The organism is Pseudochelatococcus lubricantis (assembly GCF_011762225.1).
Taxonomy (GTDB): domain Bacteria; phylum Pseudomonadota; class Alphaproteobacteria; order Rhizobiales; family Beijerinckiaceae; genus Pseudochelatococcus; species Pseudochelatococcus lubricantis.
In genome coordinates, this window is the sequence record NZ_JAASQI010000002.1 from 337,254 (window position 1) to 392,435 (window position 55,182).

General features: G+C 67.8%; 57 protein-coding genes (2 of these 57 running past the window's edge). 36 read left to right on the plus strand and 21 right to left on the minus strand.

Features of this window, described 5'->3' with window-relative positions:
- The 5 genes from FHS82_RS05465 to FHS82_RS05485 form a co-directional block, all read left to right on the plus strand.
- Positions 1–484, plus strand: partial view of a F0F1 ATP synthase subunit A gene (locus tag FHS82_RS05465; RefSeq protein WP_166949633.1) — the 3' portion only. The gene continues 266 nt to the left of window position 1, outside the view; only the last 484 of its 750 coding nucleotides appear in the window; its start codon lies off the left edge, out of view; it ends in the stop codon at positions 482–484.
- A gap of 63 nt (positions 485–547) precedes the next feature.
- Positions 548–778 (plus strand): F0F1 ATP synthase subunit C, encoded by a 231-nt coding sequence (locus FHS82_RS05470; RefSeq protein WP_166949635.1) that lies wholly within the window; start codon positions 548–550, stop codon positions 776–778.
- A gap of 204 nt (positions 779–982) precedes the next feature.
- Positions 983–1,519: a F0F1 ATP synthase subunit B family protein gene (locus FHS82_RS05475; RefSeq protein WP_166949637.1), complete on the plus strand. Its 537-nt coding sequence runs from the start codon at positions 983–985 to the stop codon at positions 1,517–1,519.
- Between the two features lie 9 nt (positions 1,520–1,528).
- Entirely contained in the window at positions 1,529–2,014 is a 486-nt protein-coding gene (locus tag FHS82_RS05480) for a F0F1 ATP synthase subunit B family protein (RefSeq protein ID WP_166949639.1), read from the plus strand.
- Between the two features lie 170 nt (positions 2,015–2,184).
- Positions 2,185–3,414, plus strand: a complete 1,230-nt coding sequence (locus FHS82_RS05485; RefSeq protein WP_246225147.1) for an alpha/beta hydrolase — start codon at positions 2,185–2,187, stop codon at positions 3,412–3,414.
- An 81-nt stretch (positions 3,415–3,495) separates the two neighbouring features.
- Here the strand turns inward: FHS82_RS05485 and FHS82_RS05490 are convergent, their stop codons facing one another.
- From FHS82_RS05490 to acnA, 8 genes are all read right to left on the minus strand, one after another.
- Positions 3,496–3,825 carry a hypothetical protein gene (locus tag FHS82_RS05490; RefSeq protein WP_166949644.1) on the minus strand — a complete coding sequence of 110 codons (330 nt, stop codon included), beginning with the start codon at positions 3,823–3,825 and terminating at the stop codon, positions 3,496–3,498.
- Positions 3,826–3,945: 120 nt separating this feature from the next.
- The gene (locus FHS82_RS05495; protein ID WP_166949646.1) at positions 3,946–4,968 is read right to left on the minus strand and encodes a zinc-binding dehydrogenase; all 1,023 of its coding nucleotides are present in this window, start codon (positions 4,966–4,968) and stop codon (positions 3,946–3,948) included.
- A 37-nt stretch (positions 4,969–5,005) separates the two neighbouring features.
- Positions 5,006–5,761, minus strand: coding sequence for an SDR family oxidoreductase (locus tag FHS82_RS05500; RefSeq protein ID WP_166949649.1), 756 nt, complete (start codon positions 5,759–5,761; stop codon positions 5,006–5,008).
- Positions 5,758–7,068, minus strand: coding sequence for a beta-ketoacyl-ACP synthase (locus tag FHS82_RS05505; RefSeq protein WP_166949650.1), 1,311 nt, complete (start codon positions 7,066–7,068; stop codon positions 5,758–5,760). The genes FHS82_RS05500 and FHS82_RS05505 overlap by 4 nt, the downstream gene beginning before the upstream one ends.
- A 2-nt stretch (positions 7,069–7,070) precedes the next feature.
- The gene (locus tag FHS82_RS05510; RefSeq protein ID WP_166949651.1) at positions 7,071–8,246 is read right to left on the minus strand and encodes a beta-ketoacyl-ACP synthase; all 1,176 of its coding nucleotides are present in this window, start codon (positions 8,244–8,246) and stop codon (positions 7,071–7,073) included.
- A gap of 15 nt (positions 8,247–8,261) precedes the next feature.
- Positions 8,262–8,723 carry a 3-hydroxyacyl-ACP dehydratase FabZ family protein gene (locus FHS82_RS05515; protein ID WP_166949652.1) on the minus strand — a complete coding sequence of 154 codons (462 nt, stop codon included), beginning with the start codon at positions 8,721–8,723 and terminating at the stop codon, positions 8,262–8,264.
- A gap of 249 nt (positions 8,724–8,972) precedes the next feature.
- A complete protein-coding gene (locus tag FHS82_RS05520) occupies positions 8,973–9,251 on the minus strand; it encodes an acyl carrier protein (RefSeq protein WP_166949653.1) in 279 nt (92 codons plus the stop codon).
- A gap of 192 nt (positions 9,252–9,443) precedes the next feature.
- Positions 9,444–12,146 (minus strand): aconitate hydratase AcnA, encoded by a 2,703-nt coding sequence (acnA, locus tag FHS82_RS05525; RefSeq protein ID WP_166949654.1) that lies wholly within the window; start codon positions 12,144–12,146, stop codon positions 9,444–9,446.
- A 216-nt stretch (positions 12,147–12,362) separates the two neighbouring features.
- On the opposite strand from acnA, the gene ccmA reads away from it, so the two are divergent.
- The 5 genes from ccmA to FHS82_RS05550 all read left to right on the plus strand — a co-directional run bounded on the left by ccmA (position 12,363) and on the right by FHS82_RS05550 (position 15,475).
- Entirely contained in the window at positions 12,363–12,992 is a 630-nt protein-coding gene (gene ccmA / locus FHS82_RS05530; RefSeq protein ID WP_166949655.1) for a heme ABC exporter ATP-binding protein CcmA, read from the plus strand.
- Positions 12,989–13,657, plus strand: a complete 669-nt coding sequence (gene ccmB / locus FHS82_RS05535; RefSeq protein WP_166950232.1) for a heme exporter protein CcmB — start codon at positions 12,989–12,991, stop codon at positions 13,655–13,657. Before ccmA ends, ccmB begins: the two co-directional genes overlap by 4 nt.
- A 227-nt stretch (positions 13,658–13,884) precedes the next feature.
- Positions 13,885–14,673 carry a heme ABC transporter permease gene (locus FHS82_RS05540; RefSeq protein ID WP_166949656.1) on the plus strand — a complete coding sequence of 263 codons (789 nt, stop codon included), beginning with the start codon at positions 13,885–13,887 and terminating at the stop codon, positions 14,671–14,673.
- 11 nt (positions 14,674–14,684) lie between these two features.
- Positions 14,685–14,843, plus strand: coding sequence for a heme exporter protein CcmD (gene ccmD / locus FHS82_RS05545; RefSeq protein WP_246225096.1), 159 nt, complete (start codon positions 14,685–14,687; stop codon positions 14,841–14,843).
- Positions 14,840–15,475, plus strand: coding sequence for a DsbE family thiol:disulfide interchange protein (locus FHS82_RS05550; RefSeq protein WP_166949660.1), 636 nt, complete (start codon positions 14,840–14,842; stop codon positions 15,473–15,475). The genes ccmD and FHS82_RS05550 overlap by 4 nt, the downstream gene beginning before the upstream one ends.
- 9 nt (positions 15,476–15,484) lie before the next feature.
- On the opposite strand, the gene FHS82_RS05555 is transcribed toward FHS82_RS05550, so the two are convergent.
- On the minus strand, positions 15,485–16,135 hold the full coding sequence (locus FHS82_RS05555) for a septation protein A (protein ID WP_166949662.1): 651 nt from the start codon (positions 16,133–16,135) through the stop codon (positions 15,485–15,487).
- A complete protein-coding gene (gene ftsY / locus FHS82_RS05560) occupies positions 16,132–17,412 on the minus strand; it encodes a signal recognition particle-docking protein FtsY (protein ID WP_166949664.1) in 1,281 nt (426 codons plus the stop codon). Before ftsY ends, FHS82_RS05555 begins: the two co-directional genes overlap by 4 nt.
- Before the next feature lie 80 nt (positions 17,413–17,492).
- Here ftsY and FHS82_RS05565 point away from each other — a divergent pair, with 80 nt between their 5' ends.
- A complete protein-coding gene (locus FHS82_RS05565) occupies positions 17,493–18,290 on the plus strand; it encodes an RluA family pseudouridine synthase (RefSeq protein WP_166949666.1) in 798 nt (265 codons plus the stop codon).
- Here FHS82_RS05565 and mtaB read toward each other — a convergent pair.
- Both mtaB and dapF read right to left on the minus strand, forming a co-directional pair.
- The gene (gene mtaB, locus FHS82_RS05570; protein ID WP_166949668.1) at positions 18,219–19,451 is read right to left on the minus strand and encodes a tRNA (N(6)-L-threonylcarbamoyladenosine(37)-C(2))-methylthiotransferase MtaB; all 1,233 of its coding nucleotides are present in this window, start codon (positions 19,449–19,451) and stop codon (positions 18,219–18,221) included. The two genes, FHS82_RS05565 and mtaB, sit on opposite strands and share 72 nt — an antisense overlap.
- On the minus strand, positions 19,451–20,320 hold the full coding sequence (gene dapF, locus FHS82_RS05575) for a diaminopimelate epimerase (protein WP_166949670.1): 870 nt from the start codon (positions 20,318–20,320) through the stop codon (positions 19,451–19,453). Before dapF ends, mtaB begins: the two co-directional genes overlap by 1 nt.
- Before the next feature lie 309 nt (positions 20,321–20,629).
- Here dapF and FHS82_RS20905 point away from each other — a divergent pair, with 309 nt between their 5' ends.
- From FHS82_RS20905 to leuB, 12 genes are all read left to right on the plus strand, one after another.
- Positions 20,630–21,712 carry a GyrI-like domain-containing protein gene (locus tag FHS82_RS20905; protein WP_208394103.1) on the plus strand — a complete coding sequence of 361 codons (1,083 nt, stop codon included), beginning with the start codon at positions 20,630–20,632 and terminating at the stop codon, positions 21,710–21,712.
- 233 nt (positions 21,713–21,945) lie between these two features.
- Positions 21,946–22,071 (plus strand): hypothetical protein, encoded by a 126-nt coding sequence (locus tag FHS82_RS21320; protein ID WP_281351076.1) that lies wholly within the window; start codon positions 21,946–21,948, stop codon positions 22,069–22,071.
- A 12-nt stretch (positions 22,072–22,083) separates the two neighbouring features.
- Positions 22,084–23,703 (plus strand): signal recognition particle protein, encoded by a 1,620-nt coding sequence (ffh, locus tag FHS82_RS05585; protein ID WP_166949672.1) that lies wholly within the window; start codon positions 22,084–22,086, stop codon positions 23,701–23,703.
- A 43-nt stretch (positions 23,704–23,746) separates the two neighbouring features.
- Positions 23,747–24,127: a 30S ribosomal protein S16 gene (rpsP, locus tag FHS82_RS05590; RefSeq protein ID WP_166949674.1), complete on the plus strand. Its 381-nt coding sequence runs from the start codon at positions 23,747–23,749 to the stop codon at positions 24,125–24,127.
- A 36-nt stretch (positions 24,128–24,163) separates the two neighbouring features.
- On the plus strand, positions 24,164–24,724 hold the full coding sequence (rimM, locus tag FHS82_RS05595) for a ribosome maturation factor RimM (RefSeq protein ID WP_166949676.1): 561 nt from the start codon (positions 24,164–24,166) through the stop codon (positions 24,722–24,724).
- Positions 24,705–25,433: a tRNA (guanosine(37)-N1)-methyltransferase TrmD gene (trmD, locus tag FHS82_RS05600; protein ID WP_166949678.1), complete on the plus strand. Its 729-nt coding sequence runs from the start codon at positions 24,705–24,707 to the stop codon at positions 25,431–25,433. Before rimM ends, trmD begins: the two co-directional genes overlap by 20 nt.
- 256 nt (positions 25,434–25,689) lie before the next feature.
- Positions 25,690–26,103: a 50S ribosomal protein L19 gene (gene rplS, locus FHS82_RS05605; protein WP_166949680.1), complete on the plus strand. Its 414-nt coding sequence runs from the start codon at positions 25,690–25,692 to the stop codon at positions 26,101–26,103.
- Between the two features lie 450 nt (positions 26,104–26,553).
- Positions 26,554–27,993, plus strand: coding sequence for a 3-isopropylmalate dehydratase large subunit (gene leuC, locus FHS82_RS05610; protein ID WP_166949682.1), 1,440 nt, complete (start codon positions 26,554–26,556; stop codon positions 27,991–27,993).
- A gap of 3 nt (positions 27,994–27,996) precedes the next feature.
- Positions 27,997–28,119: a hypothetical protein gene (locus FHS82_RS21325; protein ID WP_281351077.1), complete on the plus strand. Its 123-nt coding sequence runs from the start codon at positions 27,997–27,999 to the stop codon at positions 28,117–28,119.
- A 29-nt stretch (positions 28,120–28,148) separates the two neighbouring features.
- The gene (locus FHS82_RS05615; RefSeq protein ID WP_208394127.1) at positions 28,149–28,553 is read left to right on the plus strand and encodes a metallopeptidase family protein; all 405 of its coding nucleotides are present in this window, start codon (positions 28,149–28,151) and stop codon (positions 28,551–28,553) included.
- Between the two features lie 32 nt (positions 28,554–28,585).
- Entirely contained in the window at positions 28,586–29,191 is a 606-nt protein-coding gene (gene leuD / locus FHS82_RS05620; RefSeq protein ID WP_166949685.1) for a 3-isopropylmalate dehydratase small subunit, read from the plus strand.
- Positions 29,192–29,304: 113 nt separating this feature from the next.
- On the plus strand, positions 29,305–30,414 hold the full coding sequence (gene leuB, locus FHS82_RS05625; RefSeq protein WP_166949687.1) for a 3-isopropylmalate dehydrogenase: 1,110 nt from the start codon (positions 29,305–29,307) through the stop codon (positions 30,412–30,414).
- A gap of 19 nt (positions 30,415–30,433) precedes the next feature.
- Here leuB and FHS82_RS05630 read toward each other — a convergent pair whose 3' ends face one another.
- Together FHS82_RS05630 and FHS82_RS05635 are read right to left on the minus strand one after the other, a co-directional pair.
- Entirely contained in the window at positions 30,434–31,285 is an 852-nt protein-coding gene (locus FHS82_RS05630) for a hypothetical protein (protein WP_166949691.1), read from the minus strand.
- A gap of 240 nt (positions 31,286–31,525) precedes the next feature.
- The gene (locus FHS82_RS05635; protein WP_343042512.1) at positions 31,526–32,917 is read right to left on the minus strand and encodes an RsmB/NOP family class I SAM-dependent RNA methyltransferase; all 1,392 of its coding nucleotides are present in this window, start codon (positions 32,915–32,917) and stop codon (positions 31,526–31,528) included.
- Between the two features lie 73 nt (positions 32,918–32,990).
- On the opposite strand from FHS82_RS05635, the gene FHS82_RS05640 reads away from it, so the two are divergent.
- Positions 32,991–33,227, plus strand: coding sequence for a DUF1674 domain-containing protein (locus FHS82_RS05640; protein ID WP_166949695.1), 237 nt, complete (start codon positions 32,991–32,993; stop codon positions 33,225–33,227).
- 99 nt (positions 33,228–33,326) lie between these two features.
- On the plus strand, positions 33,327–34,631 hold the full coding sequence (locus FHS82_RS05645; RefSeq protein ID WP_166949697.1) for an SAM-dependent methyltransferase: 1,305 nt from the start codon (positions 33,327–33,329) through the stop codon (positions 34,629–34,631).
- 69 nt (positions 34,632–34,700) lie between these two features.
- Here FHS82_RS05645 and acs read toward each other — a convergent pair whose 3' ends face one another.
- The 4 genes from acs to tsaD form a co-directional block, all read right to left on the minus strand.
- Positions 34,701–36,644, minus strand: coding sequence for an acetate--CoA ligase (gene acs, locus FHS82_RS05650; protein ID WP_166949701.1), 1,944 nt, complete (start codon positions 36,642–36,644; stop codon positions 34,701–34,703).
- Between the two features lie 213 nt (positions 36,645–36,857).
- Positions 36,858–37,283, minus strand: a complete 426-nt coding sequence (locus FHS82_RS05655; protein WP_166949703.1) for an EVE domain-containing protein — start codon at positions 37,281–37,283, stop codon at positions 36,858–36,860.
- Between the two features lie 5 nt (positions 37,284–37,288).
- Entirely contained in the window at positions 37,289–38,284 is a 996-nt protein-coding gene (locus FHS82_RS05660) for an NAD(P)H-dependent glycerol-3-phosphate dehydrogenase (protein WP_166949706.1), read from the minus strand.
- On the minus strand, positions 38,281–39,414 hold the full coding sequence (gene tsaD, locus FHS82_RS05665) for a tRNA (adenosine(37)-N6)-threonylcarbamoyltransferase complex transferase subunit TsaD (protein ID WP_166949717.1): 1,134 nt from the start codon (positions 39,412–39,414) through the stop codon (positions 38,281–38,283). The genes FHS82_RS05660 and tsaD overlap by 4 nt, the downstream gene beginning before the upstream one ends.
- Before the next feature lie 251 nt (positions 39,415–39,665).
- On the opposite strand from tsaD, the gene hemC reads away from it, so the two are divergent.
- From hemC to FHS82_RS05705, 8 genes are all read left to right on the plus strand, one after another.
- Positions 39,666–40,643, plus strand: a complete 978-nt coding sequence (gene hemC / locus FHS82_RS05670; protein ID WP_343042513.1) for a hydroxymethylbilane synthase — start codon at positions 39,666–39,668, stop codon at positions 40,641–40,643.
- On the plus strand, positions 40,637–41,401 hold the full coding sequence (locus tag FHS82_RS05675) for a uroporphyrinogen-III synthase (protein ID WP_166949719.1): 765 nt from the start codon (positions 40,637–40,639) through the stop codon (positions 41,399–41,401). Before hemC ends, FHS82_RS05675 begins: the two co-directional genes overlap by 7 nt.
- Before the next feature lie 145 nt (positions 41,402–41,546).
- Complete coding sequence (locus FHS82_RS05680) at positions 41,547–43,217, plus strand: COG4223 family protein (protein ID WP_166949721.1); 1,671 nt, start codon at positions 41,547–41,549, stop codon at positions 43,215–43,217.
- 4 nt (positions 43,218–43,221) lie between these two features.
- The gene (locus tag FHS82_RS05685) at positions 43,222–44,970 is read left to right on the plus strand and encodes a heme biosynthesis protein HemY (protein WP_166949723.1); all 1,749 of its coding nucleotides are present in this window, start codon (positions 43,222–43,224) and stop codon (positions 44,968–44,970) included.
- A 127-nt stretch (positions 44,971–45,097) separates the two neighbouring features.
- Complete coding sequence (gene thrC / locus FHS82_RS05690; RefSeq protein ID WP_166949725.1) at positions 45,098–46,501, plus strand: threonine synthase; 1,404 nt, start codon at positions 45,098–45,100, stop codon at positions 46,499–46,501.
- Between the two features lie 6 nt (positions 46,502–46,507).
- Complete coding sequence (locus tag FHS82_RS05695; protein WP_166949727.1) at positions 46,508–47,788, plus strand: M16 family metallopeptidase; 1,281 nt, start codon at positions 46,508–46,510, stop codon at positions 47,786–47,788.
- Between the two features lie 71 nt (positions 47,789–47,859).
- The gene (locus tag FHS82_RS05700) at positions 47,860–48,480 is read left to right on the plus strand and encodes a GNAT family N-acetyltransferase (RefSeq protein ID WP_246225097.1); all 621 of its coding nucleotides are present in this window, start codon (positions 47,860–47,862) and stop codon (positions 48,478–48,480) included.
- Positions 48,481–48,681: 201 nt separating this feature from the next.
- Positions 48,682–51,516, plus strand: coding sequence for an EAL domain-containing protein (locus tag FHS82_RS05705; protein WP_246225098.1), 2,835 nt, complete (start codon positions 48,682–48,684; stop codon positions 51,514–51,516).
- 123 nt (positions 51,517–51,639) lie between these two features.
- On the opposite strand, the gene FHS82_RS05710 is transcribed toward FHS82_RS05705, so the two are convergent.
- Entirely contained in the window at positions 51,640–52,248 is a 609-nt protein-coding gene (locus FHS82_RS05710) for a YqgE/AlgH family protein (RefSeq protein WP_166949731.1), read from the minus strand.
- A gap of 131 nt (positions 52,249–52,379) precedes the next feature.
- On the opposite strand from FHS82_RS05710, the gene FHS82_RS05715 reads away from it, so the two are divergent.
- From FHS82_RS05715 to FHS82_RS05725, 3 genes are all read left to right on the plus strand, one after another.
- Positions 52,380–53,249 (plus strand): protein-disulfide reductase DsbD domain-containing protein, encoded by an 870-nt coding sequence (locus FHS82_RS05715; RefSeq protein WP_166949733.1) that lies wholly within the window; start codon positions 52,380–52,382, stop codon positions 53,247–53,249.
- On the plus strand, positions 53,249–53,833 hold the full coding sequence (locus FHS82_RS05720) for an IMPACT family protein (RefSeq protein WP_166949735.1): 585 nt from the start codon (positions 53,249–53,251) through the stop codon (positions 53,831–53,833). The genes FHS82_RS05715 and FHS82_RS05720 overlap by 1 nt, the downstream gene beginning before the upstream one ends.
- A gap of 65 nt (positions 53,834–53,898) precedes the next feature.
- Positions 53,899–54,201 (plus strand): hypothetical protein, encoded by a 303-nt coding sequence (locus FHS82_RS05725; RefSeq protein WP_166949737.1) that lies wholly within the window; start codon positions 53,899–53,901, stop codon positions 54,199–54,201.
- Here FHS82_RS05725 and FHS82_RS05730 read toward each other — a convergent pair.
- Both FHS82_RS05730 and grxC read right to left on the minus strand, forming a co-directional pair.
- Positions 54,198–55,097, minus strand: a complete 900-nt coding sequence (locus FHS82_RS05730; protein WP_246225100.1) for a carbon-nitrogen hydrolase family protein — start codon at positions 55,095–55,097, stop codon at positions 54,198–54,200. The genes FHS82_RS05725 and FHS82_RS05730 overlap by 4 nt on opposite strands.
- 38 nt (positions 55,098–55,135) lie before the next feature.
- Positions 55,136–55,182 carry the end of a glutaredoxin 3 gene (gene grxC, locus FHS82_RS05735; RefSeq protein ID WP_166949739.1) on the minus strand. The gene runs 235 nt beyond the window's last position, so the window shows 47 of its 282 coding nt (coding positions 236–282); its start codon lies off the right edge, out of view; the stop codon is at positions 55,136–55,138.

Consider the following 55,182-nt stretch of genomic DNA (forward strand, 5'->3'; position numbering starts at 1 on the left):
GTTCTCGCTCTTCACCTTCGTGCTCATCGCCAATCTGCTCGGCCTGCTGCCCTATGCATTCACGGTCACGAGCCACATCATCGTGACGGCGGCGCTGGCGCTGCTGGTGATCTTCACAGTGATCGGCTACGGCGTTGCCAAGCACGGCGCGAAGTTCCTCAACATCTTCGTGCCGTCGGGTGTGCCGGGCTGGCTCCTGCCGCTGATCGTGGCGATCGAGGTGGTGTCGTTCATCTCTCGTCCGGTCAGCCTCTCTGTCCGTCTTTTCGCCAACATGCTTGCCGGCCACATCGCCCTCAAGATTTTCGCGGGCTTCGTCGCCGCGCTGCTGGCAGGGGGCTTCGCCGCCTTCCTGTCGCCGCTGCCGCTGGCCTTCACTGTCGCGCTGACCGCCCTCGAAGTTCTGGTGGCGGTGCTTCAGGCCTACGTTTTCGCCGTGCTGACCAGTCTTTATCTGCACGACGCCCTGCATCCCGGCCACTGATCGAAGCTATAACCCGGCCGGTTGTTCCGCCATCACGTCAAGAGTTACTCGAAGGAGCTTTCCATGGAACTCGCTGCTGCTGCTAAGTACATTGGTGCTGGTCTCGCCTGCTTCGGTCTGGCTGGCGCTGCTCTCGCGCTGGGCAACCTGTTCGGCCAGTTTTTCGCCGGCGCCTTCCGCAACCCGAGCGCGGCTGACGCGCAGCGCGGCACGCTGGTTCTGGGCTTCGCCCTCACGGAAGCTCTCGGCATCTTCTCGCTGCTGATCGCGCTCCTGCTTCTCTTCGCCGTCTGATTGATTGATACGGTGACGGCGGCATTTGTCTTCGGGGGCTTCTCCCGAAGACGAGCGCCGCGATAGGCCGCTGTCTGCAAAATAGCAGGCTTGCGGACCTGTCTGTCTGTTTTGGCACCAGTTTCGCCGGGCCGGATTTGCCTCTCCGGAGCAGACGTGTGTCGGGCGTGGTGCATGAGCCTCGTTGTGAGGGGGAGTTGACAGATGGCTGAAGCGATCAAAACCGGGGCTGAAGTCGCGCACGAGGTCGGCTTTCCTCCGTTTAACGCCGAAACCTTTGCGTCGCAGCTGTTCTGGCTCGCGGTGACGTTCGCATTCCTGTACTGGTTCGTGTCGAAGATTGCCTTGCCGCGCATCGCGGCGGTGATCGCGGATCGCAAGCAGCGAATAGATACGGATCTCGATGATGCCGCCCGGCTCAAGGCGCAGGCGGATGAGGCTTTCAAGGCCTACGAGGCGGAACTCGCCACGGCCAAGGCCAACGCCCGGTCCATAGCCGAGGATACCCGCGCGCGCCTTAGTGCTGAAAGCGATGCCCGGCGCAAGTCGCTGGAGCAGGATCTTTCGGCCCGGATCGCAGCCGCGGAAAAGACCATCGCCGATACCAAGACGCAGGCGCTGACGCATGTCGGTGAGATCGCGGGTGATGCGGCCTCCGCTATCGTGGAGCGCATCCTGGGCAGCGCGCCCACGGCGATCGCCGTGGATGCCGCGGTCAAGTCCGCCCTCGATGGCCGATAGGAGGCAACCATGTTCTGGGAAGCTGAATTCTGGGTTGCCGTTTCGTTTTTCTGCTTTGTCGGCATCGCTCTGAAGATGGGGGCGGGCAAGATGCTCGTCGGCCCGCTCGACGACCGCACGAAGCAGATCGCTAGCGATCTGGCCGAGGCTCGCCGGCTGCGCGACGAGGCTGAAGCGCTGCTGAAGGCCTATGAGGCGAAGCGTGTCGCCGCCGAGGCCGAAGCCCAGGCGATCGTCGACAACGCGCGCACCGAAGCGGAACGCGCTGCCGAGGAAGCCCATGCCCGCCTGACGGATTTCATCGCGCGGCGGACCAAGGCGGCGGAGGCCAAGATCGCGCAGGCGGAGACGCAAGCCACGGCCGACGTCAAGACCGCTGCGGCTGAAGCGGCCGTGCGTGCGGCGGAGGAAATCCTGCGCGGCAGCCTGAAGGGCAAGACCGCAGAGCGGCTGTTCGAGGAAAGCCTCAACGAGGTCCGCACGCAGATCCACTGACGCAGTGCTGTCAGGCGTATCGGGAAAGAATATGTGATCCTGGGGGGCTCATGCCCTTCAGGATCGTCTTGTAAGAATCTGGTCGTCAACTCGTTGATCCGACAAGGGCGGGGCCCATGAAACCGGTCGAACGTTTCCGCAAGGTATCGCTCCGTGGCTCCCGTTTCCTGATGGTGGGCACAGTCGGTATCGTGCTTGCATCCTGTGCCGGCAATCCGCGCGGCGTCCTGGGGCCGGTGGCGGAAACGTCTCCCGGCGCGACCCAGGTGGATATGCTCGTGGCGACCACTCGCGGCAAGTCCGCGAACCGGGGCGAGCTTTTCTCCGGCGAGCGCAGCCCCACCCCTGCTTTTGCGGACATCACGGTATCCATTCCGCCGAAGGAGGCGCGCACCATCGGCGAGGTGCAGTGGCCGCGGCGTTTGCCGGGCAACCCGGCCACCGATTTCGTGACACTGCGTGCCGATATCGTCAATCAGGACGAGGCGTTGCGCCGGTTCCGCCGCACTGTGGCGAAGGTGCCGCACGGCAACGTGCTGGTGTTCGTGCACGGCTATAATAATCGTTTTGAAGACGCTGTTTTCCGTTTCGCGCAGATCGTGAACGATTCGGACGCGAAGGTCGCGCCGGTCCTGTTTACGTGGCCGTCTCGCGGCAGCCTGCTTGCGTACGGCTATGACCGTGAGAGCGCCAATTTCTCGCGCGACAATCTGGAAAATCTGCTCGCCGAGTTGTCCCGCGATAAGCGGGTGGGTGAAATATCAATCCTCGCCCACTCCATGGGCAACTGGGTGACGCTGGAAGCCTTGCGGCAGATGGCGATTCGCAACAACGGTCGACTTGCGCCCAAGATCGCCAACGTCATGCTGGCGGCGCCCGACGTCGATATCGACGTCTTCCGCACGCAGGTCGCCCAGATCAAGGGAAGCGGTGTCAAAGGCAAGCGCAGCGCGAATTTCGTGCTGTTTACCTCGCGGGATGACCGCGCACTCGCGCTTTCACGCCGCGTCTGGGGCAGCACGGCACGGCTTGGCGCCATCGATCCCGCGGTCGAGCCGTTCAAAACCGAACTCCGGCGCGATAACGTGACCGTGGTCGACCTCACCGGCGTGCGCACAGCCGATCGTCTGAATCACGGCACTTTCGCGGAAAGCCCGGAGGTGGTGCAGTTGATCGGCGGCCGTCTGGCCGGTGGGCAGACCATGACCGACTCGCGCGTCGGCCTCGGCGACCACATCATCCAGATCACGGCTGGCGCGGCCTCTTCGGTGGGAACGGCGGCGGGCCTCGTGCTCGCTGCGCCTGTTGCGGTTATCGATCCCAATACGCGCAACAATCTTGGCAGCCAGTTCGAAGGCTTTGGCGATGAGCTGGCCAAAACGACAGGTTCCGTGCGCTGAAAGGCGATGCGCCGTCCGTTTGTCTATGCAACACCTTTCCCCGGAAGTGGCATCCGCTTCCGGGAGGCAGTGTAAAAAGCTTCACCGCCGCCGGGCATCGACCGTGACACGCACGGGAACCGGTGCTCCGAGGCCGCCGCGAGGCGGAACAGGCGCGAGGCGCAGGCGGCGCCCGCGCGGAGGCGTATCTCGCTCTTCAAGCTGCATCACCGCGATGCCCATCTGGATGCTGCCGAACGTAAGGCAGAGCAAGAAAGTCAGCGCCCCTGCGGCAACCATCCCGACCGGAGACGCCGCGACGAGGGTATGCAGGCCGGCGACGTCGAGCCCGAACAACATTCCGGCAAACAGCGCGGCAATGCTGAAACCGATGAGGGCGTGGCGGGCTAGAAACCAGGTGAGCCGCGTCATGAACATCTCCCGAGACAATAATCAACATCCTATGTTGGCACGGGTTCATCAAAACGACAATTACTGAATCGGGAGTGCGGCGCCTGAGCGAAGCCCGCTCGAATACCGTGGCTGAGGATATCAGACGGTGACGATGAGCTTGCCGAACACCTTGCGGCTTTCCAGCCGGTCGAGGCCGTCCTGGAAATGATCGAGACTGTAGACCGTATCGATGACCGGGCGGATGCCCGCAGCCATCTTGTCGAGTGCCTCACCGATATTGCGGATGGTGCAGCCGAAGGAACCAAAGATACGGTACTGTTGCTGAAAAAGCTGCATCAGGTTCATGGTGGTGGAGACGCCCGACGTCGATCCGCACGTCACCAGCCGGCCGCCGCGCTTGAGGCTGAGCAGCGAGCCGTTCCACGTATCGGCGCCGACATGCTCGAAGACGACATCGACACCCTTGCGTCCCGTGAGCTTGCGCACCACACCCTCGAACCTGTCCGTGCGGTAGTTGATAACGTGGTCCGCGCCGAGGGCTTTCACCTTGGCGCCCTTTTCGTCGTCGCCCACGGTGGTGATCACGGTGCAGCCGATCGCCTTGGCCATCAGGACCGCAGCCGTGCCGATGCCGGAGCCGCCGGCGTGCACCAGCACTGTCTCGCCCGCTTCCAGCTTCGCGTTGTCGAACAACATGTGCTGAACCGTGCCGAAAGCGATCGGCGCGCAGGCGGCTTCCTCGAAGGAGACGCCATCCGGAACCTTGACCAGCAGCCGCTCCGGCATGTTGACCAGTTCGCAGGTGAAGCCATCGACATGGAAACCCATGATGCCGGCGACATTCTCGCACAGGTTGTCGTGTCCCTCGCGGCAGGCCCGGCACTCGCCGCAGGTTTTCGCGCCATAGAGCGCCACGCGGTCACCCGCCGCGACCCGGCTCACACCCTCGCCGACAGCGACGATTTCACCGGACGCCTCCGCGCCGACGGTCAGCGGCAGTTTGCGCTTCGCGAAGGCCATCCCGCGAAAGCCCCATACGTCGATATGGTTGAGGCCAACGGCGCGAATGCGCACCTGCACCTCACCGGGACCGGGCGCGGGCGGCGCATCGACATCCACGAGGCGCAGGTCACGGTCACCGAAGAGTTGCAGGGCGCGCATGGCGATATTCCTTGTTGTAAAGCGGTGAGGACGGCGATCAGCGGTGGATGCCGATCTGGGCCGTCAGTCCGCCATCGATTGGCAGCACCGCACCCGTCATATAGGCGGCGGGTGGCGAAAGCAAAAAGGCGGCGAGCCCCGCGACTTCGTCGACACGCGCGAACCGGCCGGCGGGAATCTGCCTTTCCATGTTGGCGCGATGGGCGGCGTAGGGGGCCAGCATGTCGGTGTCGATAAAGCCCGGCGCGATGTAGTTGACGGTGACGCCGCGCCGCGCGGTTTCCACGGTGAGTGTGCGCAGATAGCTCAGCAGCGCGCCCTTCGAGGCCGCATAGGCGGCGTTGCCGGGGTTGCCATGCAGCGCCGCGACCGAGCCGATGGCGACAATGCGCCCCTCGCGGGCGCGGATCATCGGGCGCACGAGCGCCTTGGCCAGCCGGGCGAACGACCAGAAGTTCACCTGCATCACGGCTTCGGCATTGTCCTGGGCCATGACGGCCGCAAGCGCGTCGTAGGACTGGCCGGCGTTATGGACGAAACCGTAGTAGGTGTCGTCCTCGATACCCGCGCAGAAGGCATCGAGCGCTGCACCGTCGGCGAGGTCGAGCGCGAAGGCGCGTACAGCCCGCCCTTCCGCCTTCAGGCGTGCGGCCAGCGCCACGCCGGCGTCGCCGGAGGAGCGATAAGTGAAGTCCACGTCATAGCCGGCACTTGCGAGGGCGGCGACGATGGCCGCGCCGAGCCCCTTCGCGCCGCCAGTGACGAGAACGCGCTTGTTGGCGGTCGTGCTCACGCGCCCGGCTCCGCTGTGATCACCAGACAGGTGTTCTGGCCGCCGAAGCCGAAGGAGTTGGACAACACTCTCGAAACCGTGGCGTCGCGCGCCGTGTTGGGCACGACGTCGAGCCCGATGGCGGGATCCGGCAACTCGTAGTTGATGGTGGGCGGCAGCCGCCCGTTGAGGATCGTGAGCAGCGAGAACACCGCTTCGACCGCGCCGGCGGCAGTCAGCGTATGCCCGATCATGGATTTGTTGGACGAAATGGGCAGGGAGCCGGAAGCTGCGTTCATGCGCTCGCCGAAAACCGCGAGGCAGGCGAGCGACTCCATCTTGTCGTTCTCCGGCGTGCTGGTGCCATGGGCGTTGATATAGTCGATGTCGTCGGGCGTGAGGCCCGCATCCGAGACGGCTTCGCGGATCGCGGCGATGGCAGGGCCGCCGTCAGGGCTGGTGCGCGTGCGGTGGAAGCCGTCTCCGCGTTCACCGCAGCCGGCGACAATGCCGAGAATGGTCGCGCCGCGCGCCCGCGCGGCGTCGTAATCCTCCAGCACGAAGGCGCCCGCACCCTCACCCATGACGAAACCGTCGCGGTTCTTCGAGAAGGGGCGGGACGCGCCGGCCGGATCGTCGTTGTGAGTGGACAGCGCCGAGAGAAGCGAGAAGCGGATCAGCGCTTCCGCATGCACCGAGCCGTCGGTGCCGATGGCGAGCGCCGCCTGCGTCTCGCCCCGGCGAATGGCCTCGACGCCGAGCTGGATCGCCGTCGCGCCGGACGAGCACGCGGTCGAGAGCGAGATGGGCGAGCCGCGCGTGCCGAAACGCTCCGCGATGTGCTCGGCGACCGTGCCGAACAGGAACAGGTCGTGCCAGGCGGAAAACGCGCCGCTGCCGGCAGCGCGCAGCAGATCGGCATAGGTGATGTCGTCCGTCCTGCCGCTGGCGCGCGCGAGCGCGATACGCTGCGGCCATTCCATCTCGACCGGCGGCACGGCGATGAACAGCGCGCCGGGAAAGTCGCCGGGCGTGCCGATGCCGGACTGCGCAATGGCTTCGCCGGCCGCGAGCACCGCGAGCTTCTCCGACAGGAAGGGGGCGCTCGACACCGCGCCCTCCACGTAGTCGACCGTGGCCGCGATCGTGGTGCGCAGGTTGTCGGTGCTGAAGCGGGTGATGCGATGCACGCCCGAGCGCCCTTGCGTCAAGGCCGACCAGTTGTCGGCCTTGCCCTGGCCGAGGGATGTGACCACGCCCGCGCCGGTGACGGCGACGAGCGGGCGGCCGAGTGCATCGCGCGTGGAAGAGGAGGGGACGGATGTCATGATCAGCCTCCGTTCGGGGCGGCTTCGACGAGGGCGAGGCCCTCGCCGCGCTTGTGGCCGACGCTGGTGACGACGGCCTGATGCAGCCGCCCGGCCTCGACGGCCGCAGTGGCGAGCGCCAGCCCGAGCGGGAACTGCGCCTCAAGCGTATGCCCGAACATGTCGCCGGTGGCGTGGACGGGAATGCCTGGCACCAGCTTCGTCAGCGAGCCGCGCTCTTCCTCGGTGACGCCGGCGACGCCGGTCGCGCCCGAGAGTACGGCGCCGCCGATGCCGCGAAATGCTTTTCCACTCTGTTCCCACAGCTTTTCCACGGAGACGCCCACGGAGCCGGGATGGCGGCGGGTATGGTCCGAGGAGACGCCGCGCAGCACGGCGAGCGCCTTCGCGCCGCGCGCCTCCGCATGGGCGCGTGCCTCGAACACGAGGAAGGCCGCGCCGCTGCCGAGAATGAAGCCGCCGCCTTCGCCGGGGCGGTCCCAGACGGAGGCGAAATGCTCTTTCCACAGATAGCCGCCGAGTTCGTATATCAGCAGCGCGTCGGGCCGCTCGGCGTTGTAGGAGCCGCCGACGAGAAAGATATCGCCCTGGCCGGCGGCGATGCGCGCATGGGCGATCCGCACCGCGTCCACGCCGGCCTGCTCCTCGCCCATGAAGGTGCGCGACGCGCCCGTGACGCCCTGCACGATGGCAATGTTGCCGGCGAGCAGGTTCGACAGTTGCGCGAGAAACAACGTTGGCCGCAGATCGCTCATGAGGCGTTCGTTGAGAAAGGCCTCGGCATTTTCCGCCTTGCCGATGCCGGACAGGATCTGCCCGTCCACCGCGTAATCGCGCTCGCCGCCGCCCGCGGCGACAATCATCTGCACCGTGCGCCGCAGTTCGGAATCGCGCGCGAGGCCCGCGTCCTCCAGTGCGAGGCCGGCTGCGTAGACGCCGAGCTTTTGCCAGTTCTCCATCTGCCGCTGGTCGGCCTTCTTGGGGATCTGTTTGCTCCAGTCCAGCGGCACGGCGGGGTGAACGGGGTAAGGCGCGAAAGTATCGGTGTCGACCTGCGCGGTGCTGTCGCCGTCGAGTGCAGCGAGGTGCGCGGAGCGCCCCTCACCGAGGCTCGACACGAGGCCGATCCCGGTGATCCAGACGTCGCGGTCGTTCCCGCTGGCAGGGCCATTGGCCATTCGGGCATTCTCCAATCAGGCAATTTCCTGGACGAGCCCGATTTCCGCCGCCTGCGCCCGCATCTGGGCGGAGAGGCCGTCGGGAAAGGGCATCAGCTTGAACATCAGCTCCGCGTTGCAGATAGCCTTGCCGTCGCTCGCGATCGTGGCGCGCGTCACCGCATAGCCGGAGCCCTGATGCGCGCGCGTGGCGACGATCTCCAGCGGCGCGCCGGGGCCGACGAACGACCGGAACTTCGCCTTCTCGACCCCCGCCAGAAATGGCATGTGCGTGAAGCGGATCAGGCCGAGAATGAGATAGCCGGAGGCCTGCGCCATCGTTTCCGTCAGCAGCACGCCGGGCATCAGCGGATGGCCGGGGAAATGCCCCTCGAAAACGGGACTGGCATCAGGCACCGTCGACCGCGCTTCGATGCGCTCCTCCGCGTCGCTGAAGGAGGCGATGCGATCGATCATCTGAAAATATTCGAGGCGCATTTATGAGTATTTACCGTACGGCCTGTCACGGGATGAACCGGAATTCCGGTTGCCGGTCGCTGCCAGAGGTCGGATTTCAAGCGGAAGCAACTTCACCGTGTCGGAAATTGCTTCCGATTGCGTTAATGACAAGTGTCGGAGAGCACATCGTGCGGGTGCATTGCGGAAACGACGACCGGACTGTCCCCGCCGATATCGTTGCGCGCGGGGAACCTGTCGTGCTGCACCGGTCGGTATTTCCGTTCACGCTCACCCCTTTGCGGCGACGAGTTCGTCGATGCGCGCGGCAAGGTTCTTCAGCACGAAATACTGCTCCGCCGGCACCTTGCCCTCGTTGACTTCCTGGGTCCACGTCTCAAGCGGCAGCTTGATGCCGAATGCCTTGTCGATGGCAAAGGCGATATCGAGGAACGCCAGGGAATCGACGCCGAGGTCATCGATCGCATGGCTGTCGGGCGTGATCTGCTCACGCGGAATGTCCGACGTTTCGGCGATGATGTCGGCGACGGTCTCGAAGGTGGATGCCATCGCGATACTCCTGATTCTGTTGCCTGCGCTGCAGCGTCACGGCAAATCAAAGGCTTGCGCGGAAAAGCTCCACGCAGAGCCGATATTGGATGATTCCATATACATGAGCACCGGCGCTTATCCAAGCGCCGGTGCCGGTGGTTGTTGCAATTGCGTGACATGTTCTGCCCCGTGGGCACAAACACGTCCGGCTCAGGCGGCGAGCTGGCGCAACACGTAGTGCAGGATGCCGCCGTTGCGGAAGTACTCCAGCTCGTCGAGCGTGTCGATGCGCGCGATAAGCGGGACGTTCTTCACCGTGCCGTCCGCGAAGGTGATCTCCACAGTGAGCTTCTGGCGCGGCTGGAGCGTGTCGCCGAGGCCGTGGATCGTCACCTTCTCGTCACCCTTGAGGCCAAGCGTCTCCCACGAGGTGCCTTCCTCGAACACGAGCGGGATGATGCCCATGCCGACGAGGTTGGAGCGGTGGATGCGCTCGAAGCTCTGCGCGATGACGGCGCGGATGCCGAGGAGCTTACTGCCCTTCGCCGCCCAGTCGCGCGACGAACCCGTGCCGTACTCGCGGCCCGCGAAGACGACGACCGGCACGCCCTCGGCCTTGTAGCGCTCGGCCGCGTCGTAAATCGCCAGCCGGTCGCCGGACGGGAAGTGGACGGTGTAGCCGCCTTCGACGACGTTGCCGCTCTCATCCCGGACCATCTGGTTCTTCAGGCGGATGTTGGCGAAGGTACCGCGCATCATGACTTCATGGTTGCCGCGGCGCGTGCCGTACTGGTTGAAGTCCTGCGGGCGCACCTGATGGTCGCGCAGGTAGCGGCCGGCAGGGCTCGCCTCTTTGATCGAACCGGCGGGCGAGATGTGGTCCGTCGTGATCGAATCGAGGAACAGGCCGAGAATGCGGGCGCCGACGATATCCTCGACCGGCTCCGGCGTCTTGGTGATGCCTTCGAAGTAGGGCGGGTTCTGCACGTAGGTGGACGACGAATCCCAGTGGTAGGTGAGACCGCCGGACACCGTGATGCCCTTCCAGTTCGCGTCGCCCGTGAACACGTCCGCGTAACGGCGGCGGAACAGTTCCTGCGTGATGTTCCTGTCGATGAACTCCTGGATCTCCTGCGAGGAGGGCCAGATGTCCTTCAGGTACACCGGCTGGCCGTCCGCCCCCGTGCCCAGCGGTTCGGTCGTCAGGTCGATCTGCAGCGAGCCCGCGAGCGCATAGGCCACGACGAGCGGCGGGGAAGCGAGGTAGTTGGCGCGCACGTCCGGGCTTATACGGCCCTCGAAGTTGCGGTTGCCCGACAGCACGGCGGTCGCGATGATGCCGTTGTCGTTGATCGTCTTCGAGATTTCCTCGGCCAGCGGGCCGGAGTTGCCGATGCAGGTCGTGCAGCCGTAGCCGACGATGTTGAAGCCGAGCGCGTCGAGGTCCTTCTGCAGGCCGGACTTCTCCAGATACTCGCCCGCGACCTGCGAGCCGGGCGCGACGGAGGTCTTCACCCACGGCTTCGACTTCAGGCCCTTCGCCACCGCGTTGCGGGCGAGCAGGCCGGCGCCGATCATCACGCTGGGGTTCGACGTGTTGGTGCAGGAGGTGATGGCAGCGATCACCACGTCGCCGTGGCCGAGGTCGAAGTTCTTGCCCTCCACCTTGTAGCGGCTGGCGATATCGGCGGCCTTCTTGAACTCCGTGTCCATCGCGTCGATGAAGCCCTGCCGGGTGCCGGAGAGCAGGATCCGGTCCTGCGGGCGCTTGGGGCCGGCCATCGAGGGAACGACGTCGCCGAGGTCGAGGAAGAGCGTGTCGGTGAACTCGGGATCGGGCGTGTCGGCCGTGCGGAAGGTGCCTTGCGCCTTCGCGTAGGCCTCGACCAGCGCCACGCGGTCGTCGGCGCGGCCGGTCTTGTGCAGGTAGCGGATGGTCGCGTCGTCGATGGGGAAGAAGCCGCAGGTCGCGCCGTACTCCGGCGCCATGTTGCCGATGGTGGCGCGGTCCTCGATGGTCATGGCGTCGAGGCCCGGACCGTAGAATTCCACGAACTTGCCGACCACGCCCTTCTTGCGCAGCATCTGCGTCACGGTCAGCACGAGGTCGGTGGCGGTCACGCCTTCCTTCAGCCGGCCGGTGAGCTTGAAGCCGATCACTTCCGGAATGAGCATGGAGAGCGGCTGGCCGAGCATGGCCGCCTCGGCCTCGATGCCGCCGACGCCCCAGCCGAGCACGGAGAGGCCGTTGACCATGGTGGTGTGCGAGTCGGTGCCGACGAGCGAATCGGGATAGGCGACGGTCTCGCCGTTTTCGGTGCGCGTCCACACGGTCTGCGACAGGTATTCGAGGTTCACCTGGTGGCAGATGCCGGTGCCCGGCGGCACCACGCGGAAGTTGTCGAACGCATCCTGGCCCCAGCGCAGGAAGCGGTAACGTTCGCCGTTGCGCTCGTATTCCTTTTCCACGTTGTCGTGGTAGGCGCGCGGCGTGCCGAACTCGTCGACGATCACCGAGTGGTCGATGACAAGGTCGACGGGCACCAGCGGGTTGATCTTCTTCGGGTCGCCGCCGAGCTTGTTCATCGCATCGCGCATGGCGGCGAGGTCGACGACGCCGGGCACGCCCGTGAAGTCCTGCATCAGCACACGGGCGGGACGGAAGGCGATTTCCTTCTCCACCTTGCCCTTGTTGTTGAGCCAGTCGGCGATGGCGAGGATGTCGTCGCGCTTCACCGTGCGCTCGTCCTCGAAGCGCAGCAGGTTTTCGAGCAGGACGCGCGTCGAGAACGGCAGGCGGGACGCGCCCTCCAGGCCATTCTTTTCCGCTTCCGGAATCGAGAAGTATGTGTAGGACTTGTCGCCGACCTGAAGGGTGCGGCGGGAATTGAAAGTATCGTTGGAGGTCGTCATTGCGTGATCCTTGCGGGGACGTGAGACACGAATGCCAAGCCTGGAAGCGCCGAACGCGCGCGCCGCCCCGGGAGTGCCCAGGTCCCCGCGCGTCACGCGCGCGGCGCAGCCTGCGAGTTATATAGTCACTTTCGCGTCGGTGCGCTAGACCGTTGATAGTTGTTCTAAAGAGCTAGTCGCCTGAAAGCAATTGTTTAGAGAGGATTTAAACCGGCCTTGCGAATCGTCGTCGACAATCTCGCCTGCCGCCGCTCCGGGCGGCTGCTGTTTTCCGGTCTCTGCTTCACGCTCGCCGCGGGGCAGGCGCTCGTCATCACCGGCCGCAACGGTGCCGGCAAGTCGAGTCTGCTCGCCCTGCTGGGCGGCGCGCTCAAGCCCGCGGGGGGGACTTTGCAACTGATGGAAGCGGGCGAACGCACCCTGCCGGAAGTCATCAACGCGGTCGGCCACCGCGAGGGGCTCAAGGCGATGTTGACCGCCGAGGAAAATCTCGCCTTCGCCCGAGACGTGCTCGGCCATCCGGCGCTCACGCCCGTCGAGGCGCTGGAGAAGCTCGATGTCGCCCATCTGGCGCGGCTGCCGGTCGCCTACCTGTCCGCCGGCCAGCGGCGGCGGGTGGCGCTGGCGCGACTTTTTGTCACATCCCGTCCCGTCTGGCTGCTCGATGAGCCGACCTCGGCGCTCGACACGCCGTCGCAGGCGCTGGTCAATGGACTGATGCGCGAGCATCTGGCGAACGGGGGCCTGATCGTCGCCGCGACGCACCTGCCGCTGGCGCTCGACGGCGCGCTGACGCTACGCATCGAGCCGCCGCAGGAGGCCGAGGACGCCGAGGTGATGTGGTGATTCGCACGCTCGTCGCCATTGTCGGGCGCGACCTGCACATCGCCGCGCGTATCGGCGGGGCGGGCGGGCTGTCGCTGGTGTTCTTCCTGATGCTGGTGACGCTCATTCCCTTCGCCATCGGTCCTGATCTCAACCTGCTGTCGCGCATCGGCCCGGCCATCCTGTGGCTTGCTGCGGTGCTTTCCACGCTGATCGGCCTCGACCGGCTGTTCCAGGCCGATGAGGAGGACGGGTCGCTCGCCATCATGCTGGCGAGCGAGACGCCGCTCGAGCTCGTGGTGATCGCCAAGGGCGCCGCGCACTGGCTCACGACGGGGTTGCCGCTGGCGCTCTGCGCGCCGCTGTTCGGGCTGCTGCTGGCGCTGACGCCGCAGGCCATGCTGGCGGTTTCCGCCACCCTGCTCGTCGGGACGCCGGCACTCACCTTCATTGGCATGGTCGGCGCGGCGCTGACCGCGCGCTTGCGGCGTGGCGGACTGATTCTCTCCATCCTCGTGATGCCGTTGATGGTGCCCACCCTCATCTTCGGCGTCTCCGCGGCGGGCGCCGCCACCGGCGGCACGGTGCCGTTCCTGACGCCCTTCCTCATCCTGTGCGCGATCAGCCTCGCGGCGCTCGTCGTCGGTGCCGTGGCGGCGGCGATGGCGCTGCGGGCGGAGGGGTAGACGCCGGCCGTGCCCCTGTTCACGGCCACGAACGGCTTCCGGGCGGCCACGTTGCGGCGCGTCATGCCTTCCTTGGGAAACCCGCGTATGATCATCGGGCAAATTATCGCATTGCCGGGCGCTTCGGCTGTCTTTACATGGGCTGTAAACTGGGGCCTCCTCCAGAAACGCCGTGCCGCACAGCGTTGGGGAGGGCGATCGTCGAACCCTGATATCCGGAACCGGGGATGGCTGAAAACAACTCGATATTGACGGCGCTCGCCAATCCGACCCGCTTTTTGGCGCTCTCCGCGCGCGTGCTGCCGTGGATGGCCGGCCTGTCGGCGGTGCTCCTGGCGGTCGGGCTCTGGCTCGTGTTCTTTCAGGTGCCGGACGACTACCAGCAGGGCGCCACGGTGCGCATCATGTATATCCACGTTCCCGCCGCCTGGCTGTCGCTGTTTCTCTACGCCATGATGACGGGCTCGGCCATCGGCACGCTGGTATGGCGCCACCCGCTGGCGGACGTGGCGCAGAAGGCGGCCGCTCCCATCGGCGCGGCCTTCACGCTGCTGTGCCTCGTCACCGGCTCCATCTGGGGCAAGCCGATGTGGGGCACGTGGTGGGTGTGGGATGCGCGGCTGACGTCGGAACTCGTGCTGCTGCTGATCTATCTCGGCATCATCGGCCTGTGGCGGGCGATCGAGGAGCCGTCGGCGGCCGCGCGCGCCGTCGCCATCATGACGCTGGTCGGCTTCGTCAACATCCCGATCGTGAAGTTCTCCGTGGACTGGTGGAACACCCTGCACCAGCCTGCCTCCGTGTTCCGGCTGGGCGGGTCGACCATCGACGCCTCCATGCTGTGGCCGCTGCTGGTGATGGCGGCCGGCTTCACCCTGCTCGCGGTCTCGCTGCACCTGTCGGGCATGCGCACGGAGATCCTGCGCCGGCGCGTGCGCGCGCTGAGCCTGCTGGAGGCCCAGCAGCGGGAGCGCGCGCCCGTCGCGGCGGTCGTTGCGCCGGGGGTGGCCCGATGAGCGGCGGGCATATGGGTTATATCGTCGCGGCTTATGCGTTCGCTGCGATCACCGTGGGCGGGCTGATCCTGCGCGCGGTTCTCGATCACCGGGCGCAACAGCGCGCCCTTGCGGATTTCGAGGCGCGCGGTGTGCAGCGCCGGTCGCGGCGGAAGGCGGCGCAACCATGACCACGACGGCCGAACCGGACCCGCGGAAAGAACCTGCTTCGCCGACTGAACAGGAGGCGCCGGAGAAGCCGCGCCGGCGCCTTCTCGTGCTGCTGCCGCTCGTCGTTTTCGGCGCGCTCGCGGCGCTGTTCCTGTCGCGGCTCATCGAAGGTGATCCGTCGCGTGTGCCGTCCGCCCTCATCGGGCGCACGGTGCCGGCGTTCGCGCTGCCGCCGCTGCCGGGACTCGTACGCGACGGCGCGCCGGTGCCGGGGCTCGCGACGGCCGATCTGAAGGCCGGCAAGGTCACGCTCGTCAATGTCTGGGCGTCGTGGTGCGTGCCCTGCCGGCAGGAGCATCCGCTGCTCGTGCGGCTCGCGGCCGATCCGCGCGTGACCGTCGTCGGCATCAACTACAAGGACGCGCCGGAGAACGCGCGCCGCTTCCTCGGGGCGCTGGGCAACCCCTTCGCGGCCGTGGGCGCGGACGAGAACGGCCGCGTCGGCATCGACTGGGGCGTCTACGGCGTTCCTGAGACCTTCGTGGTGGCGGGCGACGGCACCATCCGCCACAAGCACATCGGCCCGCTGACGCCGGAAGCCCTCGCGACGACGCTGGAAAAGGCCATCGCCGAGGCGGCTTCCGCCCGGTAGCAGGACCGTTCAGCCCTCCTTCGGCTCCTCCTGCGGCGAGTGCTGCAGGATAAGCCGCGTCTGGGCGATCGCGAAGGCGAGCGTGATCGGCGTCATGCCGAACACCTTGAAACTCACCCAGAAATCCGTGCTTTGCGTGCGCCAGACGATCTCGTTGATCGCGGCGAGCACGAAGAAGAACGCGCCCCAGCGGAAGGTGAGCTTGCGCCAGCCCTCGTCGTCAAGCTGGAATACGCCGCCGAAGATGACGGGCAGCAGGGGCTTGTCGAACAGGAACAGGCCGCCGAGCAGGATGGAGCCGAACAGGCAGTTGACGATGGTGGGCTTGAGCTTGATGAACAGGTCGTCGTTGAGCCACAGCGTCATGGCGCCGAAACTCACCACCACGATGCCCGACACAAGCGGCATGATCGGCACGCGCCGTTCCAGCACGTAGTTGACGACGAGCGCAGCGACCGTCGCCAGCATGAAAACCGCCGTGGCAGCGAAGATGCCCGCGTGCTCGGCGCCCATGCCGGCGGGCAGCAGGGGGCCGACGAAGGGCGTGAAATAGCCGGGGCGCGCGTTCGCGGCGAAGAACAGCAGCAGCGGCCCCATCTCCAGCAGCAGCTTGGTGAGGGGCGGCAGGCCCTCTTTTCCGGTTTCGGCAGGTTGCGTCATGGTCTTTCGTGCTCGTCGAGCCCGGCGACGGCGCGGGCGAAATCCGTTGCGGCGAAGGGTTCGAGGTCGTCGACGCCTTCGCCCACGCCGATGAAGTGCACCGGCAACCCGAACTTGTCGGCGATGGCGACGAGGATGCCGCCGCGCGCCGTGCCGTCGAGCTTGGTCATGACGAGGCCGGTGACGCCCGCCATCTGGCCAAAGATATCTACCTGGCTGATGGCATTCTGCCCCGTCGTGGCGTCGAGCACCAGCAGAACCGCGTGGGGGGCGCTCTCGTCGCGCTTCCTGACGACGCGGATGATCTTTTCGAGTTCCGCCATCAGCCCCGCCTTGTTCTGCAGGCGGCCGGCGGTATCGATGAGCAGCACGTCGGTGGCGCTCTCCTGCGCTTCCTTCAGCGCGTCGAAGGCGAGGCCCGCCGCGTCGGCGCCCTGCTCGCGGCGGATAACGCGCGCGCCCGTGCGCTCGCCCCACACCGAGAGCTGTTCGATGGCGGCGGCGCGGAACGTGTCGCCGGCGGCGAGCATCACGGAGCGCCCCTCCGCCCGGAATTTTTGCGCGAGCTTGCCGATGGTGGTCGTCTTGCCCGACCCGTTGACGCCGACCATCAGGATCACGAACGGCTTTTTCGCGGTGTCGATCGCGAGGGGCCGGGCGACGGATTCGAGCACGGCCGCGATCTCGCGCGCGAGGATCGCCTTCACTTCCTCGGGCTCGATGGATTTGTCGTAGCGCCCCTTGCCCACCGCCTCGGTGACGCGCGTCGCCATGGCGACGCCGAGATCCGCCTGGATGAGGATGTCCTCCAGCTCCTCCAGCGTCGTGTCGTCGAGCTTGCGGCGCGTGAAGATGCCGGCGATGCCCGAGCCGATGGACGAGGACGTGCGCGACAGGCCGGCCTTGAGGCGCTGCCACCAGCCGCCTTTCGCCGGCGGCTCTTCCACCTCCGGCTCTTCCACCCCGGGCTCCGGCTCTTCCACCCCGGGCTCTGGCTCTTCCACTTCGGGCTCTGGCTCCTCCGGCTCCACCTCGGGTTCGGGCGCGCTGACGGGCGTGGGCTGCGGTGCGGCGGGCTCCGTCGCGACAATCTCGGTCACGGTTGATTCGGGCAGCGGCGCTTCCTCCGCTGCCTGCGGTTCCGGGGCCTCCTGCGGCGGGACGGGGGCTTGCTCGTTCTCCGCGGGCTGCGGCGCGGGCGCGGCTTCCGGCTTCCTGCCGAAGAGGCGGGAGAACAGGCCGCGTTTCTTGCCGTCCTGCCTGTCGTCGTCGGTCATGTGCTTTTCCGTCGTTGCAGGTTCCAGATTGTTTGCGCACAGGCTTGCCATCGCGCGACATCCTCGATAGCCCGAACGGCATGAACGGGGAAGTCACAGAAGCCGAGATAATGCGCCGCGTGCTGTATCGCGATGCGCTCATGCTCGTCATCGACAAGCCGGCGGGCCTGCCGGTGCATCCGGGGCCGCGCAACAGCCTGTCGCGCAGCGGGCGCGCAGGCACGCAGACGCTGACGCAGTTTCTGCCCGCGTTGCGCTTCGGCCTGCCCCGCGTGCCGGAACTTGCCCACAGGCTCGATCGCGACACCTCCGGCTGCCTCGTCCTCGGCCGCCATCGCAAGGCGCTGGAGCGGCTGGGAAAATTGTTCAAGGGCAACCAGGCGCACAAGACCTACTGGGCCATCGTGGAAGGCGGGCCGGAGGCGGAGACGGGCGAGATCGAACTGCCGCTCGCCCCGCGCGATCCGGACAGGGGCTGGTGGATGAAGGTCGATCCGGCCGGCCAGCCGGCACTCACACGCTGGCGGGTGCTGGGGCGGGCCGATGGCCGGACGTGGCTGGCGCTGGAGCCGGTGACGGGTCGCACGCACCAGCTGCGCGTGCACTGCTCCGCGAGCGGTTTTCCCATCCTCGGCGACGCCGTCTACGGCCACGCGCCGCGCTTCGGCGGTCCGGGCCTGCATCTGCATGCGCGCGCCATCACGCTGCCGCTCTATCCCAGGCGGGAGCCCGTTCATGTGGAGGCGCCCCTGCCGGCCCATATGGCGGAAACCTTCGCCGCTCTCGGCTTCGACGCGCCCGCGCCGTCAGGCAGCGACAAGCTGCCGCCCGTCGTGGGCACCGATGATGACGGGCAGGAGCTGGCCGGGAACCGTTGAGCCGGGCAGCTTCACCGGCGTGAACGCTTCCGTGCGGCCGACGCCGCCGCGCTCCGTCAGCACGATGCGCTGCTGTCCGACCTCGCCGGCGAGGTGCATTTCCAGCAGGCGCGCGCCGAGCCCGCGCAGCCGCGCCGCGCGCTCCTTCACGATTTCGCGCGCCACCTGCGGCATGCGCGCCGCCGGCGTGCCGGGTCGGGGCGAGAACGGGAAGACGTGCAGGTGCGTCAGCCCGTAGGCGACGACGGCCTCGTATGAACGGGCGAACATCTCTTCCGTCTCGGTCGGGAAGCCGGCGATGATATCCGCGCCGAACACCATATCGGGGCGCAGGCGGCGCAACGTTTCCACGAATTTCAGCATGTCCGCGTGCGCGTGGCGGCGCTTCATGCGCTTGAGGACGAGATCGTCGCCCGACTGCAGGGAAAGATGCAGGTGCGGCATCATGCGCGCGTCGGTGGCGATCGCCTCCAGGAGATGGTCGTCCGCCTCAACCGAGTCGATGGAGGACAGTCGCAGCCGCGCGAGCCCGGGCACATGGCGCAGGATGTTCTTCACCAGCAGGCCGAGGGTCGGCTTGCCGGGCAGGTCCGCGCCATAGCTCGTGATGTCGACGCCGGTGATGACGGCCTCGCGGTAGCCGTTGTCCACCAGCCGCTTGAGGCTGTCGACGACTTCGCCCATCGGCACCGAGCGCGACGGCCCGCGCCCGTAGGGAATGACACAGAACGTGCAGCGGTGGTCGCAGCCGTTCTGCACCTGCACGAAGGCGCGCGTGTGGCCCTCGAAGGCGTCCGCCATCTGTGGCGCGGTCTCGCGCACGGCCATGATGTCGCTGACGGAAACACGTTCGGTCGCAGGCGTCGTCCATGTCTCGGGGCGCATCTTCTCCGCGTTGCCGACGACGCGCGCCACCTCCGGCATCGCGGCGAAGCGGCCGGGCTCGATCTGCGCCGCGCAGCCGGTGACGACGATCTCGGCGCCGGGGCGCTCGCGCTTCAGGCGGCGGATGCTCTGGCGGGCGTGGCGAGTCGCTTCCGCCGTCACGGCGCAGGTGTTGACGATAACGATATCGCCGCCGGCGGCCTCCGCGTGGCGCCGCAACGCCTCGGATTCGGCGATGTTCAGCCGGCAGCCGAAAGTGACGATCTCGACGGCCATCAGGCGGCGGCGTCCTGGAACAGGGCCGGGGGCAGGCTATCCGCCCATTCGAGTTCGGTGGGGCCGGTCATCAGCACGTGGCCATCGTCCCGCCATTCGATGGTCAGGGCGCCACCGGGAAGCTGCACTTCCAGCCGCCGCCCGGCCAGCCCGCGCGCCATGGCGGCCACCGCCGCCGCGCAGGCGCCCGAACCGCAGGCGCGGGTCTCGCCCGCGCCCCGCTCCCACACGCGCAGCAGCAGATGCCCGCTGTCGAGCACCTGCGCCAGCGAGATGTTGGCGCGTTCGGGAAACAGCGGATCGTGCTCCAGCGACGGGCCGATCGCGGTCAGGTCGTAGGCTGCGGCGTCGCTGACGAAGAAGATGGCATGCGGATTGCCCATGCTCACGCCGAAGGGCTTCTCCAGCGCCGGCAGCCCCTCCGCCTCGCGGTGCAGGGGCAGCGCCGCCGTTTCCGTGACCGGATGGGCGAGGGGAATATCCTCCCAGGCGAAGCGCGGCGCGCCCATGTCGACGGTGAAGACGGTGTCGTCCTGCCGTGTGCAGGCGAGGACGCCGGCGGCGGTTTCGACGACAGCCTGCCTGCGATCGGTGCCGCGCAGGATGGCCCACGCCACGCAGCGCGTGCCGTTGCCGCAGGCGCCGGCTTCCGAGCCGTCCGCATTGTAGATGCGCACGAAGGCGTCCGTGCCTTCGGAAACGGGATCGTGCAGCACCATGAGCTGCTCGAAGCGCGCCCGTTCAAACCGTCCGATGGCGCGCGCCTCCCGTTCCGTGACGATGTGCGAGCGGCCGCGCAGGTCCAGCACGATGATCTCGTTGCCGAGACCGTTCATCTTGAGAAAAGGCAGATTGGCGAGCGTATTCAAGTTTTGTGTCCGTCATGAATGGTAGCGCGGCAAGGCCACGACAGGCAGATATGGTGCAGGGGGCGCAAAATAGCCACTCCCGGCAGGTTCCACACTTGCCGGACGCTTCCGGGCCGATGGCCGCGCCGGCAGTATAGGGCCGAAGGGCGTCAGAAAGAAAACGCAATCGAACGGCCTGCCCTTTACCCGTAACATTCATATGATAAGCGAAGACTGCTAAGCGAAAGTTCATGGCGCGGCCCGGACAGCGGCCCGGCCGTCTTGGCGCGGTCCGGTCCTTGCGGCGCTGATCTCTGGAGCGATGTGATGATGGCGCGTGAGCGATTCGCGTTTCTGGCTTCCCTCGTGGTGGTGGCGGGCGGCGTGGCGGTGGCGCATGCGACGCCCGCCGAAACCGTCGAAACCGCCGGGCCGCCCCCGGCCGCCGTGGTTCGCGATACGCCTGCAGCACCGCCCATTCCCTATCCCGGCATGCCGGGCAGCATCCCCGGCAGCCTGGCGCCTTCGCCATACCATGCGGGCGATACGCCGCGGGCGCCCGACGCCTCCCAGTCGACGCTCGCGCCCGCGCCTGCCGACGCCGGCGGCGTGGACGAGGTCGACATCGCACCCCGCAAGACGCTGGTGCTGTCGTCGCAGGCTGAATGGGCGAAGGGATTCGAGAGCCTTTCGGCCGCCTTCAGGCTGCTCGACGAAATCGCCATCGCTGCCGGCTTCGACGTGAAGGGCAGACCGTTCGCCATCTTCACGCGGACGGACGACAACGGCTTCAGCTTCGATGCCATGCTGCCCGTGGAGCCCGACGGCGGCGATGCCGCGGCGCAGGAGGCGCTGCGGCAGGCGGCGGCGGAGCATGTCGACGGCAAGGGCGCGAAGGATGCCACCGCCGATGCGGTCAGGCTCGGCCTCAGTCCGTCCGGCAAGGCCTACCGGTTCGTGCACGCCTCGCCCTACGACGATATCGAGACCACCTACGAGGCTGTTACTGCCTGGCTCGACAGCCGCAACATCGTGGTGCGCGACGCCTTCATCGAGGAATACGTCACCGATCTGACGGACCCAACCGACGAGGCGCTGGAAGTCTATATATACGTGCAGCCTGTTGACGCGCCAGGCGGGAAAGCCCCCGCGCCGCAGCCCCAGGAAGGGGCGGGGACGCCGAAGGAACCCGAAACGCCGGCGACGCCCGCGCAGGAGCCGCCGCCGGCGCAAGAACCTGTACAAAAACCTGCGCAAGAGCCCGCGCAAGAGCCCGTGCAAGAACCTGCTCGGCAAGAACCTGCTCGGCAAGAACCTGCTCGGCAAGAACCTGCTCGGCAAGAACCTGCTCGGGATGAGCCGCCGGCTGTCGTACCCGCGCCTGCTGCGCCCGTGCCGGGAAGTGGGGGCTGACGCTTCCGCTGCGTCCGCGTGCGTGTTGCTGTGCGAGAGGGCTTGACTCGTTCGTGTTTCCGATTGCATAAGGTCCGGATATATCCGCCCGAACCATTGTTCGTGAGCCGCCGACCGTGTCCGGCATGTCATGCCCGGCCGGAGGTCAACGTCCGACAGCGCGTTGCGCCCTCGGGCGCGTTCGGCTTTGCGCCCATGGGATTTTCCGGCGGATCGTTGACGGAGAGAGTGGCATGGTTGGCGAAGCGGCCCGCACGGCGGGCGTTCTGCCGGGTCTGGACATTGCGCATGCGCGCCCGCACATCCCCCTGCGGGGACGGATGGCGCGCGCCCGCGTGACGGCGGCCGCCAACGGATAACCGGAGACAGCCATGTTCGAGAGCCTTTCCGAGAAACTTTCCGGCATTTTCGATACGCTGACGCGCCGTGGCGCGCTGACCGAGGCGGACGTCAACGTGGCGCTGCGCGAGGTCCGCCGTGCGCTGCTGGAGGCCGACGTGGCGCTGGAGGTGGTGCGCAGCTTCACGGACAAGGTGAAGGCAGCCGCCGTCGGTGCCAACGTCGTCAAGTCCGTGACGCCGGGTCAGATGGTCGTCAAGATCGTGCACGACCAGCTCGTCGAGATGCTCGGCACGGAAGCGGTCCCGATCAGCCTCGACTCGCTGCCGCCCGTCGCCATCCTCATGGTCGGCCTGCAGGGCTCGGGCAAGACCACGACGACGGCCAAGATCGCACGCCGCCTCACCGACAAGGAAAAGCGCAAGGTCCTGCTGGCGTCGCTCGACACGCGCCGGCCGGCGGCCATGGAGCAGCTTGCGGTGCTGGCGAAGCAGGTCGGTGTCGATGCGCTGCCGATCGTCGCCGGCCAGTCGGCCGTGCAGATCGCGCGCCGGGCCATGGAGGCCGCGCGCCTCGGCGGCTACGACGTCGTCATGCTCGATACCGCCGGCCGGGTCACCATCGACGAGGCGCTGATGGCGGAGGTGGCGCAGGTAAAGGCCGCGACCGACCCGCACGAGGTGCTGCTCGTCGCCGACAGCCTCACCGGCCAGGACGCGGTCAACACCGCCCGCGCCTTCGATTCGCGCCTCGGCGTCACCGGCATCGTGCTCACCCGCATGGACGGTGACGGGCGCGGCGGCGCGGCGCTCTCCATGCGCGCCGTCACCGGCAAGCCGATCAAGCTCGTCGGCACCGGCGAGAAGATCGATGCGCTGGAGGATTTTCACCCCAGGCGTGTCGCGAACCGTATCCTGGGCATGGGCGACATCGTATCGCTCGTCGAGAAGGCGTCGGAAACTCTCGACGCCGAAAAGGCCCTGCGCATGGCCGAGAAGATGCGCAAGGGCTCCTTCGATCTCAACGACCTGCGCGACCAGATCAGCCAGATGGAGCGCATCGGCGGCATGAAGGGTGTGCTCGGCATGATGCCGGGCGTCGCCAAGATGAAGAACCAGCTCGATAACGCGAACCTCGACGACCGCGTGCTGAAGCGCCAGAAGGCCATCATCGATTCGATGACGCCGCAGGAACGGCGCGCGCCGGATGTCCTGAAGGCGAGCCGCAAGAAGCGCATCGCGGCCGGTTCCGGCACCCGGGTCGAGGACGTCAACAGGCTGCTCAAGATGCATCGCCAGATGGCCGATGTGATGAAGGCCATGGGCAAGGGCGGGCGCGGCGGCATCGCCGGGGCGCTCGGCAACCTCTTCGGCGTCGGTGGCGGCATGCCGAATATCGATCCCTCGAAGCTGACGCCGGAGGCGATCGAGGAAATGAAGAAGCAATTGCCGGCGGGGCTCGCTCCCGGCGGCTTGCCGGGCGGCGGCCTTCCTCCGGGCCTGCCCAATCCTGGTTTGCCGAAGTTGCCGTCCGGCGGCGGCGTTCCGAAACTTCCCGGCCTGGGCGGCGGCTCCGGCGGAGGGCTTGGCGGCGGCCTGCCGGGGCTCGGCAAACCCGGCGGATCGTTCAATCCGTTCGGCAGGAAAAAGTAAGTAAACCGGTACATTCTGATTTGTTGAAAAGGAAAGTGAAAAAATGGCTCTGAAGATTCGTCTCGCCCGCGGCGGCGCCAAGAAGCGCCCCTATTACCGTATCGTTGTCGCCGATGCGCGCTCGCCGCGCGATGGTCGCTTCATCGACCGCATCGGCTCTTACGATCCGCTGAAGGCGAAGGACGATCCGGCGCGCATCACGCTCGACGCCGAGAAGGCGAAGGAATGGATCGCCAAGGGTGCGCAGCCGACCGACCGCGTGCTGCGCTTCCTTGACGCCGCCGGCGTCGCCCCGCGCGCTGCCCGCAACAACCCCGCCAAGGGCCAGCCGGGCAAGAAGGCGCAGGAGCGCGCGGCCGAACGCGCTGCAGCCGCCGCCGCTGCTGCGGCCGCCGCTGCCGAAGCCGCCCCCGCCGAGGCGTGATCCGGGCGGACGCGGACATGAGCGCGGATTGCGGACATGGCTGAGGCGAAACGCGAGCGCGTCCTCGTCGGCGAATTCGGCCGCGCCCACGGCGTTCGCGGCGAGGTGCGGCTGAAGTCCTTCACCGGCGATCCCGCGGCCATCGCGTCCTACAATCCGCTGCAGCGCGAGGATGGCAGCGCCGTCGTCCTCGCCGGGCTGCGCGCGGTGGCCGGGACGGCGGACATGTTCGTCACCCGCGTCGAGGGCGTCGCCACCCGCGAGGCGGCCGAGGCACTGACGCGCGAGCGCCTTTATGTGCCGCGCGAGCGGCTGCAGGCGGAGCTTGAGGACGACGAGTTCCTGCAGGTCGACATTATCGGCGCGCGGGTCGAGGATGCCTCGGGCACGGTCATCGGCCGGCTGATGGCGTTTCACGATTTCGGCGGCGGCGATGTCATCGAGATCGCGCCCCATTCTTCGCTCGGCCGCCGCGCGCCGGCGCTGCTGCCGTTCACGAAGGCCTTCGTGCCAGTGGTGGACGTCGCTGCCAAGCGGATCGTGGTGGCGGCAGAAGGCCTGTTCAGCGACGACGACGATGACGCACCTCGCGGATGAGGAACATGGCGGGCATGCCCAGGGTTGGCATGCGTCCGTGCTGACGCTGTTTCCGGAGATGTTTCCGGGGCCGCTTGGCTTCAGCCTGGCCGGCGAGGCGCTCAAGCGCGGCGACTGGTCGCTCGACGCCCACGACATCCGCGACCACGGCCTCGGCCGTCACCGCAGCGTCGACGACACGCCGGCGGGCGGCGGGCCGGGCATGGTGCTGCGCGCCGACGTGCTGGCGTCGGCGATCGATGCCGTTTGCGCGGCCGACGCGCGGCCGCGCTTCCTGATGAGCCCGCGCGGGCGCCCGCTCGAACAGGCGCGTGTGCGCGCGCTTGCCGAAGGGCCGGGGGCGGTGATCGTCTGCGGGCGCTTCGAAGGGGTGGACGAGCGGGTGATCGCCGGGCGCGGCCTTGAGGAAGTGTCGATCGGCGATTACGTGCTCTCCGGCGGGGAACTCGCCGCCATGGTGATGATCGACGCCTGCGTGCGCCTGCTGCCGGGCGTCATGGGCCACGATTCCTCCGGCGCCGAGGAAAGCTTCGAGGCGGGGCTGCTCGAATACCCGCACTACACGCGCCCGCGCGCGTGGGAGGGGCGGGAAATTCCCGAGATCCTGCTGTCCGGCAACCACGGCGCCGTCGCCCGCTGGCGGCGCGAGGAGGCGGAACGGCTGACGCGCGCGCGACGGCCGGATCTGTGGGAGAAGAAATCCACCTAAAGCGTTTTCAAGCAAAGTGGATACCGGTTTGCGTGAAGAAAGCGCGTAATATCAAAAACTTATAGCATTTCTGCGTTTCAATGAAATGTCGAAATGCTATAGAGGCACGTGGACGCGCCGCGACGGCTCGACATCCGGGTGCGGCTCGTGTATACGCCACCATCCCCCGCGCCAGTTTGGCTGCAGGCGGGAATCAACTGAAAACAGCGCGCCGAAACGCTGGCACCGTATTGGTGCTTCGGCAGGAGTATTTGATATGAGCAACATCATCGAGCAGCTCGAAAAAGAGCAGATCGCGAAGCTTTCCGCCGTTCGCGAGACCCCCGCGTTTCAGCCCGGCGACACGGTCATCGTGAACGTCCGCGTCAAGGAAGGCGACCGCACCCGCGTTCAGGCCTACGAGGGCGTCGTGATTGCCCGCGGCGGTTCCGGCCTGCACGAGAGCTTCACCGTCCGCAAGATTTCCTATGGCGAAGGCGTGGAGCGCGTGTTCCCGCTGTTCTCGCCGATCATCGATTCCATCAAGGTCGTGCGCCGGGGCAAGGTGCGCCGCGCCAAGCTGTATTACCTGCGCGACCGTCGCGGCAAGTCCGCCCGCATCGCCGAGCGCGTGGATCGTAACCGCACCTCCGGCAAGCAGGCCGCCGCGGCCGCGCCTGCGGCGAAGTAAGGGCACCGGGCCGTTTCCGGCCCTGCCGATATCTGAGGGAAGGCGATCCGTGGCTCATGCCGGATCGCCTTTTTTATTATTTTGTGTCGTCCGGGCGCCCGCTGCAAAAAGAATTGTTCGCTACAGCCCGTTGTGTTAAGAACTATTCTTATGACGATGACGCCCGTGCCTTTGTCCGTGACGGCGCGCAGTTTTGCGCGAGGGGTCGCACGGCCCAAGTGGCCGACGACGCAGGAATTTGCGGCGTTGCACGATCATGCGCGTCTGCCGTGGCGTTTTTTCGGGCGCTTTTCCGCCTCCCTTGCCGCCGGCCTTGGCCGCTGACGCCGGAAGGACCGGCGTCAGTATCGTCCGCGTAGAACCGATGCGCGGATTTTCCATTTCTTCCGTTCGTTTCTGAGGCAATGTGCAAGCTGCACGTTGCCCCGCCGATATTGAAGGTTCGGCATCATGAGTGGTATTCCGGCCGCTGGCCAGCGTGACAACGCAAAACCGCGTACCCTGTATGACAAGATCTGGGACGACCATGTCGTCTCCCGGCAGGAGGACGGCACCTGCCTGCTTTACATCGACCGCCACCTCGTGCACGAGGTGACGAGCCCGCAGGCGTTCGAGGGCCTGCGGCTCGCCGGGCGCAAGGTGCGCGCCCCCGCGCGCACGCTCGCCGTCGTCGATCACAACGTGCCGACGACCGACCGCTCGAAGGGCATCGACGACCCGGAAAGCGCCCAGCAGGTCGAGACGCTGGCGGGAAACGCGCGTGACTTCGGGGTCGAGTATTTCAACGAACTGGACAAGCGCCAGGGCATCGTCCACGTCGTGGGGCCGGAGCAGGGTTTTACCTTGCCGGGCACGACCATCGTCTGTGGCGACAGCCACACCTCGACCCACGGCGCCTTTGGCGCGCTTGCGCACGGCATCGGCACCTCGGAGGTGGAGCACGTGCTCGCCACCCAGACGCTGATCCAGAAAAAGGCGCGCAACATGCGCATCACCGTCGACGGGCAGCTGCCGGAGGGGGTGAGCGCCAAGGACGTGGTGCTGGCGATCATCGGCGAGATCGGCACGGCGGGCGGCACCGGCCACGTGGTGGAGTTCGCGGGCGAGGCGATCCGTTCGCTCTCGGTCGAGGGCCGCATGACGGTCTGCAACATGACCATCGAGGGCGGCGCGCGCGCCGGCATGGTGGCGCCTGACGAGAAAATCTACGAGTACCTGAAGGACCGCCCCAAGGCGCCACGCGGCGCGGCGTGGGATGCCGCCGTGCGCTACTGGGAGAGCCTGCGCACGGACGAGGGCGCCATATTCGACCGCGAGGTGGTGCTGGACGGCGCCAACCTGCCGCCGATCGTGACCTGGGGCACGAGCCCGGAGGACGTCGTCTCGATTGCCGGCGTGGTGCCGAATCCGGATGACATTGCCGACGAAATGAAACGGCAGGCCAAGTGGCGGGCGCTCGACTACATCGGCCTGAGGCCCGGCACGAAAATCACGGATATCCCGGTCGACCGCGTGTTCATCGGCTCGTGCACGAACGGCCGCATCGAGGACATGCGGGCGGCGGCGCGCGTCGTCGCGGGCCACCGGGTGCGCGAAGGCGTCAAGGCCATGGTGGTGCCGGGCTCTGGCCTCGTGAAGCTTCAGGCGGAGGCGGAGGGCCTCGACCGCATCTTCATCGACGCCGGCATCGAATGGCGCGAGCCGGGCTGCTCGATGTGCCTTGCCATGAACGCCGACAAGCTGGAGCCTGGCGAGCGCTGCGCGTCCACCTCGAACCGCAATTTCGAGGGCCGGCAGGGTTTCAAGGGCCGCACGCATCTTGTCTCCCCGGCCATGGCGGCGGCGGCGGCGATCGCGGGACGCTTCGTCGACGTCCGCGAGTGGCGCTGAACCATGACGGACGAGACGCCGGACCGCATTGAAATCTGGGGCCGGCGTCTCGGTCGCGGCCTTGCGTATGTCGCCTTGGGCGTGCTGTTTCTGCTGTTCATTCTGAGTTTCGGAGGTGAACCGTGAGCAGACAGCCCGCTGAATGGCGCGACGCGATGGCGCCCGGCCTCGACGTCTTCGAGGAACTGGCGGAGGCGGCGTTCGCCGCGCTGCCGGAAGCGTTCCGCGAACTCGCGCGCGACGTCGTCATCCGCATCGAGGATTTTCCCGACGACGACACGCTCGATGCGATGGAATGCGAGACGCCGTTCGATCTGCTCGGGCTGTTTCACGGCAACGGGCTGGCGCAGGGCGGCGGCATCCGCTGGACCGGGCAGATGCCCAACCTGGTGTTTCTGTATCGCCGGCCCATCCTCGACTACTGGGCCGACCACGAAGAAACGCTCGGCAGCCTGATAACCCATGTGCTGGTGCACGAGATCGGCCACCATTTCGGCCTTTCCGACGCGGACATGGAGGAAATCGAACGGCAGGCCGGGCAGGACGATGCAACGGGCTGAAACGTAACGTTATCGGCCGAGGGGTTTTCGCAATGGACAAGTTCACCCAGTTGACCAGCGTCGCGGCGCCGATGGAAATCGTCAACGTCGACACGGACATGATCATTCCCAAGCAGTACTTGAAGACCATCAAGCGCACCGGCCTCGCGCGCGGCCTGTTCGCGGAGATGCGGCTCAACGAGGACGGGACGGAGAATCCGGACTTCGTGCTCAACAAGCCCGCCTATCGCCAGGCGCAGATTCTGGTGGCGGGCGACAACTTCGGCTGCGGCTCCTCCCGCGAGCATGCGCCGTGGGCCCTGCTCGATTTCGGCATCCGCTGCGTCATCTCGACGTCGTTCGCGGACATTTTCTACAACAACTGCTTCAAGAACGGCATCCTGCCCATCCGTGTGACGCCGGAAGAACTCGAACTGCTGATGGACAACGCGCGGCGTGGCGGGAACGCGCGCCTCGCCGTCGACCTGGAGGCGCAGACCATCACCGCGTCCGACGGCGAGGTGGTGTCCTTCGACATCGATCCGTTCAGGAAGCATTGCCTGCTGAATGGCCTCGACGACATCGGCCTGACGATGGAGAAGGCCGTCGAGATCGAGCACTACGAGACGCAGAACGTCGATACCCGGCCGTGGGTGTAACTGCTTGCGGATAGAAAAATCCGCCAGAGATAGTATTCAGGGAGAGCGTGATTCGGCGCTCGCGCCGCTTCATGCTTCTCCCGATAACGAAACGCGCGAAGAGGCGTCCGCCAATGACATCCCATCATCTGCTGCTCCTGCCGGGCGACGGCATCGGTCCCGAGGTCGCGGGCGAGGTCGAGAAGCTCGTGCAATGGTTCTCGAACAGGGGGCTTGCCCGGTTCGAGATCGAGAAGGATCTCGTCGGCGGCGCGGCCTATGACGAGCACGGCGTGGCGCTGGCGGACGACGCCCTGAACCGGGCGCTCGCTGCGGACGCCGTTCTCTTCGGCGCGGTCGGCGGGCCGAAGTGGAACGACGTGCCCTACAACCAGCGGCCGGAGGCCGGCCTGCTGCGGCTGCGCAAGGACCTCGGCCTCTTCGCCAACCTGCGCCCGGCAATCTGCTATCCGGCGCTGGCGGAGGCCTCCGCCCTGAAGCGCGAATATGTCGACGGCCTGAACCTCGTCATCGTGCGCGAGCTGACGGGCGGTGTCTATTTCGGCGAGCCGAAGGAGATCGTGACGCTGGAGAACGGCGAGAAACGCGCCGTCGATACGCAGATCTACACCACGCACGAAATCGAGCGCATCGCGCGCGTGGCCTTCGAGCTGGCGCGCCAGCGCCGGGGCAAGGTCGCGTCGTCCGAGAAGCGCAACGTCATGAAGACAGGCGTGCTGTGGCACCAGGTCGTCAACGAGGTGCACAAGGATTATCAGGATGTGGCGCTGGAGCACATCCTGGCGGACAACTGCGGCATGCAGCTCGTGCGCAACCCCAAGCAGTTCGATGTGATCGTGACCGACAACCTCTTCGGCGACCTGCTGTCGGACGTTGCGGCCATGCTGACCGGTTCGCTCGGCATGCTGCCGTCCGCGTCCCTGGGCGCGGAAGATCCGGCGACCGGCAAGCGGCGTGCGCTGTATGAGCCGGTGCATGGCTCGGCGCCGGACATCGCGGGGCAGGGGCTGGCGAACCCGCTCGCGATGATCGGCTCCTTCGCGATGGCGCTGCGTTATTCGTTCGATCTCGGGCAGGAAGCGGATCTGGTGGAAAAGGCCGTGGCCAACGTGCTGGCGGCGGGCATCCGCACCAAGGACATCGCCGCGCCGGGCGCCAACACGGTTTCCACGAGCGACATGGGCGACGCCGTGATTCGCGAGCTGGAGACGCTGATCCAGTAGTGCCGGCCCGCCGGAAGGCTCATGCGCCTTTCGGCGGGATAGGCTGCGGCACGCCGCCGCATTCGGGCCGCCGACGTTCGTTCGCCCGCGCGAAGAGGCGGGAGAGCGAGATGTCGTGCGCCGCCTCCGTCACCGAGAGATGATCGAGGAAGCAGGCGATCTCCAGCGGCGCGACGGGCGTCGCATCGCATACCCAGCCGGATATCTGCCAGGATGTCTGCTCGCCCTCGGCTGTCGTCATGAGCCTGAAGGCCTGGCAGGCGCGCTCGTCGCCGTCGAGGTTCAGGCGTGCGTCGGCGATTTCCGTGGGGCCGAATTTCGTGTCCTCGGCAACGGGCGGCCCCATGCCGGTGACGCCGACGCCGGCCTCCGCAGAGCGGCGGGCCAGATCGACGAAGAAGGTCGACGGGCGGGGCGCCTCCTTGCCCATGCGGTAGACGGACAGGCGCAGATGCAGTCCCTCGCCATGATAGTCGCCGAAGGCGAGCACGTCCTCGCGCCCGCCAAGACCGTGCTCGCGGGCGGCGTAGCGCGCGGGAAGGTCGAGAAGTTCCTGCGTGCGCAACTGATAGAGCGGCTCGGGTGTCTCGGCATTTGTCCAGAGCGCGGGCTTGTCGTCCAGCGCATCGATGGCCGGCGTCGGGCGGGCCACATAGGCTTCGAGCGGGGCGGATGAGCCGCTGCCGGAAGTGTCGCCGGTCGGCACGACGCCGGGTATCGCCAACGCCACGATGCCGGCGAGCAGAAGCGCGCTGAGCGCGACCGATACCGGCGGCACGCGCCGGCGCCGCCGTCCGCGAGCCCGCGCGCGGGAGGCGGCCTCGCCGGGATGGCCGTCGTCGTGTCCTTCGCCTGATGCCGTAAACGTCATCGCGCTTTCCGTCTGTGATCCGCCGCGGCCCACGCAGGGGTGCCGCCGGGCCTGCCGAACCGGTCGCATCCTACACGCGGTCGGCGCGCGTGGGCGGACGGCGGCACGGATTCTTGCCCGCAGCGTAAATGGAAAGTTACCGGCAGAGCGTTATCCACAGGCTTTGAACAGGCGTGATTTAAAGCGCTTACCGATTAAATGGAATATCTGATCGGTAAGAAATCACTCAAAATCAATGCTCTAAGCCTTCCGGCGCACGAGACGGGCGGCGAAGAAGCCGTCGAGACCGGCGAGCCGGGGTGTCTCGTCGGGGAGGTGATGGGGCAGGGTGCGCAGTTGCCCGTCCGCGTCGATAACATCCGCGATGCCGCCGATCTCCTCGGGCGAAACGGGCGAGCGGGCGAAATCGGCGTGGCGGGCGAGGAAGGCGGCGATCTGCGCCTCGCCCTCCTCGGGCTCCAGCGAGCATGTGCTGTAGACGAGCCGTCCGCCCGGACGCACGAGCGCGGCCGCCCGGTCGAGCAACGCCGACTGGAGCGCGGCGAGGCTCGCGATCTCTTCCGGCTGTTTCGTCCAGGCGACATCGGGATGACGGCGGATGGTGCCGGTGGCCGAGCAGGGCGCGTCGAGCAGCACGGCGTCGTAGGGCTCGCCGCCGGTCAGGGTGCGGGCGTCTGCCGCTACCGTCCGCACGTCCAGCTTCAGGCGCGTCATGTTCTCTGCGAGACGCGCGAGGCGCTCGGGCGAACGATCGACGGCGGTGACGACGGCGCCCGCCGCGGCAAGCTGCGCTGTCTTGCCCCCGGGCGCGGCGCAAAGGTCGAGGACGCGCTCGCCCGGGGTTGCGGCGATGAGCCGCGCCGGCAGGCTTGCGGCGGCGTCCTGCACCCACCATTCGCCGTCCGCATAGCCGGGGAGGGCGGCGACATGCGCGCGCGCGTTGAGGCGGACGGAGCCGTTGGGCAGCAGCCGGCCGTCGAGCCGCTGCGCCCAGCCTGCCGCGTCGGCCTTCACCGTGATATCGATACCGGGCTCGTGGCGCAAGGCGCCGGCTATGGCGCGCGCCGTTGCCGCGCCATAGGTTCCGCGCCAGCGCTCCGTCAGCCAGTGCGGCACGTCGTCGCCGCCGGTTTCGGCCAGAATGGCCTCGCGCGATTCCGCCACGCGCCGCAGCACGGCATTGACGAGCTTCGCATAGGGAAAGGCGCGCCTGTCTGCCCGCGCGTGGTGGACGGCGAGGTCCACCGCCGCACGGTCGGGAATGTCGAGCAGCAGGATCTGCGCCGCGCCGACGATCAGGATTTCCGGCAGCAGGCCGGACTTGGCCGGAATGCCCTTCGGCATGCGCGCGTCGAGCGCGGCGTGGATGGTGCCGAGCCGCCGCAGCGCCGCCGTGACGATGGCGCGCACCAGCGCCCGGTCACGCTCGTCGAGCGCGATGCCGTCGCCGATTCCGAACTGCCGCTCCAGCGCCTCATCGAGCGGCAGGTGCTCCTGCGTGACGTCGGCGAGAGCATAGGCGGCTACGCGCCGCGCCGCGAGGCCGCGCGGCACGGACGGGCCGGCTGAACGGCGGGGCTGTCCGGGGGAGGCGTTGCGGGGAGCGTCGTCTCCCGGCCTGTTGCGCTGCACGCTGCTGTTTCCCTAGTATATGGCGGGGCCGACCGGCGTCGCCCGTCCGTGAACGTTATGCCGAGGAGACGTGATGTCATCGCCACCCGAAAAGAACCTTGCCGACCGGCAACTCCCGCCCGTGCCGGTGACGCGCAAGACGCTGACGCCCGCCGCCGAGCGGGCGCTGGCTGAAGCCGCCGCCCGCCGCGCCGTCATCGACGGCAAGGCGAACACGCTTGCCGAACGGCGCGAGGTCAACGGCCGGGGCGGACTGGAACCGGTGCGCTATGACGATTGGGAAGTCAAGGGCATCGCCAGCGATTTCTGACACGCCGCACGGGAACGCCGCGCGGACGTGACAAACGCGCGCGCCGCGCCTATGAACCGGAACCGAGGCTATCGCAGAAGCTCGATCCGGGAGGCGCTGATGGGCGAGGCAGACAAACGGCTGACAGCAATCCGGCGCTTGCTCGCCCACGTGGCGGAAAAGGCGCCGGTCGACCTCGCCGTGCGGCTGTGGAACGGCGAGATCGTGCCGCTCGGCGCTGGCGCGGCGGGTGACGTTGCCGTGGTCATCCGCTCGCCGGAGGCGATCAGCCGGCTGGTGCGCTCGCCCCGCCTGCCGACGCTTGTGGAACTGCTGGGCGCGGGCGACATCGACATCGAGGGCGGCACGCTGTTCGACCTCGCGGCGCGGCGCGGGACGGCGGGCAAGCGGCTGTGGAAACAGCTCGACAAGGGGCTCCTCGTGCGCTCCCTGCTGCCGTTCGTCTTCGGCGGCGGCAAGGCGGAAGGCGCCGGCAGCTTCGCCTATTCCGGCGAGCAGACGGCGAAGGACGCGCAGGGGCGCGACAACAAGGCACTGGTGCAGTTTCACTATGACGTGTCGAACGCCTTCTACCAGCTCTTCCTCGATGCCGAGATGCAATATTCCTGCGCCTATTTCCCCACCTGGGAAACGGGAATCGAGGAGGCGCAGCAGGCCAAGCTGCACATGATCTGCCGCAAGCTGCGGCTGCAGCCCGGTGAGCGGTTCCTGGACATCGGCTGCGGCTGGGGCGGGCTCATCTGCCATGCCGCGCGGCACTATGGCGTGAAGGCCCACGGCGTCACTTTGTCGCAGGCGCAATTCGACCACGTGCGCGGGAAGATCGCGGATCTCGGCCTTCAGGACCGGGTGACGGTGGAGCTGAAGGACTATCGCGAACTCGACGGCGAATTCGACAAGATCGCCTCCATCGGCATGTTCGAGCATGTCGGGCTGGACAATCACGCGGCCTATTTCGGCAAGCTGCACAGCCTGCTGCGCCCGCGTGGCCTGCTGCTCAACCACGCCATCACCCGCCCGGCCAAGAAATCGCAGCGCGCCTTCCGGCGCAAGCGGCCGGAATATGCGGCGATCATCGACTACATCTTTCCCGGGGCGGAACTCGATCACATCGGCGGCACCGTGAGCAGCATCGAGCGTCACGGCTTCGAGGTGCACGATGTCGAGGCATGGCGCGAGCACTATGCGCGCACCACGCGGCTGTGGTGTGAGCGGCTCGTGGCCAACCGCGACAAGGCCATCGCGGAGGTCGGCGAGGCGAAGACGCGGCTGTGGCTGCTCTATCTCGCCGGCGTCTCGCTCGGCTTCGAGCGCGGCACCATCGGCATCTTCCAGACGCTCGCCTCGAAGCGCGCCCGCGGCCTTTCCGGCCTGCCGCCGACGCGGGCCGATCTCTACGCATGAAAAAGCCCCGGCGTTACGCCGGGGCCAAGTTGAGTCGTCAGGCTCTCTGGATGTCAATCATGCTGAACGTCAATCATGGCGATTCTGGCGATTGTTGACCAGATCGTCGACCACGGTCGGATCCGCCAGCGTCGAGGTGTCGCCGAGGTTGCCGAACTCGTCCTCCGCGATCTTGCGCAGGATGCGGCGCATGATCTTGCCGGAGCGGGTCTTCGGCAGGCCGGGTGCGAACTGGATGAGGTCCGGCGAGGCGATGGGACCGATCTCGCGACGCACCCAGGCGACGAGTTCCTTGCGCAGCTCGTCGGACGGCTCCTCGCCTTCCATCAGCGTGACATAGGCGTAGATGCCCTGCCCCTTGATGTCGTGCGGATAGCCCACCACGGCCGCTTCCGACACCTTGGCATGGGCGACGAGGGCGGACTCGACTTCCGCCGTGCCCATGCGGTGGCCGGAGACGTTGATCACGTCGTCGACGCGGCCGGTGATCCAGTAATAGCCGTCGGCATCGCGCCGCGCGCCGTCGCCGGTGAAGTAACAGCCGGGATAGGTCGCGAAATAGGTTTCCTCGAAGCGCTTGTGATCGCCGTAGACGCTGCGCATCTGGCCCGGCCAGCTATCGGTGATGACGAGGTTGCCTTCCGCCGCGCCCTCCTGCGGCCTGCCCTCGTTGTCGACGATGCCAGGCTTGACGCCGAAGAAGGGCAGCGTCGCCGAGCCGGGCTTGAGGGCGGTGGCGCCGGGCAGCGGGGCGATCAGGATGCCGCCGGTCTCCGTCTGCCACCACGTATCGACCACCGGGCAGCGGCTGTCGCCGACGACGCGGTAATACCACTCCCACGCCTCCGGATTGATCGGCTCGCCCACGGAGCCGAGCAGCCGCAGCGAGGCACGCGACGTCTTCTTCACCGGCTCGTCACCCGCCTGCATCAGCGAGCGGATGGCCGTCGGCGCGGTGTAGAAGATGTTGACGTTGTGCTTGTCCACGACCTGCCAGAAACGGGAGATGTCGGGATATGTCGGCACGCCCTCGAAGATCAGCGTCGTCGCGCCGTTGGCGAGCGGGCCGTAGACGATGTAGCTGTGGCCCGTCACCCAGCCCACGTCCGCCGTGCACCAGTAGACGTCGCCCTCGTGATAGTCGAAGACGTACTGATGCGTGATCGCGGCATACACGAGATAGCCGCCCGTCGTGTGCAGCACGCCCTTCGGCTTGCCGGTGGAGCCGGACGTATACAGAATGAACAGCGGATCCTCCGCGTTCACCTCGACCGGCGGGCATTCGGACGTAACCTGCTCGATGGCCTCGTGATACCAGACGTCGCGGCCGGGCTCCATGGGAACGTCCGTATCCGTGCGGCGCACGACGACCACGTGCTCGACGCCGGAAACGCGCTTGAGGGCCGCATCGACATTCGCCTTGAGCGGCACCTTGCGGCCGCCGCGCAGGCCCTCGTTCGCGGTGATGACGAACTTCGAACCGCAGTCCTCGATACGGCTCGCGAGCGAATCGGGGGAAAAGCCGGCGAAGACGAGCGAGTGCACCGCGCCCAGCCGCGCGCAGGCCAGCATGGCGAAGGCGGCCTCGGGGATCATCGGCAGGTAGATGGTGACGCGGTCGCCCTTCTCGACGCCGCGGTTGCGCAGCACGTTGGCGAGTTCCGCCACGCGGTCGTGCAGTTCCTGATAGGTGATGTGGCGGGATTCGGACGGGTCGTCGCCTTCCCAGATGATCGCCGTCTGGTTGGCGCGGTGCGGCAGATGCCGGTCGATGCAGTTGTGGGCGACGTTCAGCGTGCCGTCCTCGAACCAGCGGATCGACACGTTGCCCGGCTCGAACGAGGTGTTCTTCACCTTGGTGTAGGGCGTGAACCAGTCGAGCCGCTTGCCGTGCTCGCCCCAGAAGGCATCCGGATCGTTGACTGACTGTGCGTACCATTCCTGGTACGTCTTCTGGTCGATGAAGGCCCGCTTCGCCCACTCGTCCGTGACGTTATGGATAATCTCTGTCATCGCTTCTCTCCCGCCTGTCCGCGTTCGGGGGCGATTCCATACCGCCCGCGCAGGTTATTCATCACGATCCTTTGTGGATCTGTGACACGAATTTAGGCGCAGGGACGGGGGGCCTGCAAGCCTTGGATCCATTCCACTTTCTGCTAATGCAGAATGCGACAGGCGTGTCATAAAAGGCAGATGATCGCGCGAAAGCTCACACGCCGCTAGACCTTATCCCTGGTCACTAACAGCCCCCAGTTCCAGCAGCACTGCCCACTCGGCATCCGTGACGGGCTGGACGGAGAGGCGCGAATTGTTGACCAGCACCATGTCCTTCAGGCGGGGCTCCTGCTTGATTTCCTGCAGCGTGACGGGGCGCTTGAGGGGCTTCACCGCCTTCAGGTCCACCATGCCGAAGCGTCCCGTCCCGTCGGTCGGGTCGGGGTAGTATTCGCGGCTGACCTCGACGATGCCAACGATCTCCTTGCCCTCGTTGGAATGATAGAAGAAGCCCAGCTCGCCTTTCTTCATCGCCTGCAGGTGCTTGCGGGCCAGGAAATTTCGCACGCCGTTCCACGGTTCGCCGGCATCGGCTTTCGCCACCTGGTCGTCCCAGGACCAGACATTCGGTTCGGACTTGTAGAGCCAGTGCGCCATCGGATTCAGGTCTCCGGTTTGATGGGGCGGTTCATCAGCGCCTCGATGGCCTGATCGATGGTGAGGTCACCGGCGATCACGGCCTCCACGGCTTCGCACACCGGCATCTCGACGCCCACGCCGTGCGCCTTGGCGATGAGGGCGGAGGCGGTGAAAGCACCTTCCACCAGCTTGCCGCCGGCGGCCCCCGCGGGCGGCACGCCCTGGCCGAGCGCCTCGCCGAACGCGAAGTTGCGGGACTGGTTCGAGCCGCAGGTGAGCACGGTGTCGCCGAGCCCTGACAGGCCCATCAGCGTCTCGGGGCGGGCGCCGAAGGCACGGGCAAAACGCATGATTTCTGCGAAGCCGCGCGCGATCAGCGCCGCCCGTGCGCTTTCGCCGAGCCGCCGGCCGTGGACGATGCCGCAGGCGATGGCGAGCACGTTCTTCGCCGCGCCGCCGATCTCGACGCCGCGCACGTCCGATCCGTGGTAGATGCGCAGCGTCGCGCTCGACAGTTCCCCGGCCAGCTTGGCGGCGAGCCGCTGGTCGCCGCTCGCGAGGATGACGGCGGTCGGCAGCCCCCGCGCCACATCCGCCGCGAAGCTGGGGCCGGAGAGGATGGCGGGAACGGCGGCCGGCGCCTCCTCGGCCACGATCTCGCTCATGAAGCAGCCCGTGCCGTGCTCGATGCCCTTGGCGCAGACCAGCGCCGGCGTGCCGGGGCGGAACAGGCCCGCGACCGCCCGCAGCGCCTGCCGCAACTGCTGCGCGGGAACCGCCAGCAGCGCCGCGCCGGCGCCGGCGAGCGCGGAAACATCGGCGGTGATATCGACATGCGGCGACAGCGCGACGCCGGGCAGGAAGCGCTTGTTCTCCCGCGCCGCCACCATTTCGCGGGCACGGTCGGCGTCCCGGTCGATCAGGACGACGGAAAGGCCCTTGTAGCCGAAGGAATTGGCCAGTGCCGTGCCCCATGCGCCGGCTCCCAGAATAACGATGGGGCGTCCGGGAGCGCTCATGCGCCCGGTCCCGCTGCCGCGGCGTGGGGCTTTTCCGGGAGAGGCTTGTCGGCGGGCAGCGGTGTTTCGGCCTCGGCAGCCTCTGCCGGTACTTCTGCCTTGACGCTGTCGAGCGGCCAGCGGGCGCGGGCGGGGGCGGAAAGGTCGTCGGTGACGCCGAGCCGCAGGCGCTCCAGCCCGGCCCATGCGATCATGGCGCCGTTGTCCGTGCATAGCGCGGGCGGGGGCGTCACCAGCTTGAGGCCGCTCTCGGTGGCAAGCTGGTGCAACGCGGCGCGGATCGCGCCGTTGGCGGCCACGCCGCCGGCCACGACGAGCGCGTTGGGCCGCGCCGCGACCTCGCGGAAGGCGCGCAGGCCGGCGCGCGTGCGGTCGACGATGACGTCCACAACCGCGGCCTGGAACGAGGCACACAGGTCGGCGATGTCCGTGGCGCTGAGCGGCGACACGCGCTCCCCCTCCACCCGCACGGCGGTCTTGAGGCCGGAGAGGGAGAAGTCCGGCGCCGCCCGTCCGTTCAGCGGGCGCGGCAGGGCGAAACGCTCCGGGTTGCCGCGCAGCGCCTGCTTTTCGACCTCCGGCCCGCCGGGGTAGGGCAGGCCGAGCATCTTGGCCGTCTTGTCGAAGGCTTCGCCGATGGCGTCGTCGATGGTGGTGCCGAGCCGCACGTAGTCGCCCACGCCGCGCACCGCGACGAGCTGCGTATGGCCGCCGGACACCAGCAGCAGCAGGTAGGGGAAGTTGACGCTGTCCGTGAGGCGCGGCGTCAGCGCGTGCGCCTCCAGATGGTTGATGGCGATGAAGGGCTTGCCGGTGACGAGCGCCAGCGCCTTGGCCGTGGTGAGCCCGACGATCACGCCGCCGATGAGGCCGGGGCCGGCAGCGGCGGCGACGGCATCGAGTTCGTCGAAGGTGACGCCGGCCTCGTCGAGCGCGCGGGCGACCAGATGGTCGATGACCTCGACATGGGCGCGCGCCGCGATCTCCGGCACCACGCCGCCGTAAGCCGCGTGCTGGGCGATCTGGCTGAGCACCGCATTCGACAGGATGTGGGGGCGGCCGTTTTCATCCGTTTCCACCACGGCGGCGGCGGTCTCGTCGCAGGTGGATTCGATTCCCAGAACACGCATCGTCTTTGTCTTCACTCACCACGGTTTGCCATGCAGTCTGCCATGCCGCGCGATGAACTTTCCACGCGGATTTCGCTTTTGGTTTATCTCACCCTATAGTCGCCGGCAAACGGCGGCGGGGGCAGGGCAGCCATTCCAATGGGATCACACCGTTTTCCGCCGCGCGACACAACGCCGCCGCCGCTGGCGTTCCCGCTCCGGGGGGCGTAGACAGCAGCGTGGGCCCATTGCTGAACCGGGATCGATTCGCCGTGACACCGCACAATCTGCCTTCCCCGCTCGTGATCGGAACGCGCGGCAGCCCGCTGGCGCTGGCGCAGGCGCGCGAAGTGGCGCGCGCGCTGGGCAACGTGCTGGGCATCGGCGACCCGCTGGGAGAGAACGGGCCGGACGGCATCGTCATCGACGCGATCAGGACGACGGGCGACATCATCCAGGACCGCGCCCTGTCGGAAGCGGGCGGCAAGGGCCTGTTCACGAAAGAACTCGACGCGGCGCTGTTCGAGGGGCGCGCGCACGTCACGGTGCATTCCGCCAAGGATCTGCCGACCGATCTGCCCGACGGCCTCGTCATCGCCGGATGCCTGCCGCGCGAGGATGTGCGCGACGCCTTCATCAGCGTGAAGGCGGCTTCCCTCACCGCCTTGCCGCCGGGCGCGGTGGTCGGCACGGCCTCTCTGCGGCGGCAGGCCCAGGTGTTGCGGCTGCGGCCGGATGTGCGCGTGACCCTGCTGCGCGGCAATGTCGGCACGCGCCTGCAGCGCATCCACGAAGGCGCGGTCGACGCGACGCTTCTCGCCGTCGCCGGGCTCAACCGGCTCGGCCTCGCCGACAGGGCGACGGCGGTCATTCCTGTGGAAACCATGCTGCCCGCCATCGGGCAGGGCGCCATCGCCATAGTCGTGCGCGAGCAGGACATCGCCATCCGCGAGGCCGTCACCCGCCTTGCCGACGCGCCGACGGGAATCGCGCTGGAAGCGGAGCGGGCCTTCCTGCGCGTGCTCGACGGCTCCTGCCGCACGCCCATCGCCGGCTACGCGCGCATCGTCGGCGGAGGCATTCATTTCAACGGGCTGCTGCTCTCGGAGGACGGGCGCGAGGTCGTGGCGGCGGAGCGCTCCGGCGCCGTGGCCGACGCCCGCGCGCTCGGAGAGGACGCGGGGCGGGAAGTGCTGGCGCACGCCAGCCCGGCGCTGCTGCCGCATCGCAAGGGCGGGGGTACATGGTGACGGCGGAGGCGGCGGGCGCCTCCGGGCTTCGCGTGCTCGTCCTGCGTCCCAAGGCGGCCGGGTTGCGCACGGCGGCGCGGCTTGCGACACTCGGCCACGCGGCCGTGGCGGCGCCGGTGATGGCCATCGCGCGCACCCACGCGCCGCCGCCCGAGGGGCCGTTCGACGCGCTCGCCGTCACCAGCGCGGCGTCGCTGCCCGCCATGTCGGAGTTGCCGGAGGCCATGAAGGCACTGCCCGTGCTCGCGGTGGGCGAGCAGACTGCCCTGCTGGCGCGCGCCGGCGGTTTCGGCAGGGTTCACGCGGCCGACGGCGAGCGCCATTCGCTGGCGCGGCTGGCGGGCCGGTTGTTCGCGACCGGGAGCGGAACGCGCGTGCTGCTGGCGCTGGGGCGCGATCACAAGGCGGATACGGAGGCTCTGCTGCGCGCGGCGGGCGTCGATCCGGTGGCGTGGATCGTCTATGCCGCGCAGGCGAAGGCGGAGCTGCCGGAAGCCGCGCGCGGCGCGCTCGCCGGCGGGCAGATTGACGCGGTTCTGCACTACTCGCGGCGCAGCGCCGCCATCGCCATCGATCTCGTCGACCGGGCCGGTCTCTGGCCGGCGTTCGCGCCGCTGCCCCATCTGGCGCTGTCGGAAGACGTGGCCGCGCCCTTGCGTGAGCGGGGCGTGCCGCGCCTGCTGGTGGCGGGGCAGCCGCACGAGGAGGCGCTGCTCGCGCTTTTGTCTGGAATTGATCTCAAGCAAGGCTCGCCATGAGCCGAACGGCGATGCTAGAAGAGGCATCGCGGCAGTGATAAAAACGCGGATACGCGCCGCGATGGTTTCACCAATATGCCATCAGGTGTCGGATACATCTGTCTGATGGTAGTTGACCGGATAACACGCACGGAGGGACAGCCGCATGACCGACGAAACGCCCAGCGGCCGCAAGATGGGCCGCGCGAGGCCGCGCCGCGAACCGGCGACGATCGACCAGAAGCCGCTTTCCGTCACCGTCGAACCGGATGAGAACCCGATCCCGGAGGAAGACGCCGGGACGGATCGGCCCGCGTCGGAAGACGGGTCTCGCGCCGCCGGGCAAGACGGCGCGGTTGCGGAGGAGGCCGCACCCGCCGCGACCAGCCCCGAAGGGACGGCTGCGCCCGATGAGCCGCTTTCGCCGGCCGATACGGCCGCGCTGCCGGAAGCGACCGCCCCGCAGGAGGCACAGCCGCAGCCCGGCGAGGAGGCCGTCGTCGCCATGCCGCAACCGGAAATAGCGGTGCAGGAGCCGCCGGCGCGCGAGGAACACGCCGCCGCCCGCAACGAAGACGAGGACCCCGTGCACGCGGAACCGCAAATCGTGAAGGCCCGGGAGCCCTCGCGCGTCGGGGCGCTGATCGTGGCTGTCCTGGCCGGCGGCGTGGCGGGCGCGGCGGTCAGCGCCGCGTTGCCCTACATGCTCGCTCATACGGGCGGGGATCAGGCGGCGCGCTTCGCCGCCATCGAGCAGTCCGTCGCGCAGGCCGCGCCGCGGCCGGAGGTCGAGGCGGTCACGCGGGCCGTCGACACGCTGCGCCAGCGCGCGGCAGCCCTCGAAGAGAGAATCGGTGCGCTTGCCGCCGCTCCCGCCGGAACGCCAGCGGAAGGCGGGGCGCAGGAAGCGCAGGCCGCGGTTGCCGACCTGCAGGGCAAGGTCGGCAATCTGCAGGAACAGATCGCCGCATCGGGTGGACAGGTGACGGCTCTGTCGTCGCGGCTCGACGAACGGCTCGCGGCCGTCGCCGCCCAGATCGGCAACACTGAACAGACGATCACGGCGCTCGATCCCGCGCGGGTCCGGACGGCGATCGACGAGCAGACATTGCTGACGCAGCGCCTGTCGGGCGTCGAGGCGACGGTGCGGGACAAGCTCGGACAGTTCGATCCCCTGCGTTTCGCGGCGCAGGCGGATACGCAGGCGGGCGAGATCGCAAGGCTCGCGACGCGCGTCACGGCCGCCGAAGGAGCGGTGGGCGAGGCCGAGCGCAGGGCGCTGGCCGCCGGCGCGGCAAACAGCGAGAGGCTCGCCGCCGTTGCGCGCCTCGCCGTCATCGAGCGGCTGCGCGAGGCCCTGAACGGGGGGCAGCCCTTCCCGGCGGAAATCGACACCCTGACCAGGCTCGGCGCCTCGGAGACGGCGCTCGCGCCCCTGCGGGCGGTTGCCAACGGCGTTGCGACGCCGTCCTCGCTCGTGGCGGCTTTCGCGCGGGCGGCTGCGGCCTTCGAGGTCGTGGATGTGCCGGCGGACGCCGGCATCGTCGACAGGCTGGCGGCAAGCGCTTCGCGGATCGTGCGCATCCGGCCGGTCGATGGCGCCGCCGATCCCTCGGATATCGCCGGCCAGGTCGAGGCTCTCCTGCGCCGCGACGACGCGGGCGCGGCGTTCGCCGCCTGGCAGCGCCTGCCCGACCGCGCGCGGGAGCAGACGAAGGCAGTCGGCGACACGTTGCAGGCACGGGTGAACGCGCAGACGGCGCTCGCCGCGCTGGCGCGCACGCAGGTCGAGGCGCTGGACGCCGCTCTGGCCGCCGGCGCGGCAAGGGGAGAATGAGCCCATGGTCCGTCTCGTCGGCTTTATTCTCATCGTTGCTCTGATCGCGCTGGGCATCGGCTGGCTTGCCGACCGCCCGGGCGATGTCGCCGTCGTCTGGCAGGGTTATCGCATCGAAACCTCCGTGGTCGTGGCGCTTGCAGCCGTCGCGGCGACGACGCTGGCGCTGGCGCTGATCTGGGCAGTGCTGCGCTATGTATTCGGCCTGCCGTCCGCTATTTCGTTCTCGTCGCGTGCGCGCCGCCAGGCAAAGGGCGTCACGTCGGTCTCGCGCGGCCTCATCGCGGTGGGCACGGGCGACGCCGTTTCCGCCCGCCGCCACGCCGCGGAGGCCGAGCGCCTGCTGGGGCGCGAGCCGCTGACGCTGCTGCTGAAGGCGCAGGCGGCACAGATGGCGGGTGACAGGGCGGGCGCCGAAACGGCGTTCCACCTGATGCTCGACACGCCGGACACGCGGGTGCTGGGCCTGCGCGGCCTCTTCGTCGAGGCGCGGCGCAAGGGCGACGCGGTCGCGGCGCGTGCCTACGCGCAGAAGGCGAGCGAGCTGGCGCCGAAGGTGGCATGGGCGAGCGAGGCCGTGCTCGAATACCAGTCGGCGGACCGGGACTGGCGCGGCGCGTTGGCGACGCTGGACCGCCAGACGCGGCAGAAGGCCATTAGCCGCGATGCCGCGAGGCGCCTGCGCGCCGTGCTGTTGACGGCCGACGCGCTCGCCCGGCAGGAGCGGGAACCCGGCGAAGCGCTCGTCGAGGTGAAGGAGGCGGTGAAGCTCGCGCCCGGTCTCGTGCCGGCCGCCGTGCTCGCCGGCCGCCTGCTGTCGCGCGAGGGGAGCCTGCGCAAGGCCGCCAGGATTCTGGAGACGGCGTGGAAGCTCGCGCCCCATCCCGACGTCGCTGCCGCCTATGTGGATCTGCGTCCCGGCGATTCGGCGCGCGACCGCCACGAACGCGCGGAGGCGCTGGCGCGCCTCGTTCCCCACCATCCGGAATCGCGCCTCATCCGCGCCGCAACGGCGCTGGAGACGCAGGATTTCGCCCGTGCCCGCATGGCTCTCACGCCGCTGCTGGAGGAGTATCCCACCGTGCGCACCTGCCTGCTGATGGCGGATATCGCCGAGGCGGAGCATGGCGCCGGGGGTGAGTGGCGCGAGTGGATCGGCCGCGCCTCGCGTGCGCGCCGGGACCCCGCCTGGATTGCCGATGGCGTCGTATCGGAAACGTGGCAGCCCGTGTCGCCGGTCACGGGGCGGCTGGACGCCTTTGTCTGGAGCGCGCCGGTCGAGCAGATCGGCGAGGCCGCGGCGGAAGAGCGCGCACCGGCCGAAGCCGCGCCCGTGAGCCCGGCCTCGCTTGCGATGGCCGGGGCGGCGGCGCCCGCCGTCGCCGACAGCGTCCTGCCGTCCACGCCGGAGGTTGCTCCGCCGGTCGAGATCGTTGCGGCTCCCGTCGTTCCCGCGCCGGCTGAAATTCCGCTTGAGGAAGCACCCGCCGGAACCTATCCGGAAACGCTGGCCGAGCCCATAGTTCCCGCCGCCGAAACGCCCGCGGTGCCGGAGACGCCCGCGGCGCCGGAGCCGGAGGAGCCGCGCGACGGCACGCCTGCGCCCGCGGGGCAGGATGAAGCGCCGCCGGAACAGGCGAAGAAGGGCGTCGTCTTCCCGCTCGACCACGCGCCGGACGATCCCGGCCCGGATGCGCCGGAGGAGATCGTGCAGGAGCCGGTGCGCGTCAATCTGGCCGGGCGCGCGCCCTGACGTGCGTCCCGATCCGTCAAGACAGCTGTTGTCACCGTTGGCGTGCCGGCGTAGATGGAGCGGATATCAAGGGGAGCGCGCGCCCGCGCGGCGCTTCCCGCCGTAACGGATGACGAGGAGTATCCCCTTGCTGCATATTTCGACACGCGGAGAGGCGCCGGAAGTCAGCTTTACCGAGGCCATGCTCACCGGACTGGCGCGGGACGGCGGCCTCTACGTGCCGCGCGACCTGCCGGCGTTCGACGCCTCGACCATCGCCGGATGGGCGGGGCAGACGTATGAGGACATTGCGCTTCATGTCGTCGGCGCGCTGACGGGCGGCGAGATACCGGACGACATCCTCGGCCCGATGATCCGCGATGCCTACGCGACGTTCCGCCATGACGCGGTTTGCCCGCTGGTGCAGCTCGACGACAATCTCTTCCTGCTGGAGCTTTTTCACGGCCCGACGCTCGCCTTCAAGGACGTCGCCATGCAGCTGCTCGGGCGGCTGATGGACCACGCGCTCAAGCAGCGGGGCAGGCGCGCCACCATCGTGGGCGCGACCTCCGGCGACACGGGCAGCGCCGCGATCGAGGCATTCCGGGGGCTGGAGCAGGTTGACATCTTCATCCTCTACCCGCTCAACCGGGTGTCGGAGGTGCAGCGCCGGCAGATGACCACGATCGACGCGCCCAACGTGCACCCCATCGCGCTGGAAGGCACGTTCGACGATTGCCAGAACATGCTGAAGGCGCTGTTCAACGACCACGCGCTGCGTGACGAACTGGCGCTGTCCGGTGTCAACTCGATCAACTGGGCGCGGATCGTCGCCCAGACGGTGTACTACTTCACGGCGGGCATCTCGCTTGGCAGTCCGCACCGGCCGGTGTCCTTCGCCGTGCCCACGGGCAATTTCGGCGATGTGCTGGCGGGCGATGTCGCCAGGCACATGGGGCTGCCGATGGGCCGGCTGCATGTCGCCACCAACATCAACGACATCCTGACGCGCACGCTTGCGACCGGCCGCTACGAGCTGCGCCCGGTGACGCCGACATCCGCGCCTTCCATGGACATCCAGATCTCCTCGAACTTCGAGCGCCTGCTGTTCGACGTCTACGGGCGCGATGCCTCCGCCGTGCGCCGGCTGATGGACCACCTGCGCCAGTCGCACGCCTTCACCATCGAGGAAGAGCCGCTCGCGCGCATCCGTGCCGGGTTCGACGCTTCCGCCGTTTCCCAGTCCGAGACGGAGGCGGAGATCGCGGCGACGTGGCGCGCCACGGGCTATGTGCTCGATCCCCACAGCGCGATTGCCGTACATGCGGCGCGCAGCGCCCTGAAGCGCGATCCGGCTGTGCCGGTGGTGGCGCTCGCCACCGCCCATCCCGCCAAGTTCCCGCAGGTGGTGGAGCGGGCGACCGGCATTCACCCGGCGCTGCCCGCGCATCTCGCCCACCTGTTCGACCGCGAGGAGCGGACGGTCATCCTGCCCAACCAGCAGGCGACGGTGGAAGCCTATATCCGCAAGCATGCACGGGCGGGCCGGTAGCGGACGATGCAGACGTTGGAAGGACGGGTCCGGGTTTCGACTCTGGAGAACGGGCTGCGGGTCGTGACCGAAACCATGCCCCATGTGGCGACGGCCGCGCTCGGCGTATGGGTGGGCGCAGGCGCGCGCCATGAGTTCGAGCGCGAGCACGGGCTGTCGCACCTGCTCGAACACATGGCCTTCAAGGGCACGGGTGCGCGCGACGCGCGTGCCATTGCCGAGGCGATCGAGGCGGTGGGCGGCGATTTCAACGCGGAAACGGGCGTGGAACACACTTCCTATACCGTGCGCCTGATGGGGCGGGACGTGCCGCTCGGCATCGAGATCCTCGCCGACATCCTCGTCGATTCCCGTTTCGACGAGGCCGAACTCGCGCGGGAGAAGAACGTCATCCTGCAGGAGATCGGCTCCGTCGAGGACACGCCGGACGATCTCGCCACCGATCTGTTCATGGAAGCCGCCTTCCGCGGGCAGGCGCTGGGGCGCAGCATCCTCGGCACGCCGCAGTCGGTGCAGGCGTTCGCGCGCGACGACATCGTCGCCTATCTGGCGCGCAACTACCGGGCGCCGCGCATGGTGCTGTCCGCGGTCGGGGCGGTGAACCACGACGCGGTTGTCGCGCAGGTCCGCCGGCTGCTCTCGGGGCTGCCGGGCGAGACGCCGCCGGCACCCGCACCCGCGCGTTACAGCGGTGGCGAAATCCTGCTGGAGCGCGATCTGGAGCAGACGCAGTTCCTCGCCGGTTTCCGTGGCCTGCCGTATGGAACGGACGCGGTTTATGCCATGCAGGCCTTCGCCCACCTGCTCGGCGGCGGCATGTCGTCGCGGCTGTTTCAGGAGGTGCGCGAAAAGCGCGGGCTCGCCTATTCGGTCGATGCGTTCCACTGGGCGTTCGCCGACACGGGGCTGTTCGGCATGTCGGCGGGCACGGCGCCCGAGGATGCCGGCGAACTCGTGCCCGTGCTGCTCGACGTGCTGCACGAGACCGCGCGGGGTGTGACGCAGGCGGAACTCGACCGCGCCCGGGCGCAGCTCAAGGTGGCGCACCTGTCGGCGCTCGAGTCGCCGATGGCCCGGGCCGACCAGCTCGCGCGGCAGCTTCTCGCGCTGGGGCGGGTCTTGCCGCACGATGAAGTTATTGTAAAACTTGATTCTATTATGCTTGACGACGTCCGATTCGTGGCGAATGGCCTGATGGCGTCCGCGCCGACGTTCGTCATCGTCGGTCCGGCGCCGGCGTTGCCGGATGCAGTCGGCGGGGTGTTGCGCGCGATGCGGGAAGTGTAGAAGTCCTGCCGGTCGTGCAGGTCGCCGCGGGCAGGGGGATCGGCGGACGATGGGGAGCGCCGCTTCGGGACATGACAGAGGCTGTAATCCATATGACGCAGTTCCGCTTCTCGCCGCCGGGCAGTCAGTCGCCCTACATCCGGGGCGGCGGAATCTATCTGCGGCTGCCGCAGATGAGGGACTTCGACGCCTGGGCCGCGGTGCGCGATGAAAGCCGGCGGTTTCTGGAGCGGTGGGAGCCGCTTTGGCCGGCGGACGACCTGACGCGCGCAGCCTTTCGCCGGCGTATTAATTGGTATGAGGAGGATGTGGCCCGCGATGCGTCCTATCCATTCTTTCTGTTCCGCGAAGGCGACGACGCATTGATGGGCGGGCTCACGCTAGGGCCGGTGCGCCGGGGCGTGGTGCAGGCGTGCACCCTCGGATACTGGATGGGCGAGCGATTCGCGCGCCAGGGGTATATGAGCAAGGCTGTTGCGGCGGCTGCCTATTTCGTTTTCAACACCCTCGGCCTGCGGCGGATCGAGGCGTCGTGCCTGCCGATCAACGAGCCGTCCATCGGGCTTCTCGAAAAAGTCGGATTCGTGCGTGAGGGATATGCACGCCAGTATCTGTGCATTGCGGGTGTCTGGGAGGACCACTTCCTCTATGCCCTGTTGAAGGACGACTTTTTAAGGCGATACTCGACGTAAACCCGTGCGGAAAGTCCCTTCGCGGGATTTGCATGTGCGTGGCGATTTCGTATATCCGGGAAGCGCCGCTCCCCGGCCGGAAAAAGAAGGCTGGCGCATCCCGCGCCATCGGCCCGCAGGTGTGGGTCGTGCATCAACGAGAACGAGACCTGTGCGTTGCGTGTGATCCGCGTCCTGCTCCTGTCAATGATGGTCTTTCTGATGGCCGGCGCGGTGCAGCGGGCCTCGGCGGTGGAAGCCGTGCGGGTGGCGCCCGACGCGCTCGCCATCGACCTGACCTCGGTGGTTGAACACTACCGGGCGGAGAGCGATCTCATCCAGATATCCACCGCGCCCGGGCCGGACGGCATCGTGCGCCGCATCGCCGTGCGGGCGCGGGAAGGCGGAACGCGGCCGGACTGGATCGTGTTCGCCCTCACCAACGACACCGACGAGCAGCTCGAACGGCTGCTGGTCGCGCCGCACTACCGGCTGGTCGGCTCCGGCGTCATCTGGCCGGACCTCGGCGCCTCGCGCATCGCCGCGATCACGGCGAGCCAGGGCATCCGGCCCGAACGCGAGGACGCGGCCGACGCCGACATCTTCAACGTCACGCTCGATCCGGGCTCGACGGTCACCTTCATCGCCGAGTTGCGCACACCCGGCCTGCCACAGCTCTATCTCTGGGAGCCGGAGGCCTACAAGGCCAAGGTGAATGGGCTGACGCTCTACAAGGGCATCATCATCGGCATCGCCGGCCTGCTCGCCCTGTTCCTCACGGTGGTGTTCGTGGTCAAGGGCGCGGTGATCTTCCCCGCCGCGGCCGCGCTCGCCTGGGCGGTGCTGGCCTACGCCTGCATCGATTTCGGTTTCTTCCAGCAATTGTTCCCCATTGCCGCGTCGACCAACCGCATCTACCGCGCCGCGGCGGAGGCGGTGCTGGCGGCGACGCTGCTGGTGTTCCTGTTCGCCTATCTCAATCTCTCGCGCTGGCATGTCCGCTACAGCCATTTCACCGTGGCGTGGCTGCTGTTCCTCGGTGCGCTCGTGGGGCTTGCGGCGTTCGACGCGCCGGTGGCCTCCGGCGTGGCGCGCATCTCGATTGCCGCGATCGCCGGCGTCGGTTTCATTCTGGTGGTCCACCTCGCAAGTCACGGCTACGACCGTGCCGTGATGCTGATCCCGACATGGTTCCTGCTGCTCGTGTGGGTGACGGCGGCAGGCTTCACCATCAACGGGGAACTGACGCGCGACATCGTGCCCTTCGCCCTGATCGGTGGGCTGGTGCTGATCGTGCTGCTGATCGGGTTCACGGTCGTGCAGCATGCGTTCGCAGGCGGGGCGCTGGCGCAGGGCCTCGTCTCCGACACGGAGCGCAAGGCACTGGCGCTGGCGGGGTCCGGCGACGTCGTGTTCGACTGGGACGTGAGCGCCGACCGCATCTTCGTTAGCGAGGAGGTCGAAAGCCTGCTGCTGCTGAAGCGTGGCGCGCTCGAAGGCTCCATCGCCAACTGGCTCGACGTGATCCATCCCTTCGACCGCGATCGCTACCGCGCGGTGCTCGACCGGGTGCTGGAGCAGCGGCGCGGGCGCGTGGCGCTCGACTTCCGGCTGCGGGCGGCCGACGGCCAGTACTTCTGGTTCAATCTGCGCGCCCGCCCGGTTGTCGGCGCGGACGGTGAGGTCATCAGGGTCGTGGGCATCCTCAGCGACGTCACCGACGCGCGCAACACGGAAGAGCGTCTGCTCTACGATGCGGTGCACGACACGCTGACCGGCCTGCCGAACCGGCAACTGTTCCAGGACCGTCTGGAGACGATGCTCGTATTTGCCGCGCAGAATCCCATCATGCGGCCGACGGTGGTCTCGGTCGACATCGATGGCTTCAAGGAGGTGAACGACACGGTGGGGCCGTCCGTGGGCGACTCCATCATGCTCACGTTGTCGCGCCGGCTGGGGCGGCTGCTGCGCCCGCAGGACACCATTGCCCGCCTCGGCGGCGACGAATGGGGGCTGATCCTGCTTTCGGAGACGGCGCCCGACCGCATCATTGCCTTCGCGGACATGATCCGGCGCACCATTTCGACGCCGGTGAGCTTCGCCGACCGCGAGATCTTCCTCAAGGCCTCCGTCGGTATCGCGCTCTATGACGCGCAATCGTCCTCCGGGCAGGCGGACATGCAGAAGAATGCGGAAATCGCCATGCTGCACGCCAAGCAGCAGGGCGGTGACCGTATCGAGGTGTTCCGGCCGGGCATGAGCGCCCAGCGCACGGCGCGGCTGGTGCTGGGGGGCGATCTGCGTCGGGCCGTCGATCGCGGCGAGATCAGGGTCATTTTCCAGCCGGTGGTGAGCCTTGACGACCGTACCATCGCCGGTTTCGACGTGCGCCTGCGCTGGGATCACCCGCGCCTCGGGCGGCTGGAGCCGGGTGACTTCCTGCCCATCGCCGAGGAAATCGGCATCGTGGCCGAACTCGGCCAGTATGCGCTGGAGCGCACGGCGCGCGAACTTGCTGCATGGCAATCGGCCCTGGAGGTCGAGCCGCCGATCTTCGCCACGCTGACGCTGTTCAGCCCGCGCCTGCTACGCCACGAACTGATCGCCGACGTCAAGCGGGTGCTCTCGGCGACATCCGTGCGCCCGCAATCGCTGAAGCTCGGCTTCCGCGAGAGCATGCTGACGGACAACCCCGAATTTGCCGCGCAGATGCTGATCCGCCTGCGCCAGCTCGGCGCCGGGCTGGTGCTTGACGGCTTCGGCACGGGCTATTTCTCGCTGTCGCAGTTGCGCTACCTGCCGTTCGACACCATCCGCGTCGACCGCGTATTCGTGCGGGAGCCGGGGGAGGGAGCGCGGCCGGGCGCCTTGCGCTCCGTCATCACGCTGGCGCAGGATCTCGACATGGACGTCATCGCCGACGGGGTCGAGAACCAGGCCAACGCCACATTCCTCAGCGGCATGGGATGCCGTTACGGACAAGGCTTCGCGTTCGGCGAGGCGATGACCTCGCACGACGCGCGCCGTTTCCTCGGCGCGACGTCCGCCGCCGCGTAGGGTGTGTCGATTTTTGGGTGATGCTGGCCCGCAAATCGCGGATTTCTGCGCGGCCGGACGCAAATTTAAACACACCCCGATCCGGCGGTGCGATTTGGATTGAAGCCCGATGCTCCGACGGCCTCAGGCGTGGCCGGCCTGTCCTGACAGGGTGGCAATGTCGACACCGATGGTGCGCAGCGCCGTGTCGTATTTATGTTCCACGGCGGTGTCGAATAGCAACGTGGCGTCGGCCGGGCAGTGCAGCCAGCCGTTGGCCTGAATCTCGCTTTCGAGCTGGCCGGGAGACCAGCCCGCATAGCCCAGTGCCAGCAGCGCGTTCTTCGGTCCGCCGCCGGCGGCGATGGCGCGCAGGATGTCGACAGTCGCCGTGAGGCAGACGCCGTTGTGCATTGCCAACGTGGAATTGTCGATCACGAAATCGGCTGTGTGCAGCACGAAGCCGCGCCCTGCCTCCACCGGCCCGCCGCGCAGCACCTCGATGTTCTCCGCCCGCGACGGCAGCCGGATCGCCTCGTCCTCACCCACGATGTCGAGTTGCACGAGCAGATCGGCGAAACGCAGGTCAACGGCCGGCTTGTTGATGACGAGGCCCATTGCGCCTTCCTCGGAATGCGCGCAAAGATAGATAACCGTGCGTGCGAAGCGTTCGTCCATCATCCCGGGCATCGCGACGAGGAATTGTCCGTCGAGATAGTGATGGGCGGTTGTCTGGTCGCGATCAAGACGCATGGCACTCTCCTACTGTTTGATATGCTATGCGAGAAATGGCACCAAGGGAATCCGTTTTTTCCGCCGGTCCTGCCTGCGGAAGGCGGCTTTCCCTCACTCGCACAGCCATGTGGTTTATTGATGGAAGGACCATGATAGCCCTGCTCATGACCGCTTTGCCCTATGCCCGCCGCCGGATCCGCCCCGGTCGCGCTGCCTTGCTCGCGGCGCTGGTCTGCTGCCTCGCCGGAACCGGAAATGCGCATGCCGCGCCGTCCGCGAAACCATTTTCACCTTCGGGAAAGGAGCCGCCCGCGCACGCGCGGCTGCTCGACGCCGGGCGCGACGAGGCGACCGGCCAGTACCGCGCAGTCGTGGAGATCGTCCTCGCGCCGGGCTACAAGACCTACTGGCGGGAGCCGGGGGACTCCGGCGTGCCGACCACCTTCGACTGGGAAGGCTCGCGGAACGTCGCGGCTGCGCAGGCGTTTTTCCCGGCGCCAACACGCTTTTTCGACGGCATCGGCTACGCTGTCGGCTACCTCGAAACCGTGCGCTTCCCGGTGCTGGTCGATCCGGCGGCGACAGGCCCGGCGGCGTTGCAACTCGAACTGTCGTTCGGCGTGTGCCGCGAGATATGCATTCCGGAACAGGCTTCGCTGCGGCTGGACCTCAGCGGGGTTCCCGCTGTCGCGGGCCTGTGGGAAGAGGCGCACGCGCGCGTTCCGGTTAGCACGCCCGCCGGGCAGACGGCGGCTGACCTCGTCGTGCGCGGGGTGAGGCTCGATGCCTCGTCGCTCACCGTCGAGGTGGCGGGCGCGGTCACCGATGTGTTCGCGGAGGCCCCTGCGCCGTGGCGCTTCGGCCAGCCGGCCCGGAAGGAGGGCGCGGACGGCGCCGTGTTCGTTCTCCCGGTCGAGAAAGCGGACGGCAGCGCGGTCACGGTCCCGCTGACGTTGACGGTGACGGGAGAGAGGGCGGCGATCGAGGTGCCCGTGGCGGCAGGCGTCGCGGGGCGCTGATGTTCGTGTTGACCGGGTGCGAGACGTTCTCGCAGGAGATCAAGCGCAGCCGTTTTCACGCTGTCGCCGGCCCGGTGGTGGATGAGGCGGCGGCGAAGGAGTTCATCGCCGCCCATGGCGAGGCAGCTGCGAACCATAACTGTTGGGCCTGGCGGATCGGCGCCGCATACCGCTTCGGTGACGACGGCGAGCCGGCGGGAACGGCGGGCAAGCCCATTCTGCAGGCCATCGACGGGCAGAAGCTCGACAACGCTGTCGTTGTCGTCACGCGCTGGTTCGGCGGCATATTGCTCGGCAGCGGCGGCCTGATCCGTGCGTATGGCGGCACGGCGGCGGCATGTCTGAGGGCGGCGGAGAAGCGCGCGGTCGTCGCCACGCTGACGGCGCGCATCGATTGCCCGTTCGCGGATCACGCCCGCGTGCGGGCGCGGCTCGCCGCCATGCCGGATGCGGAGGTAACGGCGGAAACTTTCCATGCGACGGGGGCGGAGATGGCCGTGCGCGTGCCCGAGGCGCGCGCGGCCGAGGTGGCGCGACTGGTGACGGACATCACCAGCGGAAGGGCGCGGGTGGACGTCATCTGAGGGCTGCGTGCCGGGCCGGCATCGCGGCTCCTTCCGTCGGCGCCCGGTTACCGGGGCCGCACCTGATGCAGCATGAAGAAGACGCTCAACACGGTGAAAATGCCAACAGCAGTGACCACGGTCTGCATGATAGGAACCCGTTTCGCATTCAGGGAAGATTTGGCGCCCCGAATATCTCCGGCGCGTCGAAAATGCCTGTCGCGCCGAAGTTCATCGGCGTGCACGGGTTCCATTCTGCCGCCGATTGTGGAGAAAATCGGCGGCGAATGCGGCAGCAATCCTGTCTTTTTGCGGATGGTAAATCAACGGTTGCTGCAATGCAGCACGAACGGCGTACGGAGCGGAACGAAACGGAATACAGCCGTTAAGCATCCTTTCCGCGCGGCTGCAGCGGCACCACGTTATCCCCTTCCGTACCCGGCAGCGAGAACAGGCGCGTGTGCCGCAGGGAGGGAATCTGGCTGCGTGCCTGCGTGACGAGCGCGGGGTCGATGGTGGCGAGGATGACGCCCGGCTCCGCATCCGCTTCCGCCAGCACGCGCCCCCAGGGGTCGACGATGATGGAATGCCCCCACGTCTGGCGGCCATCCTCGTGCAGCCCGCCCTGGGCCGCCGAGATGACGAAACTGCCGTTCTCGATCGCGCGGGCGCGCTGCAGCACCTGCCAATGGGCCTCGCCGGTTTGGCGGGTGAAGCAGGCGGGGACGGTGAGGATTTCCGCGCCAACTTCCGCCAGCGCACGGTAGAGATAGGGAAAACGCAGGTCGTAGCAGATCGACAATCCCAGCGTGTAGGTGACGTCGCCGACAACGAGCGGCACCGTCACCGCCTGATGGCCGCCGGTGTAGGTGGCGGACTCCCGCCAGCTCTCGCCGCTGGGCAGGTCGACATCGAAGAGGTGGATCTTGTCGTAGGTCGCGGCGATCTCCCCCTGTGCATCGATGACGATGGCGCGGTTGGCGATACGGTCGTTCTCCTGAAGCGGCAGCGAACCCAGATGGATCGTGATCCGCTTCTCGCGCGCCAGCTCGCGGGCGGCGGCGATCAGCGGATCATGAACCTGGTCGGAGACCTTCGCGAACAGTTCCTTGCGGTCGCGCACCACAAGCGAGGTCATCTCCGGGGTCTGGATATAGACGGCGCCCGCCGCGGCGGCCTGACGAATCCCGGCGAGCGCGGCCTCGCGGTTGACAGCCGGATCCGTTGTCGAGCGCATCTGGACGCAGGCGGCGACGAAGGAAGGGCGGGGAGAGGAGGCGGGCATCGGGATACTCCTTCAGAACCTGTTGCGACGCAGCCGCGTCACGGCAGGGGTGTCACGGCCTGTGGGTCGCTCAGCAGCTTGTCGA

Excerpts from the sequence above, each read along its gene's own strand:
- FHS82_RS05470 (WP_166949635.1), top strand. The coding sequence starts at position 548 with ATGGAACTCGCTGCTGCTGCTAAGTACATTGGTGCTGGTCTCGCCTGC.
- FHS82_RS05475 (WP_166949637.1), top strand. The coding sequence starts at position 983 with ATGGCTGAAGCGATCAAAACCGGGGCTGAAGTCGCGCACGAGGTCGGC.
- FHS82_RS05480 (WP_166949639.1), top strand. The coding sequence starts at position 1,529 with ATGTTCTGGGAAGCTGAATTCTGGGTTGCCGTTTCGTTTTTCTGCTTT.
- FHS82_RS05485 (WP_246225147.1), top strand. The coding sequence starts at position 2,185 with ATGGTGGGCACAGTCGGTATCGTGCTTGCATCCTGTGCCGGCAATCCG.
- FHS82_RS05490 (WP_166949644.1), bottom strand. The coding sequence starts at position 3,825 with ATGACGCGGCTCACCTGGTTTCTAGCCCGCCACGCCCTCATCGGTTTC.
- FHS82_RS05495 (WP_166949646.1), bottom strand. The coding sequence starts at position 4,968 with ATGCGCGCCCTGCAACTCTTCGGTGACCGTGACCTGCGCCTCGTGGAT.
- FHS82_RS05505 (WP_166949650.1), bottom strand. The coding sequence starts at position 7,068 with ATGACATCCGTCCCCTCCTCTTCCACGCGCGATGCACTCGGCCGCCCG.
- FHS82_RS05510 (WP_166949651.1), bottom strand. The coding sequence starts at position 8,246 with ATGGCCAATGGCCCTGCCAGCGGGAACGACCGCGACGTCTGGATCACC.
- FHS82_RS05515 (WP_166949652.1), bottom strand. The coding sequence starts at position 8,723 with ATGCGCCTCGAATATTTTCAGATGATCGATCGCATCGCCTCCTTCAGC.
- FHS82_RS05520 (WP_166949653.1), bottom strand. The coding sequence starts at position 9,251 with ATGGCATCCACCTTCGAGACCGTCGCCGACATCATCGCCGAAACGTCG.
- acnA (WP_166949654.1), bottom strand. The coding sequence starts at position 12,146 with ATGACGACCTCCAACGATACTTTCAATTCCCGCCGCACCCTTCAGGTC.
- FHS82_RS05540 (WP_166949656.1), top strand. The coding sequence starts at position 13,885 with ATGGCTGAAAACAACTCGATATTGACGGCGCTCGCCAATCCGACCCGC.
- ccmD (WP_246225096.1), top strand. The coding sequence starts at position 14,685 with ATGGGTTATATCGTCGCGGCTTATGCGTTCGCTGCGATCACCGTGGGC.
- FHS82_RS05550 (WP_166949660.1), top strand. The coding sequence starts at position 14,840 with ATGACCACGACGGCCGAACCGGACCCGCGGAAAGAACCTGCTTCGCCG.
- FHS82_RS05555 (WP_166949662.1), bottom strand. The coding sequence starts at position 16,135 with ATGACGCAACCTGCCGAAACCGGAAAAGAGGGCCTGCCGCCCCTCACC.
- ftsY (WP_166949664.1), bottom strand. The coding sequence starts at position 17,412 with ATGACCGACGACGACAGGCAGGACGGCAAGAAACGCGGCCTGTTCTCC.
- FHS82_RS05565 (WP_166949666.1), top strand. The coding sequence starts at position 17,493 with ATGAACGGGGAAGTCACAGAAGCCGAGATAATGCGCCGCGTGCTGTAT.
- mtaB (WP_166949668.1), bottom strand. The coding sequence starts at position 19,451 with ATGGCCGTCGAGATCGTCACTTTCGGCTGCCGGCTGAACATCGCCGAA.
- FHS82_RS20905 (WP_208394103.1), top strand. The coding sequence starts at position 20,630 with ATGGCGCGTGAGCGATTCGCGTTTCTGGCTTCCCTCGTGGTGGTGGCG.
- FHS82_RS21320 (WP_281351076.1), top strand. The coding sequence starts at position 21,946 with ATGGTTGGCGAAGCGGCCCGCACGGCGGGCGTTCTGCCGGGTCTGGAC.
- ffh (WP_166949672.1), top strand. The coding sequence starts at position 22,084 with ATGTTCGAGAGCCTTTCCGAGAAACTTTCCGGCATTTTCGATACGCTG.
- rpsP (WP_166949674.1), top strand. The coding sequence starts at position 23,747 with ATGGCTCTGAAGATTCGTCTCGCCCGCGGCGGCGCCAAGAAGCGCCCC.
- rimM (WP_166949676.1), top strand. The coding sequence starts at position 24,164 with ATGGCTGAGGCGAAACGCGAGCGCGTCCTCGTCGGCGAATTCGGCCGC.
- trmD (WP_166949678.1), top strand. The coding sequence starts at position 24,705 with ATGACGCACCTCGCGGATGAGGAACATGGCGGGCATGCCCAGGGTTGG.
- rplS (WP_166949680.1), top strand. The coding sequence starts at position 25,690 with ATGAGCAACATCATCGAGCAGCTCGAAAAAGAGCAGATCGCGAAGCTT.
- leuC (WP_166949682.1), top strand. The coding sequence starts at position 26,554 with ATGAGTGGTATTCCGGCCGCTGGCCAGCGTGACAACGCAAAACCGCGT.
- FHS82_RS21325 (WP_281351077.1), top strand. The coding sequence starts at position 27,997 with ATGACGGACGAGACGCCGGACCGCATTGAAATCTGGGGCCGGCGTCTC.
- FHS82_RS05615 (WP_208394127.1), top strand. The coding sequence starts at position 28,149 with ATGGCGCCCGGCCTCGACGTCTTCGAGGAACTGGCGGAGGCGGCGTTC.
- leuD (WP_166949685.1), top strand. The coding sequence starts at position 28,586 with ATGGACAAGTTCACCCAGTTGACCAGCGTCGCGGCGCCGATGGAAATC.
- leuB (WP_166949687.1), top strand. The coding sequence starts at position 29,305 with ATGACATCCCATCATCTGCTGCTCCTGCCGGGCGACGGCATCGGTCCC.
- FHS82_RS05630 (WP_166949691.1), bottom strand. The coding sequence starts at position 31,285 with ATGACGTTTACGGCATCAGGCGAAGGACACGACGACGGCCATCCCGGC.
- FHS82_RS05640 (WP_166949695.1), top strand. The coding sequence starts at position 32,991 with ATGTCATCGCCACCCGAAAAGAACCTTGCCGACCGGCAACTCCCGCCC.
- FHS82_RS05645 (WP_166949697.1), top strand. The coding sequence starts at position 33,327 with ATGGGCGAGGCAGACAAACGGCTGACAGCAATCCGGCGCTTGCTCGCC.
- acs (WP_166949701.1), bottom strand. The coding sequence starts at position 36,644 with ATGACAGAGATTATCCATAACGTCACGGACGAGTGGGCGAAGCGGGCC.
- FHS82_RS05655 (WP_166949703.1), bottom strand. The coding sequence starts at position 37,283 with ATGGCGCACTGGCTCTACAAGTCCGAACCGAATGTCTGGTCCTGGGAC.
- FHS82_RS05660 (WP_166949706.1), bottom strand. The coding sequence starts at position 38,284 with ATGAGCGCTCCCGGACGCCCCATCGTTATTCTGGGAGCCGGCGCATGG.
- tsaD (WP_166949717.1), bottom strand. The coding sequence starts at position 39,414 with ATGCGTGTTCTGGGAATCGAATCCACCTGCGACGAGACCGCCGCCGCC.
- FHS82_RS05675 (WP_166949719.1), top strand. The coding sequence starts at position 40,637 with ATGGTGACGGCGGAGGCGGCGGGCGCCTCCGGGCTTCGCGTGCTCGTC.
- FHS82_RS05680 (WP_166949721.1), top strand. The coding sequence starts at position 41,547 with ATGACCGACGAAACGCCCAGCGGCCGCAAGATGGGCCGCGCGAGGCCG.
- FHS82_RS05685 (WP_166949723.1), top strand. The coding sequence starts at position 43,222 with ATGGTCCGTCTCGTCGGCTTTATTCTCATCGTTGCTCTGATCGCGCTG.
- FHS82_RS05695 (WP_166949727.1), top strand. The coding sequence starts at position 46,508 with ATGCAGACGTTGGAAGGACGGGTCCGGGTTTCGACTCTGGAGAACGGG.
- FHS82_RS05700 (WP_246225097.1), top strand. The coding sequence starts at position 47,860 with ATGACAGAGGCTGTAATCCATATGACGCAGTTCCGCTTCTCGCCGCCG.
- FHS82_RS05705 (WP_246225098.1), top strand. The coding sequence starts at position 48,682 with ATGGCCGGCGCGGTGCAGCGGGCCTCGGCGGTGGAAGCCGTGCGGGTG.
- FHS82_RS05710 (WP_166949731.1), bottom strand. The coding sequence starts at position 52,248 with ATGCGTCTTGATCGCGACCAGACAACCGCCCATCACTATCTCGACGGA.
- FHS82_RS05715 (WP_166949733.1), top strand. The coding sequence starts at position 52,380 with ATGATAGCCCTGCTCATGACCGCTTTGCCCTATGCCCGCCGCCGGATC.
- FHS82_RS05720 (WP_166949735.1), top strand. The coding sequence starts at position 53,249 with ATGTTCGTGTTGACCGGGTGCGAGACGTTCTCGCAGGAGATCAAGCGC.
- FHS82_RS05725 (WP_166949737.1), top strand. The coding sequence starts at position 53,899 with ATGCAGCATGAAGAAGACGCTCAACACGGTGAAAATGCCAACAGCAGT.
- FHS82_RS05730 (WP_246225100.1), bottom strand. The coding sequence starts at position 55,097 with ATGCCCGCCTCCTCTCCCCGCCCTTCCTTCGTCGCCGCCTGCGTCCAG.